Origin of the sequence: Pseudomonas brassicacearum subsp. brassicacearum (assembly GCF_008801605.1) — a bacterium.
Taxonomy (GTDB): Bacteria; Pseudomonadota; Gammaproteobacteria; order Pseudomonadales; family Pseudomonadaceae; genus Aquipseudomonas; species Aquipseudomonas brassicacearum.
The window spans coordinates 1-56417 of sequence record NZ_VZPJ01000020.1 but is presented as its reverse complement, the minus strand read 5'-3'; the positions used below and the strand labels follow the sequence as shown (position 1 = coordinate 56417).

At 60.9% G+C, this 56417-nt stretch carries 52 protein-coding genes, 4 tRNA genes and 1 pseudogene (1 of these 57 running past the window's edge); 27 read left to right on the top strand and 30 right to left on the bottom strand.

The window, feature by feature from the left end:
* From clpB to F7R20_RS32430, 7 genes and pseudogenes are all read left to right on the top strand, one after another.
* Positions 1-2108 carry the 3' portion of an ATP-dependent chaperone ClpB gene (gene clpB / locus F7R20_RS29110; protein ID WP_003205692.1) on the top strand. The gene continues 457 nt to the left of window position 1, outside the view, so 2108 of the gene's 2565 nt are visible here — the last part of the coding sequence; the start codon falls outside the window, past its left edge; it ends in the stop codon at positions 2106-2108.
* Between the two features lie 300 nt (positions 2109-2408).
* A tRNA-Asn gene (locus tag F7R20_RS29105) sits at positions 2409-2484 on the top strand.
* Between the two features lie 7 nt (positions 2485-2491).
* Positions 2492-2568, top strand: a tRNA-Pro gene (locus F7R20_RS29100).
* A gap of 5 nt (positions 2569-2573) precedes the next feature.
* Positions 2574-2649: transfer RNA gene (locus F7R20_RS29095), tRNA-Lys, on the top strand.
* A 93-nt stretch (positions 2650-2742) separates the two neighbouring features.
* Positions 2743-2819 (top strand) — tRNA-Pro (locus tag F7R20_RS29090).
* A gap of 146 nt (positions 2820-2965) precedes the next feature.
* A pseudogene (locus F7R20_RS32435) lies at positions 2966-3736 on the top strand (MCP four helix bundle domain-containing protein); the annotation flags it as partial.
* A complete protein-coding gene (locus F7R20_RS32430; protein ID WP_371916764.1) occupies positions 3728-4591 on the top strand; it encodes a methyl-accepting chemotaxis protein in 864 nt (287 codons plus the stop codon). The pseudogene F7R20_RS32435 and the gene F7R20_RS32430, both read left to right, overlap by 9 nt.
* A gap of 129 nt (positions 4592-4720) precedes the next feature.
* Here F7R20_RS32430 and F7R20_RS29080 read toward each other — a convergent pair whose 3' ends face one another.
* The 5 genes from F7R20_RS29080 to F7R20_RS29060 form a co-directional block, all read right to left on the bottom strand.
* Positions 4721-6019 carry an NAD(P)/FAD-dependent oxidoreductase gene (locus tag F7R20_RS29080; protein WP_003205688.1) on the bottom strand — a complete coding sequence of 433 codons (1299 nt, stop codon included), beginning with the start codon at positions 6017-6019 and terminating at the stop codon, positions 4721-4723.
* A gap of 60 nt (positions 6020-6079) precedes the next feature.
* Positions 6080-6253, bottom strand: coding sequence for a DUF3094 domain-containing protein (locus F7R20_RS29075; protein WP_003205686.1), 174 nt, complete (start codon positions 6251-6253; stop codon positions 6080-6082).
* Between the two features lie 52 nt (positions 6254-6305).
* Entirely contained in the window at positions 6306-6833 is a 528-nt protein-coding gene (locus tag F7R20_RS29070) for an MOSC domain-containing protein (RefSeq protein WP_003205684.1), read from the bottom strand.
* On the bottom strand, positions 6830-7456 hold the full coding sequence (locus F7R20_RS29065) for a DUF1780 domain-containing protein (protein ID WP_003205682.1): 627 nt from the start codon (positions 7454-7456) through the stop codon (positions 6830-6832). Before F7R20_RS29065 ends, F7R20_RS29070 begins: the two co-directional genes overlap by 4 nt.
* Positions 7457-8001: 545 nt before the next feature.
* Positions 8002-8895 carry a LysR substrate-binding domain-containing protein gene (locus F7R20_RS29060; RefSeq protein WP_003205681.1) on the bottom strand — a complete coding sequence of 298 codons (894 nt, stop codon included), beginning with the start codon at positions 8893-8895 and terminating at the stop codon, positions 8002-8004.
* A gap of 152 nt (positions 8896-9047) precedes the next feature.
* Between F7R20_RS29060 and F7R20_RS29055 the strand changes: the two genes are divergently transcribed.
* From F7R20_RS29055 to F7R20_RS29045, 3 genes are all read left to right on the top strand, one after another.
* On the top strand, positions 9048-9458 hold the full coding sequence (locus F7R20_RS29055) for a tautomerase family protein (RefSeq protein WP_003205679.1): 411 nt from the start codon (positions 9048-9050) through the stop codon (positions 9456-9458).
* Positions 9459-9499: 41 nt separating this feature from the next.
* The gene (locus F7R20_RS29050) at positions 9500-10186 is read left to right on the top strand and encodes an energy-coupling factor ABC transporter permease (protein ID WP_003205678.1); all 687 of its coding nucleotides are present in this window, start codon (positions 9500-9502) and stop codon (positions 10184-10186) included.
* A gap of 63 nt (positions 10187-10249) precedes the next feature.
* Entirely contained in the window at positions 10250-10465 is a 216-nt protein-coding gene (locus tag F7R20_RS29045) for a hypothetical protein (protein ID WP_013694234.1), read from the top strand.
* Here the strand turns inward: F7R20_RS29045 and yacG are convergent.
* The 5 genes from yacG to pilB are packed head-to-tail and all read right to left on the bottom strand — an operon-like array spanning position 10462 to position 15079.
* On the bottom strand, positions 10462-10668 hold the full coding sequence (yacG, locus tag F7R20_RS29040; RefSeq protein WP_003205675.1) for a DNA gyrase inhibitor YacG: 207 nt from the start codon (positions 10666-10668) through the stop codon (positions 10462-10464). The genes F7R20_RS29045 and yacG overlap by 4 nt on opposite strands.
* A complete protein-coding gene (gene coaE, locus F7R20_RS29035; protein ID WP_003205673.1) occupies positions 10665-11288 on the bottom strand; it encodes a dephospho-CoA kinase in 624 nt (207 codons plus the stop codon). Before coaE ends, yacG begins: the two co-directional genes overlap by 4 nt.
* Complete coding sequence (locus F7R20_RS29030; RefSeq protein ID WP_003205672.1) at positions 11288-12157, bottom strand: prepilin peptidase; 870 nt, start codon at positions 12155-12157, stop codon at positions 11288-11290. The genes coaE and F7R20_RS29030 overlap by 1 nt, the downstream gene beginning before the upstream one ends.
* A gap of 1 nt (position 12158) precedes the next feature.
* The gene (locus F7R20_RS29025) at positions 12159-13376 is read right to left on the bottom strand and encodes a type II secretion system F family protein (protein WP_003205670.1); all 1218 of its coding nucleotides are present in this window, start codon (positions 13374-13376) and stop codon (positions 12159-12161) included.
* Positions 13377-13378: 2 nt separating this feature from the next.
* Positions 13379-15079: a type IV-A pilus assembly ATPase PilB gene (pilB, locus tag F7R20_RS29020; RefSeq protein WP_003205669.1), complete on the bottom strand. Its 1701-nt coding sequence runs from the start codon at positions 15077-15079 to the stop codon at positions 13379-13381.
* Between the two features lie 224 nt (positions 15080-15303).
* On the opposite strand from pilB, the gene F7R20_RS29015 reads away from it, so the two are divergent.
* Positions 15304-15711, top strand: a complete 408-nt coding sequence (locus tag F7R20_RS29015) for a pilin (RefSeq protein ID WP_003205666.1) — start codon at positions 15304-15306, stop codon at positions 15709-15711.
* Between the two features lie 264 nt (positions 15712-15975).
* Positions 15976-16329 carry a BON domain-containing protein gene (locus F7R20_RS29010; RefSeq protein ID WP_003205664.1) on the top strand — a complete coding sequence of 118 codons (354 nt, stop codon included), beginning with the start codon at positions 15976-15978 and terminating at the stop codon, positions 16327-16329.
* Between the two features lie 328 nt (positions 16330-16657).
* On the opposite strand, the gene F7R20_RS29005 is transcribed toward F7R20_RS29010, so the two are convergent.
* The 15 genes from F7R20_RS29005 to dksA form a co-directional block, all read right to left on the bottom strand.
* Complete coding sequence (locus F7R20_RS29005; protein WP_003205663.1) at positions 16658-16954, bottom strand: DUF2845 domain-containing protein; 297 nt, start codon at positions 16952-16954, stop codon at positions 16658-16660.
* A 1-nt stretch (position 16955) separates the two neighbouring features.
* Entirely contained in the window at positions 16956-19889 is a 2934-nt protein-coding gene (locus tag F7R20_RS29000; RefSeq protein ID WP_003205661.1) for a DUF748 domain-containing protein, read from the bottom strand.
* A 120-nt stretch (positions 19890-20009) separates the two neighbouring features.
* The gene (locus tag F7R20_RS28995) at positions 20010-21026 is read right to left on the bottom strand and encodes a class I SAM-dependent rRNA methyltransferase (RefSeq protein ID WP_003205659.1); all 1017 of its coding nucleotides are present in this window, start codon (positions 21024-21026) and stop codon (positions 20010-20012) included.
* A 140-nt stretch (positions 21027-21166) separates the two neighbouring features.
* Positions 21167-23104: an acetate--CoA ligase gene (gene acs, locus F7R20_RS28990; protein WP_003205657.1), complete on the bottom strand. Its 1938-nt coding sequence runs from the start codon at positions 23102-23104 to the stop codon at positions 21167-21169.
* 223 nt (positions 23105-23327) lie between these two features.
* On the bottom strand, positions 23328-24992 hold the full coding sequence (gene pgi / locus F7R20_RS28985; RefSeq protein WP_003205656.1) for a glucose-6-phosphate isomerase: 1665 nt from the start codon (positions 24990-24992) through the stop codon (positions 23328-23330).
* Between the two features lie 322 nt (positions 24993-25314).
* Positions 25315-25695, bottom strand: coding sequence for an aspartate 1-decarboxylase (panD, locus tag F7R20_RS28980; RefSeq protein WP_003205654.1), 381 nt, complete (start codon positions 25693-25695; stop codon positions 25315-25317).
* A gap of 217 nt (positions 25696-25912) precedes the next feature.
* Positions 25913-26773: a pantoate--beta-alanine ligase gene (panC, locus tag F7R20_RS28975; protein WP_003205652.1), complete on the bottom strand. Its 861-nt coding sequence runs from the start codon at positions 26771-26773 to the stop codon at positions 25913-25915.
* Positions 26770-27570, bottom strand: a complete 801-nt coding sequence (panB, locus tag F7R20_RS28970; RefSeq protein ID WP_003205650.1) for a 3-methyl-2-oxobutanoate hydroxymethyltransferase — start codon at positions 27568-27570, stop codon at positions 26770-26772. The genes panC and panB overlap by 4 nt, the downstream gene beginning before the upstream one ends.
* A 361-nt stretch (positions 27571-27931) precedes the next feature.
* Entirely contained in the window at positions 27932-28417 is a 486-nt protein-coding gene (gene folK, locus F7R20_RS28965; RefSeq protein WP_003205649.1) for a 2-amino-4-hydroxy-6-hydroxymethyldihydropteridine diphosphokinase, read from the bottom strand.
* A gap of 3 nt (positions 28418-28420) precedes the next feature.
* Positions 28421-29818 carry a polynucleotide adenylyltransferase PcnB gene (locus tag F7R20_RS28960; protein WP_003205647.1) on the bottom strand — a complete coding sequence of 466 codons (1398 nt, stop codon included), beginning with the start codon at positions 29816-29818 and terminating at the stop codon, positions 28421-28423.
* A gap of 716 nt (positions 29819-30534) precedes the next feature.
* Positions 30535-31965: a sigma-54-dependent transcriptional regulator gene (locus F7R20_RS28955; RefSeq protein WP_003205644.1), complete on the bottom strand. Its 1431-nt coding sequence runs from the start codon at positions 31963-31965 to the stop codon at positions 30535-30537.
* A gap of 22 nt (positions 31966-31987) precedes the next feature.
* Complete coding sequence (locus F7R20_RS28950; RefSeq protein ID WP_003205642.1) at positions 31988-34942, bottom strand: sensor histidine kinase; 2955 nt, start codon at positions 34940-34942, stop codon at positions 31988-31990.
* A complete protein-coding gene (locus tag F7R20_RS28945; RefSeq protein ID WP_003176118.1) occupies positions 34926-35102 on the bottom strand; it encodes a hypothetical protein in 177 nt (58 codons plus the stop codon). The genes F7R20_RS28950 and F7R20_RS28945 overlap by 17 nt, the downstream gene beginning before the upstream one ends.
* A 78-nt stretch (positions 35103-35180) precedes the next feature.
* Positions 35181-36071, bottom strand: a complete 891-nt coding sequence (gene gluQRS / locus F7R20_RS28940) for a tRNA glutamyl-Q(34) synthetase GluQRS (protein WP_003205641.1) — start codon at positions 36069-36071, stop codon at positions 35181-35183.
* Positions 36072-36302: 231 nt separating this feature from the next.
* A complete protein-coding gene (gene dksA / locus F7R20_RS28935) occupies positions 36303-36746 on the bottom strand; it encodes an RNA polymerase-binding protein DksA (protein WP_003205639.1) in 444 nt (147 codons plus the stop codon).
* Positions 36747-37097: 351 nt separating this feature from the next.
* On the opposite strand from dksA, the gene F7R20_RS28930 reads away from it, so the two are divergent.
* Positions 37098-38270 carry a pyridoxal phosphate-dependent aminotransferase gene (locus tag F7R20_RS28930; protein ID WP_003205637.1) on the top strand — a complete coding sequence of 391 codons (1173 nt, stop codon included), beginning with the start codon at positions 37098-37100 and terminating at the stop codon, positions 38268-38270.
* Positions 38270-39016, top strand: coding sequence for a DNA/RNA nuclease SfsA (gene sfsA / locus F7R20_RS28925; RefSeq protein ID WP_003205634.1), 747 nt, complete (start codon positions 38270-38272; stop codon positions 39014-39016). The genes F7R20_RS28930 and sfsA overlap by 1 nt, the downstream gene beginning before the upstream one ends.
* On the opposite strand, the gene F7R20_RS28920 is transcribed toward sfsA, so the two are convergent.
* Positions 38972-39289 (bottom strand): Rieske (2Fe-2S) protein, encoded by a 318-nt coding sequence (locus tag F7R20_RS28920; protein WP_003205632.1) that lies wholly within the window; start codon positions 39287-39289, stop codon positions 38972-38974. The genes sfsA and F7R20_RS28920 overlap by 45 nt on opposite strands.
* 255 nt (positions 39290-39544) lie before the next feature.
* Between F7R20_RS28920 and F7R20_RS28915 the strand changes: the two genes are divergently transcribed.
* The 4 genes from F7R20_RS28915 to F7R20_RS28900 are packed head-to-tail and all read left to right on the top strand — an operon-like array spanning position 39545 to position 43095.
* A complete protein-coding gene (locus F7R20_RS28915; RefSeq protein WP_003205630.1) occupies positions 39545-40423 on the top strand; it encodes a heme/hemin ABC transporter substrate-binding protein in 879 nt (292 codons plus the stop codon).
* A gap of 50 nt (positions 40424-40473) precedes the next feature.
* The gene (locus tag F7R20_RS28910) at positions 40474-41457 is read left to right on the top strand and encodes a FecCD family ABC transporter permease (protein WP_167331299.1); all 984 of its coding nucleotides are present in this window, start codon (positions 40474-40476) and stop codon (positions 41455-41457) included.
* Entirely contained in the window at positions 41457-42224 is a 768-nt protein-coding gene (locus F7R20_RS28905; RefSeq protein WP_003205626.1) for a heme ABC transporter ATP-binding protein, read from the top strand. Before F7R20_RS28910 ends, F7R20_RS28905 begins: the two co-directional genes overlap by 1 nt.
* A 16-nt stretch (positions 42225-42240) precedes the next feature.
* Complete coding sequence (locus tag F7R20_RS28900) at positions 42241-43095, top strand: ChaN family lipoprotein (RefSeq protein WP_013694221.1); 855 nt, start codon at positions 42241-42243, stop codon at positions 43093-43095.
* 222 nt (positions 43096-43317) lie between these two features.
* On the opposite strand, the gene F7R20_RS28895 is transcribed toward F7R20_RS28900, so the two are convergent.
* The 3 genes from F7R20_RS28895 to F7R20_RS28885 form a co-directional block, all read right to left on the bottom strand.
* Positions 43318-43590 carry a TfoX/Sxy family protein gene (locus tag F7R20_RS28895; protein ID WP_003205623.1) on the bottom strand — a complete coding sequence of 91 codons (273 nt, stop codon included), beginning with the start codon at positions 43588-43590 and terminating at the stop codon, positions 43318-43320.
* Positions 43591-43820: 230 nt separating this feature from the next.
* A complete protein-coding gene (locus tag F7R20_RS28890) occupies positions 43821-44162 on the bottom strand; it encodes a pentapeptide repeat-containing protein (RefSeq protein ID WP_003205621.1) in 342 nt (113 codons plus the stop codon).
* Positions 44163-44252: 90 nt separating this feature from the next.
* Positions 44253-45809 carry a bifunctional aminoglycoside phosphotransferase/ATP-binding protein gene (locus tag F7R20_RS28885; RefSeq protein WP_003205620.1) on the bottom strand — a complete coding sequence of 519 codons (1557 nt, stop codon included), beginning with the start codon at positions 45807-45809 and terminating at the stop codon, positions 44253-44255.
* 119 nt (positions 45810-45928) lie between these two features.
* On the opposite strand from F7R20_RS28885, the gene mrcB reads away from it, so the two are divergent.
* Genes mrcB through F7R20_RS28870 form a run of 3 tightly spaced genes read left to right on the top strand, consistent with a single transcriptional unit; the run spans position 45929 to position 49312 of the window.
* Positions 45929-48247, top strand: a complete 2319-nt coding sequence (mrcB, locus tag F7R20_RS28880; RefSeq protein WP_003205618.1) for a penicillin-binding protein 1B — start codon at positions 45929-45931, stop codon at positions 48245-48247.
* 16 nt (positions 48248-48263) lie between these two features.
* A complete protein-coding gene (locus F7R20_RS28875) occupies positions 48264-48983 on the top strand; it encodes a tetratricopeptide repeat protein (protein ID WP_003205617.1) in 720 nt (239 codons plus the stop codon).
* Positions 48983-49312, top strand: a complete 330-nt coding sequence (locus tag F7R20_RS28870) for a YqcC family protein (RefSeq protein ID WP_003205615.1) — start codon at positions 48983-48985, stop codon at positions 49310-49312. Before F7R20_RS28875 ends, F7R20_RS28870 begins: the two co-directional genes overlap by 1 nt.
* Before the next feature lie 6 nt (positions 49313-49318).
* Here F7R20_RS28870 and F7R20_RS28865 read toward each other — a convergent pair whose 3' ends face one another.
* Complete coding sequence (locus tag F7R20_RS28865) at positions 49319-49741, bottom strand: DUF4124 domain-containing protein (protein WP_013694219.1); 423 nt, start codon at positions 49739-49741, stop codon at positions 49319-49321.
* A 401-nt stretch (positions 49742-50142) separates the two neighbouring features.
* On the opposite strand from F7R20_RS28865, the gene F7R20_RS28860 reads away from it, so the two are divergent.
* From F7R20_RS28860 to msrQ, 6 genes are all read left to right on the top strand, one after another.
* Entirely contained in the window at positions 50143-51867 is a 1725-nt protein-coding gene (locus F7R20_RS28860) for an acetolactate synthase 3 large subunit (RefSeq protein ID WP_003205612.1), read from the top strand.
* A 2-nt stretch (positions 51868-51869) separates the two neighbouring features.
* Positions 51870-52361 carry an acetolactate synthase small subunit gene (gene ilvN, locus F7R20_RS28855; protein WP_003205610.1) on the top strand — a complete coding sequence of 164 codons (492 nt, stop codon included), beginning with the start codon at positions 51870-51872 and terminating at the stop codon, positions 52359-52361.
* Between the two features lie 44 nt (positions 52362-52405).
* Positions 52406-53422 (top strand): ketol-acid reductoisomerase, encoded by a 1017-nt coding sequence (ilvC, locus tag F7R20_RS28850; RefSeq protein WP_003185459.1) that lies wholly within the window; start codon positions 52406-52408, stop codon positions 53420-53422.
* Between the two features lie 144 nt (positions 53423-53566).
* Complete coding sequence (gene pssA / locus F7R20_RS28845; RefSeq protein ID WP_003205604.1) at positions 53567-54412, top strand: CDP-diacylglycerol--serine O-phosphatidyltransferase; 846 nt, start codon at positions 53567-53569, stop codon at positions 54410-54412.
* A gap of 75 nt (positions 54413-54487) precedes the next feature.
* Entirely contained in the window at positions 54488-55501 is a 1014-nt protein-coding gene (gene msrP, locus F7R20_RS28840) for a protein-methionine-sulfoxide reductase catalytic subunit MsrP (protein ID WP_003205603.1), read from the top strand.
* Positions 55501-56121 (top strand): protein-methionine-sulfoxide reductase heme-binding subunit MsrQ, encoded by a 621-nt coding sequence (gene msrQ / locus F7R20_RS28835; RefSeq protein ID WP_003205600.1) that lies wholly within the window; start codon positions 55501-55503, stop codon positions 56119-56121. The genes msrP and msrQ overlap by 1 nt, the downstream gene beginning before the upstream one ends.
* Positions 56122-56417: the final 296 nt, after the last annotated feature.

The window sequence follows — 56417 nt, the reverse complement described above, 5'->3', positions numbered from 1 at the left end:
ACCACGAGGAGTCGCGCCAGGCACTGGACAAATATACGGTCGACCTGACCAAGCGTGCCGAGGAAGGCAAGCTCGACCCGGTGATCGGTCGCGACGATGAAATCCGCCGCACGATCCAGGTGCTGCAACGCCGTACCAAGAACAACCCGGTGCTGATCGGTGAGCCAGGCGTGGGTAAAACCGCCATCGCCGAGGGCCTGGCCCAGCGCATCATCAACGGCGAAGTGCCGGACGGCCTCAGGGGTAAACGCCTGTTGTCCCTGGACATGGGGGCCTTGATCGCCGGTGCCAAGTACCGTGGTGAATTCGAAGAACGGCTCAAGGCCCTGCTCAATGAGCTGTCCAAGCAGGAAGGGCAGATCATCCTGTTCATCGACGAACTGCACACCATGGTCGGTGCGGGCAAGGGCGAAGGCTCGATGGACGCCGGCAACATGCTCAAGCCCGCGCTGGCCCGTGGCGAGTTGCACTGCGTCGGCGCGACCACGCTCAACGAGTACCGCCAATATATAGAGAAGGACGCAGCCCTCGAGCGGCGCTTCCAGAAAGTGCTGGTGGAGGAGCCGAGCGAGGAAGACACCATCGCCATCCTGCGCGGCCTCAAAGAACGCTACGAAGTTCACCACAAGGTGGCGATCACCGATGGCGCGATCATCGCGGCGGCCAAGCTCAGCCACCGCTACATCACCGACCGCCAGTTGCCGGACAAGGCCATCGACCTGATCGACGAAGCCGCGAGCCGTATCCGCATGGAAATCGACTCCAAGCCCGAAGTGCTCGATCGGTTGGAGCGGCGCCTGATTCAACTCAAGGTCGAGTCCCAGGCCCTGAAGAAAGAAAGCGACGAAGCGGCGAAGAAGCGTCTGGAAAGGTTGCAGGAAGAAATCGTTCGTCACGAGCGTGAGTATTCCGACCTCGAGGAAATCTGGAACTCGGAGAAAGCCGAAGTCCAGGGCTCGGCGCAGATCCAGCAGAAGATCGAACAATCCCGCCAGGAGCTGGAAGCGGCCCGTCGTAAAGGCGACCTCAACCGCATGGCCGAGCTGCAGTACGGGGTGATCCCGGATCTGGAGCGCAGCCTGCAGATGGTCGACCAGCACGGCAAGAGCGAAAACCAGTTGCTGCGCAGCAAGGTCACCGAGGAAGAAATCGCCGAAGTGGTCTCCAAGTGGACCGGCATTCCGGTTTCGAAAATGCTCGAAGGCGAGCGTGACAAGCTGCTGAAGATGGAAAGCCTGCTGCACCAGCGTGTGATCGGCCAGGAAGAGGCGGTGGTGGCGGTGTCCAACGCCGTGCGTCGTTCCCGTGCCGGGCTATCGGACCCGAACCGGCCGAGCGGCTCGTTCATGTTCCTCGGCCCGACCGGTGTCGGTAAAACCGAGCTGTGCAAGGCGCTGGCCGAGTTCCTCTTCGACACTGAAGAGGCCATGGTGCGCATCGACATGTCCGAGTTCATGGAGAAACATTCCGTGGCACGGCTGATCGGTGCGCCACCGGGTTATGTCGGTTATGAAGAGGGCGGTTACCTGACCGAGGCAGTGCGTCGCAAGCCGTACTCGGTGATCCTGCTCGATGAGGTCGAGAAGGCGCACCCGGATGTGTTCAATATCCTGCTGCAGGTGCTGGAGGATGGTCGCCTGACCGACAGCCACGGGCGCACGGTGGACTTCCGCAACACGGTGATCGTGATGACCTCCAACCTGGGCTCGACGCAGATCCAGGAACTGGTGGGCGACCGCGAGGCGCAGCGTGCGGCGGTGATGGACGCGATCTCTACGCACTTCCGGCCGGAGTTCATCAACCGGGTCGACGAAGTGGTGATCTTCGAGCCATTGGCTCGTGATCAGATTGCCGGCATTACCGAGATCCAGTTGGGTCGCCTGCGCAGTCGCCTCACCGAACGTGAGCTGAAACTGCAGTTGAGCGACGAGGCGTTGGACAAGCTGATTGCGGTGGGTTACGACCCGGTCTATGGCGCACGGCCGCTGAAGCGGGCGATCCAGCGCTGGATCGAAAACCCGCTGGCGCAGTTGATCCTGTCCGGTCGGTTCATGCCTGGTGAGACTGTGACCGGTACAGTGGAGAACGACGAAATCGTCTTCAACTGAAAGGCTGGCACTGCCTGCAATTGAGATGGCCTCGCTTTGCGAGGCCATTTTTTTCATCAGGCCGTTGAACTCAAAGGAAAAGGCTTGTAAAGTGCGCCCCGCAGTCAGTCACCCCAAGGGTTACTTCTCGCTGAGAAGGAATCCAAAATAAGTTGCAAATCATTGTCTTGAAAGCAATTTAAGGGGTTGACAGAGGTTTTGAAGATTGTAGAATAGCGCGCCTCAGACACACGAACGCAGCGATGCGTAAGGGTAGAAGAGGTTGAAGCTAGCTTCAACGTTGTAACTTGAAATATCAGTTCCGTGATAGCTCAGTCGGTAGAGCAAATGACTGTTAATCATTGGGTCCCAGGTTCGAGTCCTGGTCACGGAGCCATTTCAATCGGGGTATAGCGCAGTCCGGTAGCGCGCCTGCTTTGGGAGCAGGATGTCAGGAGTTCGAATCCCCTTACCCCGACCATTTTTGGGTCGTTAGCTCAGTTGGTAGAGCAGTTGGCTTTTAACCAATTGGTCGTAGGTTCGAATCCCACACGACCCACCATTTTTGAAACCAGCTCGCTGGAATCGAATCTTAAGATCAGAGGCCAAAAGCGCTGATCGAGAAGGCGACTTGCGAAGGTCGCCTTTTTTTTACCGGGGTATAGCGCAGTCCGGTAGCGCGCCTGCTTTGGGAGCAGGATGTCAGGAGTTCGAATCCCCTTACCCCGACCATATTAAAAATCCTCGTATCGAAAGATACGGGGATTTTTTTTGCCTGCGATAAAGTGAATTGGACTTAAGACATCGTACAACCTGCCGATAACCCGCCGACAGGGGCCTGGCCCCACCTCAGGCCAACAATAAAAAAGGCATTCCCTATGGTTCTTCGTCAGTTGAATATCGCCCCTCGTGCCGCGTTGGGTTTTGCCTTGATCGCCGTGCTGGTGGCGTTGCTCGGGGTGTTCGCACTGGGACAGATGTCGAGTATTCGTGACAGTGAAGTCGCGGTGGAAACCCAGTGGCTGCCGAGCATTCGCGGCGGTGACGAGATCCGCGAGTGGATGCTGCGGATCCGCACCATTTCCCTGCGCATGGCCCTGGATCAGGACCCGAAGAACATTGCGGTGTATCGCGGGCAGATGGATACGCGCGACAAGGAGCTGAGCGAAAAAATCACTGCCTACGAAAAGCTCGTTGTGACGCCTGAAGGCAAAGCCCTCTACGACCAGTTCAAGCAGACCTTCGCCGCTTACCGTGCAGGTATTGCGCAATCTTTCACCCTGGCAGAACAAGGGCGTCGGGATGAGCTGATCAAGCTGCTGCTGGTGGACATGAAGACCGTGGTGGACGGTTCCGGCAAGCAGCTCAACGACCTGGCGGAGCTGTTCTCCAAGCAGGTCTCCATCGAGAGCCAGAAGTCCCAGGAGCACTACGCCAATTCCCGCATGATCGTCAGCCTGTTCGTTGTGCTTGCCGCCCTGGCCACGGTAGCCCTGGCCATGCTGCTTACGCGCAGTATCGTCAAGCCCTTGGGTGAGGCGCTCAACGCTGCAGAGAGCGTCGCCCGGGGTGACCTGACCCGGCCAATCGAGACCCATGGCAACGACGAAGTGAGTCGCTTGCTCAAGGCGTTGGCGGCCATGCAGCAGAATCTGCGTGAGACGTTGCAGGGCATCAGCGGTTCGGCCGCGCAACTGGCCACCGCCGCCGATGAGCTGAACGCTGTCACGCTCGACAGCACCCACAGCCTGCAACAACAGAACAACGAAATTGAACAGGCGGCCACGGCCGTCACCGAAATGACCACTGCCGTGGAGGAGGTTGCGCGCAATGCGGTTTCCACCTCCGATGCCACGCGTCAGTCCAGTGAATCGGCGTCCCTTGGGCAGCAGCGGGTCAGCGACACGGTCGATGCCATCGGCGCCCTCGCCAGCGATGTGCAGGTGACCGGTGGCCTGGTGCAATCCCTGGCCAACCAATCGCAGGATATTGGCAAGGTGCTGGACGTGATCCGCGCCATCGCCGAGCAGACCAACCTGCTGGCCCTCAACGCGGCCATCGAAGCGGCCCGGGCGGGTGAGAGCGGGCGTGGGTTTGCGGTGGTGGCCGATGAGGTGCGGGCGCTGGCTTATCGCACGCAGCAATCGACCCAGGAAATCGAGCAAATGGTCCAGGGCATGCGCAGCGGTGCCACCCAGGCACTCGACTCCATGCAGGCCAGCTCCAGTCGCGCCGCCAGTACCCTGGCCATGGCGGAGCGGGCGGGAGACGCGTTGCAGACCATCACGGCGTCGGTCAATGAAATCCACGAACGCAACCTGGTGATCGCCAGCGCCGCCGAAGAACAGGCGCAAGTGGCCCGCGAGGTGGATCGCAACCTGGTGAACATTCGTGATTTGTCGGTGCGCTCGGCTTCCGGCGCGGGCCAGACCAGCGCGTCCAGCCATGAGTTGTCGCAGCTGGCGAATTCGCTGCGCATGATGGTGCAGCGGTTTCAGGTTTGATCGAGGATTCAGTACTGGCTGTACCGACCTCATCGCGAGCAAGCTCGCTCCCACAGGATGACCGCGATCAACTGTGGGAGCGAGCTTGCTCGCGATGACGGTGGATCATTCAATGTCAGTGCTGCTGACTCAGTGCAGCTTCAGCCGAGGCTCGGTCCCACGCCCGATCTTGCTACCCAGCATCAACATGGCCGTGCGGAACATGCCGTACAGCGCCATCTGGTGCATGCGGTACAGCGACACATAGAACATCCGCGCCAGCCAGCCTTCGAGCATCACGCTGCCGGTCAGGTTGCCCATCAGGTTGCCCACTGCCGAGAACCGCGACAGCGAGATCAGCGAGCCGTAGTCGGTGTATTTGTATTCCGGCAGGGCCTTGCCCTCGATCCGCAGCTTCAAGGATTTGGCCAGCAGTGAGGCTTGCTGGTGTGCGGCCTGGGCGCGAGGTGGGACGTTGCGCTCGCTGCCGGGTTGCGGGCAGGCGGCGCAGTCGCCGAAGGCGAAGATGTTCTCGTCGCGGGTGGTCTGCAAAGTGGGCAGCACGTGCAACTGGTTGATCCGGTTGGTCTCCAGCCCGTCGATGTCCTTGAGGAAGTCCGGGGCGCGAATCCCGGCGGCCCAGACTTTCAGGCTCGCGTCGATCACTTTGCCGTCCGCGGTAATCAGGCTGTCGGCGGTCACCTGGCTGACGGCGGCGTTGGTCATGACGTTGACCCCGAGTTTTTCCAGGGTCTTGTGCACCGGCCCGCCGATACGCTCCGGCAGGGCCGGCAAGACGCGTGGGCCCGCCTCGATCAGGGTGATGTGCATGTTCTCCGGTTTGATCCGGTCCAGGCCGTAGGCGTGCAGTTCGTGGGCGGCATTATGCAGCTCGGCGGCCAGTTCGACCCCGGTCGCACCGGCGCCGACAATGGCGACGCTGATGCGCTCGACGATATCGGTCTGCCCGGCGTGGGCGCGCAGATAGTGGTGCAGCAATTGCTGATGGAAGCGCTCGGCCTGTTTGCGGGTGTCGAGGAACAGGCAGTGCTGCGCCGCGCCTTCGGTGCCGAAGTCATTGGTGGTGCTGCCGACGGCAATCACCAGGGTGTCGTAGCCCAGTTCCCGGGCCGGCAACAGCTCGACGCCGGTCTCGTCATAGGTGGCGGCCAGTTGGATTCTCTTGCGCTCGCGATCCAGGCCGCTCATGCGCCCGAGCTGGAACTCGAAGTGGTTCCATTTTGCCTGGGCGACATAGTTGAGTTCGTCTTCGGAGGAGTTCAAGGAGCCGGCGGCCACTTCGTGCAGCAGCGGTTTCCAGATGTGGGTCAGGTTCGCGTCGACCAGCATCACACTGGCCGTGCCACGCTTGCCCAGAGTCTTACCCAGACGGGTAGCCAACTCCAGACCGCCGGCGCCGCCGCCAACGATGACAATACGATGAGTCATGGGGATATCTCGCAAGGCTAAAGGAAATCGGTGCCGTTACCTGCGCGAGTGCCATGCAACTCATAGCGTCAGGTAACTGATCAGTCGGCTCAACAGGCCCAGGCCGATGGTCACGGCCAGTACCACCACCAGGAGCATCCACGGCCGGAAAGGCCGGCGCTCGACTCGGTGCTGGGACAGTTGCAGGTACTCTTCGACATGCTTCTGGTCTTCTGGGTTCAGGCGGCTGGTCATAAAGGCCTCGTCAGGTAGACGTTGCGGAATGTGAAGACGTTACAGCGTCCGGCTAGCCGGCATTGAAAGCAGCGTAGCCGCTCGCCGGAACGGGTTCGACGCTCAGGCTGTCGTCCAGGCGAATGATTCCACTTTTTAACACCCGGGCGGTGATTCCGCCATGGCCGCGTACCGCCTGGAACGTACCTTCGCCGAGGTTTCGCTCCAGTCGGGCACAAGGCTGGCACCAACCGGTGGTTTCAAAAATGGCTTGGCCAATGCGAAAGCGCCGGCCCTTGAGGCTGAACAGATTGATGCCGCTGACCACAATATTGCGTCGCAGCTCCTGTGGCAGCACGGGCCGGTCTTCGGGACGGCCCATCAGCGCGCCGATCACGGCCAGGTGCTCCCATTGGATCAGCGTCACTTGCCGCGCATTGCGCACGCCGGGGCGGGCATGATCGCCGGTCAGCCCAGCCTCCAGGCGGGCTTCCACGGCGTCCAGTTCGATCATGGGCGCATGGCCCTGGGGTCGTACGCCAATCCAGCGTACGCGGCCTTGCTGGGGCACAGCGGCAATCAGTTCCTGCAGTGGGCTCACAGGCTGATCCCGACATCGAACACGATGCTGCGACCCAGGTTGCTGCGCAGGAAGTCCGGCGCGTCGGGGTGGGCGAACAGCACCCGGGCAAACGTCGGCCCCACCAGTGACAGCGAGCGCCAGCCCTGGCGCAGGTATTCGGTCGGTGGTGGGAAGTGACTGTTGAGGTCCAGCACTTCGCGCTTGAGACTGGCGAAGGCGATGATGTCCAGGTCGCCCAGGTCCATGCCGCGCTCGGTGTAGTTGTGAGCTTTCTTGCGCAGGGTCGGGGCCAGCCGCATCAGGAACTCATTGGCCGGGATCCGCCGCGGCTTGGCCTCACGACGCACCAGCTGGCTCAGGGAGAAAGCGCTGCGGCGGCGTTGCAGTTCATCGCGCCATTCGTCATTGAGGCGGCGGCCCTCGTCGAGCACGAAAAACACCTCGAAATTGGCATCGCGAAACAACACGTCCGGCGGCTCGCCGGCCGGCGCGAACTCGTCGGCGCGATAAGGCACGTTCAGCCCTTGCAGCAGACGCTGGCAGACCCAACGCTCACGCTCCCATTTGCGGGCATTGGAGAGAAAGGCGTTGGCTTGCTCGGCCGCGATGGTCAGCAGGCGTAAGTAATCTGAGTCATCCATGAGCCCAAGCTTAGCGTTCAAATGTGATCAAAAAAAATAAAGCTTGCTGTGAAGGGGCAAATTTCCGCTCAGGCCAGGTAATGCTGTTCACTTAGAGCCTAAAGCAAGGGGGCGAGCCTCTATGCATCTGCACCACCGCTATCGCGAGCAGGCTCGCTCCCACAGGGGGCTGCGGTGAACGTTGGTTTTTGTGCATGCCTCAAAAACAGTGTGGGAGCGGGCTTGCTCGCGAAGATGGCGGCGCATTCAACATTGATGTTGCCTGACAGACCGCTATCGCGAGCAAGCTTTGCTCCCACAGATCTAACGGATGTACGACCGGGAGAGCCAGGCATGCCGAGCCTAGGCGAGGCACCGAGTGGTGGGGCAGGAGCGCTTTGGTTACTTTCGACTGGGTCGGCTTCCGGGCTTTTCGAAAGTGACTCGCCGTAAGGGCGAAACCCTAAGTAGGCGTTACCGCAGAAACGGATATACACGCCAGGCTGAAACAGATCTCGGAATGGAAGATAAAATTCCGATAAACGCTCAAGTGAGTAGCATTACCCTCAGGCAGGCCCCAGCATGCCATCCTGTTCAGCCTGACACGCCAACCAAGCGCAAAACAAATCCAGCTTCTTGCTCTGCTGCGCGCTGCGCTTGGCGATATAGACGTAGCGGCTCGGGCGAAACCCGAACGGCGCCACCAGGCGACCCAGGCGAATGTCGTCAGCCACCAAGTGCCATGGGGCGACACAAATCCCCAGGCCGGCAATCGCCGCCTCCAACGTAAAGTAATAGTGCTCGTATTCCAGCCCGGCCGGCGCGGTGGCCTGGTGTCCAATCGCATCCCCCCAGTTCGCCCAGGCATCCGGACGGGTTTTGGTATGCAGGAGGGGATGGCTGAAAATCGAGCCCACGTCGGCTAATTGAATACGTGCGGATAAGGTGGGCGACAACACGACGCCCAATCGTTCAGGAAACAGCCGGACGGTGTTTTTCTGCTCGCCCACGATGCCCTGTTCAGCCGTGATCATCACGTCATAGCGATCCCGGCCCGGATCGCTCCCGTGAACCGGTGAGCTCAGGCGAATCTTGATCCCTGGATAAGTCGTATTGAAGTCGAAAAGACGCGGTATCAGCCACTTGACCGTAAATGTGCTGAAGCAGGACACGTCCAAGGTGCCTGTCGCCGTGTCTCGGACCCTGCTCACCGCGGCCTCGATCTGATCCAGTGCGGCCGTCAGTTCCGGCAGCAGTTCTCTACCGGCAACGGTGAGCTGAGGTTTGTTTTTTGGGCCTTCGAACAGGTCCACACCAAGACTCAGCTCCAGCTGGCGTACCTGGCGACTCACCGCGCCAGGCGTGACGGACAGCTCCTCGGCGGCCGCGATCATTTTGCCCAGTCGGGCAGCGGCCTCGAAGGTATGCAGCGCATTCAATGGGGGGAGGCGACGTTTCATAAAGTGACTTTAACTCAATTACATCGAGCGTATAAATCGATATCAGGTATCGGGCGTATTTTGCAGAATCCCCCGGCCCCCCGCAGTGTCTGCCGACTGTTCCGAGTCGCCAGGATTGAGGGGCATTCCCTATCAAATTGAGAGCACCTCACATGCCATTCGTTCGTACCGCCGTCATCAAGGGCACCAGCCAGCAGCAACGTCAGCGCATCGTCGATGGCATACATCAAGCGCTGGTCGAGAGCATTGGTATGCCCGAGGATGAATTGTTCAACCTGGTCACGGACTATGACCCTGAACAGTTTTTCTACAGCCGCACGTTTAACGGTGTGGCTCGTTCAGACCATTTGATCGTGATTGAGATTACGATGCGCAGAGGGCGCAGTGATGCGATGAAGCGCGAGCTCTACAAAAAAATCGCGGACAATCTCGGGGTTCAAGCCCAGGTTCGTCCGCAAGACGTTTTCATCTTCATGCACGAGAATGACTATTCGGATTGGTCGGTAGGCTTTGGTAAGTTTGCAATGGCCTTGGTACAACAGCCAGGAAGTGTCGCTACTTAAGTAGCGCACGGACGGCGTTCTAGTTCTCGCAGGAGTAGCCCATGATCGGTGCCGAACTGCTTTCACCGCAGACCCTGGCGGCCGGTTGGCTGGTGTATGTGCCGGTGTTGGCCTGGGCCGTGGTGCGGGCGCCGTGGGTCGAACTGTTCACCGACAGCCGTCGCCAGCACCTGCTGTTCGGCACGGTGCTGGCGTTGTTCATGCTGTGGCTGGTGCGCCGGGATTTCGATACGGGCGTTTCGTATCACTTCATTGGCATGACTGCCGTGACGCTGCTGCTGGACTGGCCGTTGGCGATCCTCGGTGGCCTGTGCGCGCAGCTCGCGCTGGTGCTACTGGGCCGTCAGGACATGGCCGCGGTAGGGGTCAACGGTGCGCTGCTGATCCTGTTGCCGGTGCTGGTCACCGAGTGTTGCGCGATCCTGGTGGAGCGCGCCCAGCCGCGCAATCTGTTCGTGTATATCTTCTGTTCGGGGTTTCTCGCGGCCGCGCTTTCGGCGTTGGCGTGCCTGCTGCTGGGGCTTGGCCTGCTGTGGTACGACGGTATATTCGCCATGCCTTACTGGCTGGAAGATTTTGTCGGCTACCTCTGGTTGATCATCTTCCCCGAGGCCTTCATCAACGGCATGGTGATCAGTGCGTTGGTGGTGTTCAGTCCCGAATGGCTGGAGACCTTCAACCGTACGCGCTACCTGTCGGCTCCGTGGAACGATGATGACAAGCCTTGATTCACGTCAAGGCTGCACCACCACACGCCCTTCATGCTTTGGAAAACTTCCAGGAGCACAACCATGAGTGTTTATGAGTGGGCGAGACAAGAGATCAGGCGTAGCCACGATGCCGCAATGGAGATTGGTTTTGACCCGGGCTTGAGCCTGCGCGCCTTGCTCAGTGCGATCGTGCAACAGAGCAAGACAGTGCGCAGCCCTGAAGACCTGGCCGATGAGTTGAGTTTCCTGGCGGAAAACCTCGACGATGAACAGGACTACGGTTTCATGCGGCCTTAATGATGTGAGCGAGGCTCGAAGTCTTCGCTGAACAGCTCGTCCTCGGCGTCGGGGCTGACCGGGATCTTGTGTTCTTCCGACGCCCAGGCGCCGAGGTCGATCAGTTTGCAGCGGTCAGAGCAGAACGGCCGGAACTTGCTCTCCGGGCTCCATTCCACAGGGGCGCCACAGGTTGGGCAATCAACGGTTGGGGTTTGGCTCATGATTGGCCTCCACGCAAAGTAAGGTAAAAGTGATGCAGGCGCTCGACCTCGCTGTGCAGCCAGGCGAGGTCGCGATCGTTGACCACCACGTCGTTGGCATGGCTCAGGCGATCCTGGCGGCTGGACTGGGCCTTGAGAATCGCCTGGACCTGCTGTTCGCTGGTCTGGTCGCGCTGCAACGTACGTTCGATCTGCAATTGTTCCGGCGCATCGATCACCAGGATCCGCTGGGTCATGGTGTACTGCCCTGACTCGATCAGCAGCGGCGATACCAGGATCGCATAGGGCGATTGTGCCTGGGCCAGATGATGGGCAATTTCCTCGGCGATCAGCGGATGCAGCAGCGCCTCGAGCCAGCGGCGTTCATCGGCATTCTCGAAGATCAACTTGCGCAGCGCCGCTCGGTCCAGGGCGCCGTCGGCCTGCAATACGCCGGGGCCGAAGTGCTCGGCGATTTTCGCCAGCGCCGGACGCCCGGGCTCGACCACCCAGCGCGCCGCATGATCGGCGTCGATGACGTGCACGCCCAGGTCGATGAAATGCTGGGCCGCCGCGCTCTTGCCGCTGCCGATGCCACCGGTCAGGCCGAGAATCCAGGGTTTTTTCACTGAGGTATTCATTAAAAACCGACAGACTGCCAATAGAAGTCGGTTATTTGACCACCCCAGAGCAAGGCAATCCAGCCGGCAATGGCCAGATAAGGTCCAAAGGGGATCTGCGTCGACCCCGGGGCATCACGCAAGCGCAGCACAATCGCCCCAATAACGGCGCCCACCAACGACGACAGCAGCAGCGTCAGCGGCAGGATCTGCCAGCCACCCCAGGCGCCGAGCATCGCCAGCAGCTTGAAATCCCCATAGCCCATGCCTTCCTTGCCGGTGATCAGCTTGAACACCCAGAACACCGACCACAGCGCCAGGTAGCCGGCCACCGCGCCCCACATCGCCTGGTTCAAGGACACGAAGAGCCCGAAGCTGTTGATGATCAAGCCCAGCCACAACAGCGGCAGCACCAGGGTATCGGGCAGCAATTGATGCTCGGCGTCGATCAGGCTCATGGCCAGCAGGCCCCAGGTCAACACCATCACCATCGCGGCGTGCCAGCCAAAACCGAAATGCCAGGCGACGAACGCCGATAACGCGCCGCAGGCCAATTCGGTCAGGGGGTAACGCCTGCCGATGGGCGCGGCGCAGCTCGAACAGCGGCCGCGCAGTATCAGGTAGCTGAGCAGCGGAATGTTTTCCCAGGGGCGGATGCGATGGCCGCAGTGCGGGCACTGGGAGTGGGGCAGCATCAGGTTGTAGACCGGGCCCGGGGTTTCGGCCGGCAGGCCCAGCAGGTCGTGGGCCTGCAGGCGCCATTCGCGGTTGAGCATCTTCGGCAGGCGCCACACCAGCACGTTGAGGAAGCTGCCGATGATCAGGCCGAGCAATGCTGCAACGAGCACGAAAGCCAGGGGATACAGCACGAAGAATTCGCTCAGGGGCATGTCAGATCGCAGAGCCGAGTTGAAAGATGGGCAGGTACATGGCAACTACCAGGCCACCGACGACCACCCCCAGGACCACCATGATGAAGGGTTCCATCAGGCTGGTGAGGTTGTCCACCAGATTGTCCACCTCGGCCTCATAAAAGCTCGCCACCTTGTCGAGCATGTCGTCCAGCGCACCGGATTCCTCGCCGATGGCGGTCATCTGGACCGCCAGGTTCGGAAAAATCCCTGAGGCACGCATGGAGAAATTCAACTGCATGCCGGTCGAGACCTCCTGCTTGATGCGCTGCACGGCACGTTTGAATACCACGTTGCCGGTGGCGCCAGACACCGAATCCAGGGCCTCCACCAGCGGCACGCCGGCGGCGAAGGTAGTGGACAGCGTGCGGGCGTAGCGGGCCACGGCGGATTTGTACAGCAAGGTGCCGATCAGCGGCAGCTTGAGCAGCCATTTGTCGCGCCAGTCGCGAAAGCGCTCCGAACGCCTGAGCGCATACTTCACGCCAAAAAAAGCCCCCACCGCCCCGCCAAGCATCACCCACCACCATTGCTGCATGATTTCCGACAGGCCTATGACCATCACTGTGAAGGCTGGCAGTTTCGCGCCAAACCCGGAGAATACCGATTCGAATTGCGGCACGACCTTGACCAGCAGGATCCCCGTGACCACTGCGGCGACGAGGACCACTGCCGCTGGATAGGTCATGGCTTTCTTGATCTTGGCCTTGAGCGCTTCGCTCTTTTCCTTGTAGGTCGCGACCCGGTCCAGCAGCGTGTCCAGGGCACCGGCCTGCTCGCCGGCGTCTACCAGGTTGCAGTACAGCTCGTCGAAATATTGCGGGCACTTGCGCAGCGCCGCGGCGAAGCTGTTGCCAGCGGCGACTTCCTGCTTCACCTCGTCCACCAGCTTGCGCATGTTGGGGTTGTCGAAGCCTTCGCCAATGATGTCGAACGCCTGCAACAGCGGCACACCAGCCTTGAGCATGGTGGCCATCTGGCGGGTGAAGAGGGCGATATCCAGCGGCTTGATGCGCTTGCCCTTGCTGAATATCGAGGTGGATTTCTTGCGCACCTTCTGCGGGTTGATGCCTTGTTTGCGCAGCTGTGCCTTGACCAGCGCCGGGCTTTGACCCGTCAGCTCGCCACTCATTTTCGTGCCTTTGCGGTCCTTGCCTTCCCAAGTGTAAACATCGGTTTTGACTGCCTTGACCGCCATGTTCAATCCTTGGTGACCCGGTTGATTTCTTCGAGGCTGGTGACGCCCTGCATCACTTTGAGCAGCCCCGAGGTGCGCAGGTCATTGAAACCGTCCTTGCGCATTTGCAGATCGATTTCCAGCGAGTTGCCCTCGGCCATGATCAGCCGTTGCAGCTCGGGCGTGTTCTTGACCACTTCGTAAACCCCCACGCGCCCTTTGTAACCGTTGTTGCACTGTTCGCAACCGACCGGCTCATAGATCGTGAATGTGCCGATGCGTTCCCGAGGGAAACCTTCCTTGAGCAAGGTTTCCTCGGGAATCTCGATGGCCTTCTTGCAGTGACTGCACAGCTTGCGCGCCAGCCGCTGGGCAATGATCAGGTGCACGGCGGTGGCGATGTTGAACCCCGGAATGCCCATGTTCTGCAGGCGGATCAGGGTTTCGGCGGCGCTGTTGGTGTGCAGGGTGGAGAGCACCAGGTGCCCGGTCTGGGCGGCCTTGATGGCGATCTCGGCGGTTTCCAGGTCGCGGATCTCACCGACCATGATCACGTCCGGGTCCTGGCGCAGGAACGAGCGCAGGGCCTGGGCGAAATCCAGCCCCTGGCGCGGGTTCACGTTGACCTGGTTGATGCCTTCCATGTTGATTTCCACCGGGTCTTCGGCGGTGGAAATGTTGATGTCCACGGTGTTGAGGATATTCAGTCCGGTGTAGAGCGACACGGTCTTGCCCGAGCCGGTTGGGCCAGTCACCAGGATCAGCCCTTGCGGTTGCTTGAGGGCGGCCATGTACAGGTCTTTCTGGTCCGGTTCGTAGCCCAGGGCATCGATGCCCATTTGTGCGCTGGACGGGTCGAGGATCCGGATCACCACTTTTTCGCCCCAGAGCGTGGGCAGGGTGTTGACCCGGAAATCGATGGACTTGGTTTTCGACAGGCGCATTTTCAGGCGCCCGTCCTGGGGTTTGCGCCGCTCGGAAATATCCAGGCTGGCCATGACTTTCAGGCGTGCGGCGATACGGTTGGCCAACTGGATCGGCGGCCTGGCCACTTCCCGCAGTATGCCGTCGGTGCGCACCCGCACCCGGTAGATTTTTTCGTAGGGCTCGAAGTGCAGGTCGGAAGAGCCGCCCTTGATCGCGTCCAGCAGCATCTTGTTGACGAAACGCACTACGGGCGCATCGTCGGTGTCCTGGCCGGCAATGGAGTCTTGCCTGGTGTCGTCGATCGATTCGATGTCCAGGCCGTCGAGGTCGACATCGCCCATGCCTTCCAGGCCGGTGCTGCTGGACTCGAAAAACTTTTCGATGGCGTCGCTGAGCTTGTCGTCCTCCACCAGGATGGCTTCGGTGGTCAGGCCGGTGCTGAACTGGATGTCATTGATGGCCTGGTGATTGGTCGGGTCGGAGATGCCTACGTACAATTTGTTGCCACGCCGCCACAGCGGCAGGGCGTGATGCTGGCGTACCAGCTTTTCGCTGACCAGGCCGGTGGGTTGGGTTTCTTTGTCCAGGCTGTTGAGGTCCAGCAGGGCGACGCCGAAATGCTCCGAGGCGATCTCCGCGACCTGGCGGCTCTGGACCAGTTTGTTCTGCACCAGATAGCTGACCAGGGGGATGCGATTGCGTTGCGCCTGTTGATACGCCTGTTGCGCACTTTGCTCGGTGAGCAGTTCGGCCAGCACCAATTGCTTGGTCAGGCCGCTGAGGGCGATGTCATTCATGGGAATCCCGGCGGCGAACAGTTCATGACTTATAGCCTAGTCAAGCCTCGACGCCAAACCAGCGGGGCAGGGTGACAAAAAACGTCAGATAGTGCGGTTGTTGAGGTAGGACGTCGCCGTTGTGCGGGTTCAATCTCCTTTATTGATGGGGCTTTTGGGTTGGCATGTGCCCTGCAATGGCCGTTTCAGGTCATGAGATTTCGACTCATGCATGGGAGATGTCTATGAATAAGCAGAGTGGCTTTACCTTGATCGAGCTGCTGATCGTCGTGGCGATCATCGGCATTCTGGCGACGTTTGCGTTGCCGCAATATTCCAGGTATCAGGCGCGGGCGAAGGCTACCGCCGGGCTTGGGGAAATCTCGGCGCTGAAGGTAGCGTACGAGGATCAAATGAATCAGGGAGTTACTCCAACGTTGGCCCTCATGAACGCCCCGACCACAACCAGCAACTGCACAATTTCGGTAACAGGTACGGCTACGACGGCAGGCACCATCGTTTGTACCCTCCTGAACGCCCCTGCCTCCGTAGCAGGTAAGACGATCACCCTCAGCCGTGATGTCAACGGCGCCTGGACATGCGGATCCACCGCAGCCAAGGAATACCTGCCGACCGCTTGCCCTGGCACCTAATACTCGCGCGGTGAAGGGGGGCGCTCCCTCGTGCAAACCCTTCTTGATTTATCAGCTTAGCGGCAAGGCAGGATCGGCATGTTGCATGTTGAAAATGGGAGGCTCATGCAATTTGCATGATTCTGAATTTCGCCGCTTCGCTTAACTTATTGATTTATAAGGAATTAATTGATTTCTTAAAACTGGCACAACCTTCGCACTACTCCTGCTAACCCTGCCGGGATGTACCTCTGGCAGTTTTTGAGAAAAACAGGAGTTACTCGTATGAAGAAGTTCGCTATCACTGCCGCCGCTGCTACCGCACTGACCCTGACCATGGCTAGCGCATTCGCCGAGACCACTCAAGCAACTCAGGCGCCAATGATGCTGGCTGCGGGCGAAGTGACAGAGGCCAAGGAAGACGTTTCCGATACCTGGATCACCACCAAGGTCAAAGCCGACCTGGTCACTGAAAAAGGCATTCCAGGTACTGATATCAAAGTCGAAACCAATAAAGGTGTTGTGTCCCTGTCTTCGATGACCAAAGTCACTGATGCACAAAAAGACACCGCTGTGGCGATCGCCAAGAAAATCAAAGGCGTCAAGGCCGTATCGGCTGACGGCCTGAAAGCCGAGTAAGGCCAAGACTTCTCGCCTGGACTGGGAGAAGGCGCGGCAAGCGGGCCAGGATATACGTTTGCCGTCGCTTTGGAGTTCATGCGAAAGGCCACACGGACGTGGCCATTACAGGCCCCCGGCATTCGTGCCGGGGGCCTGTTCTATTCTGGGGAATCAATCTGCGGGTCAGCGTTTGCACACGAGTCAGAACCGAGTTGCCGCCATCGCGAGCAAGCTCGCTCCCACCGGGGGCGGCGGTGAACACGGATTTTGAGATCACCCTAAACAATGTGGGAGCGAGCTTGCTCGCGATGGCGGCGGCACATTCAACACATCTGTGCGGACAAGCTCACCGCCCCCGCTTGCTGGTGATCTGCACCAGCCGATTCCCCTCGAAACGCAGGTACTGATACATGCCGCTGTTGGGGCCGTAGGTCCATTCTTCCACCGGGTATTCCTCCCGGCGATTGACACTGCGCTTGTAGCCCAGGTCATCCCGCGCCGCTGGCTCCCCGCACTTTTGCAGCACTTCGCTGGAGCGGTCACCGACGCTGATCAACTGGCTGCCGCAACGCAGCGTGTCGGCAGCCGCGGCCTGGCCGGCGGCCAGCAATAGACCCAGGCAGAGCCCGAACCAGGGTTTCATCTTATTCGGCATCCAGATGCATCGGGGTAATCACCCGGCCATCGCTCTCGGCCTGGCCGAGGCTGGCGTCGATGAAATACACGCGGTCATCGGCCAACTGGCCTTTGTCCACCAGGAAGTCCTTGATGCTGCTGGCCCGTTCCTGTCCCAGTTGACGCAAGAGCACGTCGCTGCCGCTCCAGAACTTGATCACGCCTTCACGCAGTTTCTCGATGCGCGCCTTTTTGTCCAATTGCGTCCATTCGGCGGGCGGTTGGGTCTTGAGGCGGGTGCGGTAGATGCCTTCGAGCAGCGGCGCCTTTTCGTCTTCCGGCACCTGTATCAGCGAGGCCTGGGCCGGAACTTTGTCGCCCCGACGCTGCAGCATCTTGTAGTAGTTGTACTGGTATTCGCGTTCCAGGCGCTGGGCGGCGAGCAGCGGGCCGTCGCTGCTTTCGGCGGCGGTGCCTTCGATCTCCAGACGCAGCTCCGGACGTTTGCCAAGGGCCTCGGACAGTTTGAGCAGCGTGCCTTCGTTGTCCTTGCTCAGGTCGCTGGAGCCCGGCGCAAACGCCACGCTGCCCAGGTCTTCCGAGCCGCCGCCGGCCACCAGCCCACCGATAAGCTTGAACGGCGCCTGGGCCGCTCGTACCACCAGGTTGCGCAGGGTCTGCCAGATGATCGGCATGACACTGAATTGCGGGTCGTTGAGATCGCCGGACACCGGTAGCTCGATGGAAATCTTGCCGTCGGAATCCTTCAGCAATGCGACGGCCAATTTGAGTGGCAGGCTCACGGCGTCCGGGCTGTCGACTTTCTCACCCAGTTGCAGTTGCTCGACCACCACTTTGTTCTCCGCCTGGAGCTTGCCTTGGGTGATCCGGTAATGCAGGTCGAGATTGAGCCGGCCCTTGCGGATGCGATAGCCGGCGAACTTGCCGGAGTAGGGCGTCAGGGTGGTCAGTTCGACCCGTTTGAAACTGGTGGCGATGTCGAGGCTGGCCATCGGATCGAAGGGGTTGACCGCCCCTTTGATGGTGACCGGTGCATAGCGATCGACCTTGCCCTTGATGTCGACACTGGCCGGTTTGGCCTGGCGACTGTCGATGGTGCCGATCTGGCCATTGAGCTGCTGGATGGCCGTGGCGAAATTGGGCGTCAGGCTGAAGTCGGCGAAGTTGGCCGAACCGTCATTGATGGCGATACCACCGATGTGGATACCCAGCGGTTTTTCCTGGGACGCCGGTTTTGCCGCAGTGTTCTTCGTGCCGCTGTCGGCCGGTTGCGGGATCAGCAGGTCATCGACGTTGGTGGTGCGGTCGTCGTTGATCATGAAGCGCGCATACGGCTGGAACAGGTTGACCTTGTCGATGGACAGGCTGTCACCGTGCTGATAATTCAAGCCTTCGAGGACCAGGCTCTGCCACTTGAGGAAGTCACGGGTCTTGAGCGTGTCGAGGGTGTGCAACTGATCGACCTGGGCGCGCCCGGTGACGGCAAATGCCAGCGGTTCGGTGCTTTTGAGGTCGACCGCCAGGTCACTGCCGAGCATCCCGGAGCGCAGCTCCAGGCGAATGAACGGGTTGATGTACGACTGGGCGACGCGCAGGTCGACGTCCTGGGTCTTGACCTTGAGCTTGGCGGTGATCGGGTTCAGGTTGACCTCGCCGTCGGCGAGGATCTTGCCCTGCTTGCCTATCCCGGTGTCCAGCTTGAGGGTAAAGGGCGAGCCGTTGAGGGTGTCGTAGTTCTGCAGGTCGAGGTTCAGCGGGCCGACCTCCAGTGCCACGGCGGGCTGGGCCTGACGGTCAGCCAAGTGCACCTTATAGTCGCGCAGCTGCACGTCCTTCAACATCACCTGCCAGGGTTTGCTGGGCGGTGCCGGTTCAGCTTTTGGCGAGTCAGCCGCTGCCGGGGCGGATGTCGGTTCAGCCTTGACCTGCGGTTTGGCCGGCTGGCTGGCGAAGAGTTTTTGCCAGTCCAGCTGCCCGTCTGCCTCGCGAGCGGCCCAGGTTTCCAGCTTCTGGCTGCGGATCTTGCCCACGATAACTTGCTGCTTGGCCAGGTCTACCGTGGTTTCGCTTACGTCCAGGCGTTCGAGCTTCACCAGTGGACGGCCATCGGGTGCCTTGATGGCGAAGGGCGCGACACTGACCGCGACGTTGTTGAGCAGCAGTTCGGTGCCCTTGGCCAGGTTGAGCTTGTAGTCGGTGCTGAGGTTCAGGACACCGTTTTCCAGAACCAGCGGCACGGCGTCGCGCACATAGGGCCACCAGGCTTTCATTTGGCCGCCAGTGACTTTGAGCGTGCCTTGGGAGGCAATCGGCGTGAGGCTGAAATTACCGGTCCAGTCGATCTGTCCGCCTTCGGGGCCAGCAGCCACCAGGGTCATGTCGGCGTTGTCGTCGGGCAGGGTGCTGAGATTCTTCAGCTCGAAATCGAGGGTGTCGTAGAGAAACTCAATGGGTTCGCTGGGGCGCAGGTCCTGGAAATGCACATAGCCGCCGGCCAACTTGATTCGGTCGACCCGCAGGGGGAACGGCTTGGCCTCGGGGTCGGCAGGCGTCGGCTCGCTGGCCGGCAGCTTGAACAGGCCCAGCAGGTTCAACTGACCGTCCTTGGCGAACATCACTTCGGTCTTGGGCTTGTCCAGCTCGATGTCGACCAGGTGCAGGGCGCCGGACCACAAGCTGTCGAGTTGCAAATTGGCGTACAGCCGTTCGAAGCCGACCTGTTCCTTGCCTGGTTCGCCGATATTCAGGCCCCAGAGGGTGACTTCCAGGCTGAAGGGATTGAGTTCGATGCGCTGGATCTGAGCCGGCACCGTCGCAAGGGTGGCCAATTGCTGGTTGGCGATGCGCAAGGCGATGCCCGGCAAAATCAGAAAGCCCAACAGGCTATAGAGGGCCAGTGCGGTCAACAGAGCGCCGATGGCGCGAATCAATCCTTTGGGCATGTGCGGCTTCATCTTGGTGTGAATTCGGAATGCCTTGGAGTATGGCATGCGTTTACGGTTCCGAAGCCACTGTGATTTATGAGATTTGTCCGTTTTTCGAGTAAGAATTCTGAGTATGGCTTAGAGCTGGAGCACCAAAGTCTTGAGCGGTGGCTGCTGGTCCCGGGAGGGGAAATCGCTGCCGGGCGTCAGCACGCTCCACTCGCGTACCGGGCGTCCGGCCTTTTCCGCGCAACGCAACACCTGCTCGCGCCAGTCGTCCATGGGCACTTTTGCCAGGTTGTTGCAGCAGATCAGCACGCCATTGTCGGCGGTGGTGAGCAGCGCCGGTTTCAGCAGGCTTTGGTAGTCGCGCAACAGGTCGACGGTGCCGAACGCACTTTTGGCCCAGGCCGGTGGGTCGAGCAGCACCAGGTCGTACTGGCGTTGTTCCAGGCGCACGTAGCTGGGCAGTTTCTGTCCGCGCCGCTGGCTGATGGGCAGGCCGGCCAGTTGGCGGATCGCCGGAAAGTAGTCCGACTGCACGAACTCCATCGGCGGCAAATCGGGGTTGAGCAGGCCGTTCTCGCGGCCCACCGCCAGGTTGCCTTCGGCGAAGTCCAGGTTGCACACCTCCCGCGCACCACCGGCCGCAGCGCTCAGGCCGACGCCGCAGGTGTAGGCGAACAGGTTCAGCACGCTTTTGTTGCGGCTGTGTGCCTTGACCCATCCCCGGGCGTTGCGCAGGTCGAGAAACAGCAGTGGATCCTGCCCGGCATGGCGACCGCGTACGCGATAATTCAAGCCCCATTCATGCCCGACCAGGTCTTGCAGGGCGGCCTCGTCCGCCTGATAGACGGTGTCCTGGCGGTCGACGCGCGAATTGCCCCGGGCGCGGTCGTTGTAGACCAACAAAGTCTCCAATCCCAGCTCTTCGTTGACGATGCCGTGCAGTTGCAGCAGGTCGTCGCGCTCCAGCGACTGATGGAAGCTCTGTACCAGCAGTTGCGGGCCGTAGCGGTCGATGGTCAGTCCGGGGGCGCCTTCCTGGCTGCCATGGAACAGGCGATAGCAGTCGGTGCCTTGCTGGTGCAGTTGGCCGAGCAGCTCCTGGCGCTGGTCGAGGGCGGCGCGCAGCGCCTGATTCAAGGAAGACATGCCGGGCGCGCCTTAGAGAAATGAGGCGCGGGAGTTTAGCAGTTATGGCTGGCGTGGTCCCTGTGGGAGCGAGCTTGCTCGCGATGGCGGTCTGGACTGACAGGGCCCCATCGCGAGCAAGCTCGCTCCCACAGGAATCCTCAGCGATTGAGGCGTTTGTCGATCAGCCCCTCCACCACACTTGGATCGGCCAGAGTCGAGGTATCACCGAGGCTGTCGAGTTCGTTGCAGGCGATCTTGCGCAGGATGCGCCGCATGATCTTGCCCGAACGGGTCTTGGGCAACGCCGGCGCCCACTGGATCAGTTCCGGTTTGGCGAAGCTGCCGATTTCCTTGCTGACGTGGGCCAGCAATTCCTTCTTCAGCTCGTCATTGGCCTCCACACCGTTCATCGGCGTGACAAAGGCATAGATGCCCTGGCCCTTGAGGTCGTGGGGGTAACCGACGACCGCCGCTTCGGCAATGTTGTCGTGCAGCACCAGGGCGCTTTCGATTTCGGCGGTGCCGATGCGATGCCCGGAGACGTTGATCACATCGTCGATGCGCCCGGTGATCCAGTAGTCGCCATCTTCGTCGCGGCGCGCGCCGTCGCCGGTGAAGTAATAGCCGGGGTAGGGTTTGAAGTAGGTGTCGACCATGCGTTGATGATCGCCGTAGACGCTGCGAATCTGCCCGGGCCAACTGGATTTGATCGCCAGTACGCCGCTGCCGGCGCCGCTGATTTCCTTGCCCACTTCATCCAGCAAGACCGGTTGCACGCCGAACATCGGCCGGGTGGCGCAGCCTGGCTTGAGCCGTGGGGCACTCACCAACGGGCTGAGCATGATGCCGCCGGTTTCGGTCTGCCACCAGGTATCGACAATCGGGCAGCGTTGTTCGCCTACCGTGTTGAAATACCATTCCCACGCCTCCGGGTTGATCGGCTCACCAACGGTGCCGAGCAGTCGCAGGCTTTTGCGGGACGTTTCCTGCAACGGTCCGGCACCTTCGCGCATCAGCGCGCGCAGGGCGGTCGGTGCGGTGTAGAAGATGTTGACCTGATGCTTGTCGATCACCTGCCAGAAGCGCGAACTGCTCGGGTAGCTCGGCACGCCCTCGAAGATCAGCGTGGTGGCGCCATTGGCCAGCGGGCCATAGACGATGTAGCTGTGGCCGGTGACCCAGCCGACATCGGCGGTGCACCAGAACACTTCGTTGTCGCGGTAATCGAGCACGTACTTGAACGTCATCGCCGCTTGCAGCAGATAACCGCCCGTGGTGTGCAACACGCCCTTGGGTTTGCCGGTACTGCCGGAGGTGTAGAGGATGAACAACGGATCTTCGGCGTCCATCGGTTCGGGTGGGCAGTCGTCGCTCATCTCGTGCATGGCCTGGTGGTACCACAGGTCACGGCCCTCAACCCAGCCCACCTCACCCTGGGTGCGCTCGACCACCAGCACGGTGCTGACGTTCGGGCAACTTTCCAAGGCCTTGTCGACGTTACGCTTGAGCGGTACGAAGCGCCCGCCGCGCACACCTTCGTCCGCCGTGATCACGGTGCGGCAATCGGCGTCGAGAATTCGGTCGCGCAGCGAGTCCGGTGAGAAACCGCCGAACACCACCGAATGCACGGCGCCGATACGGGTACAGGCGAGCATGGCGTAGGCGGCCTCGGGGATCATCGGCATGTAGATGCAGACCCGGTCGCCTTTCTTCACGCCACGGCTTTTCAGCACGTTGGCCAGGCGGCACACATGGTTGTGAAGTTTTTTGTAGGTGATTTCTGCCGATTCGGCGGGGTCGTCGCCTTCCCAGATGATTGCCGTCTGGTCGCCGCGCGTTTGCAGGTGACGGTCGATGCAATTGGCGCTGACGTTCAGCTTGCCACCGGCGAACCAGGTCGCATCGCCGTTCTTGAGGTCATAGCGCTGGACGGTTTGCCAGGGCGTCATCCAGTCGAGAAAGCGCGTGGCCTGCTCGGCCCAGAAGGCGCTGGGGTGTTCGATGGATTCTTTATAGAGCCGCGTGTACTCGTCCTGACTCAGTTGCGCAGCCCGGCGGACGGCATCGGCTTGGGGGTACTGGCTGATATCGAACATGACGGTTCCTTATTCTTGTTTTGCGACAAGTCATAAAGATGCGCCCAGTCGCCTGGGGGTTCAAGTCATGCACAAAGCAACTGTGGGAGCGAGCCTCGTGGGAGCAAAGCTTGCTCGCGATGACGCCGTCTCATTCAACACATAGGTTGATATCAGACCGCTATCGCGAGCAAGCTTTGCTCCCACAAGACCCGCTCCCACAGGGGGAATGCAAACCCAGGGATCAGCCGCGGTGGCGTCCGCGGAAGTAGTTGATCAAGCCCTGGGTCGAAGCATCTTCGGCCAGGCTTTCTTCGCTGCCCACCAGGCGGTTGTAGACGCCCTTGCCCAGTTCCTTGCCCAACTCCACGCCCCATTGGTCGAAGGCGTTGATGCCCCAGACCACGCTCTGCACGAACACCTTGTGTTCATACAGCGCCACCAGTGCGCCGAGGCGACGTGGGCTGATGCGTTCGACTACCAGGGTGTTGCTCGGACGGTTGCCCGGGATCACCTTGTGGGAGGCCAGTTTCTGCACCTCTTCTTCGCTGGCGCCCTTGTCCCGCAGCTCGGCTTCGGCTTCGGCGCGGGTCTTGCCGAGCATCAGCGCCTGGCTCTGGGACAGGCAGTTGGCGTACAGCCACTGGTGATGATCGGAAACCGGGTTGAAGCTGACGATCGGCACGATGAAGTCGGCCGGGATCAACTGGGTGCCCTGGTGCAACAACTGGTGGTAAGCGTGCTGACCGTTGCAGCCGACGCCGCCCCAGATGACCGGGCCCGTGTCGGTCGACACCGGGGTACCGTCCTGGCGCACGCTCTTGCCGTTGGATTCCATGTCCAATTGCTGCAAATGCTTGGTGATGTTACGCAGGTAGTGGTCGTACGGCAGGATCGCATGGCTCTGCGCACCCCAGAAGTTGCCGTACCACACGCCCAGCAGTGCCAGCAGCACCGGCATGTTCTGCTCGAACGGGGCGCTCTGGAAATGCTGGTCCATGGAATAGGCCCCGGAGAGCAATTCCTTGAAGTTCGACATGCCGATGGCCAGGGCGATCGGCAGGCCGATGGCCGACCACAGCGAGTAACGCCCGCCGACCCAGTCCCACATCGGGAAGATGTTTTCTTCGCGGATGCCGAAGGCCACGGCGGCGGCGTTGTTGCTCGACACGGCGATGAAGTGGCGATACAGCTCCGCTTCGGAGCCACCCTGGGCCAGGTACCAGGCGCGGGCGGCCTGGGCGTTCTTCAGGGTTTCGAGGGTGTTGAAGGATTTCGACGAGACGATGAACAGCGTGGTCTCGGCGCGCAGCTTCATGGTCAGTTCATGGAACTCACTGCCGTCGATGTTCGCCAGGTAGTGGCAGCGAACGCCTTTTTGCGCGTAGGACAACAGCGCTTCGGACACCAGCTCTGGGCCGAGGAAAGAACCACCGATGCCGATGTTCACCACGTCGGTGATCGGCTTTTCGGTGTAGCCGCGCCACAGGCCGTCGTGAATGCGGCCCACCAGGTCGGTGATCTGGTTCAGCACTTTGTGCACGTCCGGCATCACGTTGACGCCGTTGACCAGCAGCTTGTCGCCCACCGGCCGACGCAGGGCGGTGTGCAGGGCAGGGCGGTTTTCCGAGGCGTTGACGATTTCGCCTTCGAACAGCGACTTGATCGCGCCCTTGAGGTCGACTTCGTTGGCCAGGCCCACCAGCAGGTCGCGGGTCTGGGCGTTGATCAGGTTTTTCGAGTAGTCGAGAAACAGGCCGCAGCTCGACAGGGTGAATTGAGTAAAACGCTGCGGATCGGCATTGAACGCTTCGCGCATGCTGAAATCCTGCATGGCTTTGCGGTGGTCATTCAGCGCTTGCCAGGCTGGCAGAGCGGTCACGTCATGAGGGGTTCGGTAATACGCCATCGCTGCGGGTTTCCTTTTTACTTGAACGACCTTTTGTACACTAAAAATTCCGGCGCGGCTCGAGGTGGGCGTCCGGACACTGCATCGACACGATCGCCGGACGCAGCGCGGATACAGTAAACCTCGCGTTGCGATCTGTCTTGACTTTGTCTGACCGGTTCCCGGTACTTTTTTATACAACAGGGGGCGGAAATGGTTCGCTGTGGGGGCAAAGCTTGCTCGCGATTGCAATGGACCCGTTGCATGGATGTCGCCTGACACACTGCTATCGCGAGCAAGCTTTGCTCCCACAGGTTTGTACACAGATATCGTTCGGGTTCGATCAGGCGAGCTGTACCGGAATCGCATTGCTGGTGTGGCTCAGTTCATTGCCTGGTGCCATGTACAGCATGCGCGGCTTGAAGTTGACCAGCTCGGCTTCACTGTAGTGGGCATAGGCGCAGATGATGACACGATCACCGACCTTGGCCTTGTGCGCTGCGGCGCCGTTCACCGAGATCATCCGCGAACCTTCCTCGCCACGGATGGCGTAGGTGGTGAAGCGCTCGCCGTTGTCGACGTTGTAGATCTGGATCTGTTCGTATTCACGGATCCCCGACAGGTCCAGCCACTCACCATCGATGGCGCAGGAGCCTTCGTAATCGAGCACTGCGTGAGTGACTTCGGCGCGATGCAGCTTGGCCTTGAGCATGATGGCGTGCATGTATTTTTCCTCTGGTCGAGTCCGAACGGCGGGCAGTCTGCCTGAAGGCTTGTGGGGCGGCAATACGCGAGGGATTTGCAAGTGCAGTCTGTATGTGGGAGCAAAGCTTGCTCGCGATGACGTGGTCAAATTCGACACGTATGTCGAATATCAGACCGCTATCGCGAGCAAGCTTTGCTCCCACAAGGCCCATCCCCAGATTGGGGCGGGTGTGGGTTCAGGCGGGGTTGTCGAGGTCCAGGTGCAGGTTGTCGATCAGGCGCGTGGTACCGAGGAAGGCCGCCACCAGAATCACCAGGTCACGGTCCTCGTTCAATGCCGGGCGCAAGGTCTTGGCGTGACGGATCTCCAGGTAATCGGGACGCAGGCCGGCAGCTTCAAGTTGCTTGAGCTGCTCACCGATCAGCGCCGGGAAATCTCGTCGACCCTGTTTGATGGCCTCGGCGATCTGGCTCAGGACGCGATAGACCACGGGCGCGACGGCGCGTTGATCCGGGCTGAGGAAGCCGTTGCGCGAGGACAGCGCCAGGCCATCCTCGGCGCGAACGGTCGGCTCGCCGATGATCTGGATCGGCATGTTCAGGTCATGGACCAGTGCGCGGATCACTGCCAGTTGCTGGTAGTCTTTCTGGCCAAACACCGCCAGGTCAGGCTGGACCATGTTGAACAGCTTGCTGACCACTGTCGCCACACCTTCGAAATGCCCTGGACGGCTGGCGCCGCACAAGCCTTCGGACAATTGCGGGACGCTGACCCGGGTCTGCCCGGCCATGCCGTCGGGGTACATCTCTTCGACGCTGGGCGCGAACAGCAGATGGCAGCCAGCCTGGAGCAGTTTCTCCTGGTCGGCCGCCAGGGTGCGGGGGTATTTGTCCAGGTCTTCGCCGGCACCGAATTGCAGGGGGTTGACGAAAATGCTCGCCACCACGAAGTCGGCCCGTTGCGCGGCCTTGGTGACCAGCGCCACGTGGCCGCTGTGCAGGTTGCCCATGGTCGGCACGAAGGCGATGCGTTTGCCTTCGCCGCGGGCACGGGCCACGGCGGCCCGCAGTTCGCGTACGGTTTTGACGGTGTTCATGCAGAAAACCCGTGTTCGACGCCAGGGAAGGTCGCGGCCTTGACCTCAGCGACATAGGCACTCAGGGCGCCCTGGATGGACGTTTGCCCTGCCATGAAGTCCTTCACGAACTTGGGCACGCGACCGGTGATCGACAGCCCGAGCATGTCGTGCAGCACCAGCACCTGGCCGTCGGTGGCGTGGCCGGCGCCGATCCCGATCACCGGGATCTTCACCGCCTGGGTGATTTCTTCCGCCAACTCGCTGGGCACGCATTCGAGCAGCAACATCGCCGCGCCAGCCTGCTCCAGCGCAATCGCATCGGCGCGCATCTGCCGCGCCTGGTTCTCATTGCGGCCCTGGACCTTGTAGCCACCGAGGATATTGACCGATTGTGGGGTCAGTCCCATGTGCGCGCACACTGGGATACCCCGCTCGGCCAGCAACCGAATCGAATCGGCCAGCCACAACGCGCCCTCGACCTTGACCATGTGGGCACCGGCCTGCATCAGCATGGCGCTGTTGGTCATGGTTTGTTCAAGGGTGGCGTAGGCCATGAATGGCAGGTCGGCGAGAATCAGTGCATCGGTGTTACCGCGTTTGACGGCGGCCACATGGTAGGCCATCTCGGCGGTGGTCACCGGCAGCGTGCTGTCGTGACCTTGCAGCACCATGCCGAGGGAATCGCCCACCAGCAACACTTCGACACCGGCCTCATTGCAGGCGTGGGCGAAAGTTGCGTCATAGCAGGTCAGCATGGTGATTTTCTCACCTTTTTGCTTGAGACCTTGCAGCGTGGTCAGGGTAATAGCTGGCATGAAAAAGTCCTCATTAGGCGCTCTTGAGCTACTGCGAGTAACGCGCATGAATCGTCATCTATACAGGCGCACCCTCTATGTGTGGTGCTTGTAAGGCCTGGATTGCGCCCTTTAAACGCCGCGTTGGCGGCATCGGGACGCCTATAGTCGTGAGGAGCTCTCGGGAAGTCAATTGGATGTGTTACCGCCGGGTGTTACCGGGGTTACTGATGCGTTTCAGCGTAGAGGCGTGTTTCGGATCTGACTGCCGGGTCTGAATCCTGTGGGAGCGAGCTTGCTCGCGATGGCGGTATGTCAGTCATCCTGGATGCTGGATGTGCCGACGCTATCGCGAGCAAGCTCGCTCCCACAGGGATTTGCATCAGTTTGGAGGCAGGCGTTCCAGACCGGCGAATGGGCACGCCGCGAGCAGATCCTTGAGTGAGCGTCCATCGGCCAGGTGCAGGTCGGCGGGTGCCAACTCGGCCAGTGGGTACAGCACGAAGGCCCGGGCCTGCATGTGGTAGTGGGGGACCTTGAGGCGAGGCTCGTCGATCAGGCGATCGCCGAACAGCAGGATATCCAGGTCCAGGGTGCGCGGACCCCAGCGTTCCAGGCGTTCTCGACCCTGCCCGGTTTCGATGGCTTGCAGCGCATCGAGCAGGTCCAGCGGTGCCAGGCGGCTGTCCAGCGCCGCCACCGCGTTGGTGTAGCGCGGCTGGCCGGGCAGCAGGGAATCGCTTTGATAAAACGCCGAGACCCCCACCAGTTGGGTATCGGGCAATTGCGCCAGCGCCTGGATGGCACTGCGCAATTGTTCGGCGGGTTCCGCCAGGTTGCTGCCCATGCCGATGTAGATGCGTTCCATCGATTACTCGCCCGATGCGCTCGGTACACCGGCACGCTTGCGCTTGGCACCGCTGCTGCGACGGCGCTTGCGCGGGCCGCTGGCGCCTTCATCCTTGCCGCTGAGTTCGCGAATCATGTCGCGGCGCTCGCTGTCGTTGGCGTCCTGGTAATCGGTCCACCATTCGCCCAGGCCATCGGTCTGCTCGCCCGCGCTTTCACGCAGCAGCAGGAAGTCGTAGCCAGCGCGGAAACGCGGGTTGTCCAGCAGCAGGTCGGCACGTTTGCCGCTGCGCCGTGGCAGGCGTTCCTGCATGTCCCAGATCTCGCGGATCGGCATCGTGAAGCGTTTTGGAATGGCGATGCGCTGGCACTGTTCGGCGATCAGCTCGTGGGCAGCTTCCTGCATCGCCGGGATCGGCGGCATGCCACGCTCTTGCAGGCGCAACACCCGGGCCGGCAGGGCAGGCCAGAGCAGCGCGGCGAACAGGAACGCAGGCGTCACCGGCTTGTTCTGCTTGATGCGCAGGTCGGTGTTGATCAGTGCTTCGCTGATCAAGGTGTGGGTGTAGGTCGGGTTGTGCTCCAGGGCCTCGGCACTGGCGGGGAACAGCGGATCGAACAACTGCAGGTCCACCAGCATCTCGAAGGTGTCTGCGGCGTTGCCCGACAGGAACAGCTTGAGCACTTCCTCGAACAGGCGCGCCGAAGGGATTTCCCGCAGCATCGGTGCCAGTTCGCGAATCGGCACGGCGCTGTGTTTTTCGATGCCGAAATCCAGCTTGGCGGCGAAACGCACGGCCCGCAGCATTCGCACCGGGTCTTCCTGGTAGCGCTGCTTGGGGTCGCCAATCAGGCGGATCAGGCGATTGCGAATGTCGTGTACGCCGTTGGCGTAATCGAGGATGCGCTCGCTGACCGGATCGTAATACAGGGCGTTGATGGTGAAGTCGCGGCGTTGCGCGTCTTCCTCCAGCGTGCCGTAGACGTTATCGCGCAGGATGCGCCCGCTCTCGTTGCGGGAAGACTGGTTGCTGTCTTCCTCTTCATCGTTTTGCGGATGATTGGCGCGGAAGGTCGCCACTTCGATGATTTCGCGGCCGAAGTGAATGTGGACCAGCTTGAAGCGCCGGCCAATGATCCGCGCATTGCGAAATTCGGCCCGTATCTGTTCCGGCGTGGCGCTGGTGGCGACGTCGAAATCCTTGGGGGTGATGTTGAGCAGCATGTCGCGCACGCAGCCACCGACCAGGTAAGCCTGGTAACCGGCGTTCTGCAAACGTTCGACGATGTTCACCGCATAACGGCTGAACTGGGCCTTTTGCAGTGAATGCTGGCCGCTGTTGAGCACTTCAGGCGTGCTGCGAATGTGTTGCGTACGACGCAAGGGAGAACGGAATGACTGGAACAGCTTCTTCAGCATGGGATGCACTGTTTGAAGGAATATTCGGCCAAAAACGAAGAATGACCGCATGATGGGCCGAGATTCTAGCATTTAGTCGAGGGATGGTGTAGGACGGAGCAGTTTAGAGCTGCAAGCTTCAGCGACAAGCCTTGTAGGCTGCGGGGAGGCGGAACGACAGAAACCACAAGGGGAGCCGAAGCTCCCCCAGAATTAGTTACGTGCTCTATTTTTATTATTGGTTTCGGGCTTCTTGTTTTTGTTGAGTGCCCACGCCACAAGGTTTTTTCCTTTGTGACCCTCCCAATCGGGAGCCAAGAGCAAACGGATTGCTTTGGTCGCTGTGTTGCAGTGATCAATCGATCCAACCAGTTCAGGCACCTGTCTTGAGACAGTTTTTATTGTTCTCGGCCTGGTTGTGGGGCAAGCCCCAAATACAACGCCTCTCCAAAAGAATCAGTTAGCTGCGCCTCTCGCCGTCTTGTTTTTATTGTGCGTGAGTCGATTCGTCTTATTTTTATTGTCTTTTGCATTGCTTGTTATTGTTCTTGTACCAAAGCTATAGCAGGGTGCGTGCCAACTTTTGCGAGGCCCAGCGAAACCGGGCGTTCTAGGGTTATAACCATTTTTTCGGGGCGAAAAAAAGCCGGGGTTTCGTTACCGTAAACCCCGGCTTCTGTTACGTGAAAAAGCTGAGGTAACAGTTTTTTCACATTCAGCGGTGTTACCCCCACACCTCAGCTTTCGCTGGTCGCTCCGGTCTTGCGCCGTGGAATTCCCAGGCGCTGGCGACGTTCCCACAGGCACTTGCGGCTTACGCCCAGCTTGCGTGCCAGTTCGGTCTCGGTCATGTGGTCCTGGTGTTCCAGGACGAAATGCTGGAAGTAATCCTCCAGGGACAGGTCTTCGGTGGGTTCGTGGCTGTTGTTGGCAGCGCCGCCCTGTTGCGGGGCCAGGCCGATGAACTCTTCGTCGTCCAGGTCACTCAGTTCGATGTCGATGCCCAGCAGGTCGGCCGAGATTTCCGGGCTCTCGCACAGGATCACCGCCCGCTCGACCGCGTTTTCCAGCTCGCGAACGTTACCCGGCCAGGCGTAATGACGAATGGCCTGCTCGGCGTCCGGGGCGAACTTGAGGTCGGTGCGGTTGACCCGCGCGCTCTGGCGAGCCAGGAATGCCTGGGCGATTTCATTGACGTCCGCGCCACGCTCGCGCAGGGCGGGCAGCTTCAAGGCGATCACGTGCAAGCGGTAATACAAGTCTTCGCGGAACTGGCCGATCTTCGCCAGGCTCTTGAGGTCACGGTGGGTAGCCGCGATCAGGCGGACGTCGACTTTTTGCGACTGCACCGAGCCGACCCGGCGGATTTCGCCTTCCTGAAGCACCCGCAGCAACCGCGCCTGGGCTTCCAGCGGCAACTCGCCGATTTCATCGAGGAACAGCGTGCCGCCGTCCGCCGCTTCCACCAAGCCTGCGCGCCCGGCGCTGGCGCCGGTGAACGCACCTTTCTCATGACCGAACAGTTCGGACTCGATCAGGCTTTCCGGGATCGCCGCGCAGTTCACCGAGATCATCGGCGCCTTGGCCCGGCGTGACAGATTGTGCAGGGCACGGGCTACCAGCTCCTTGCCGGTACCGGACTCGCCCTGGACCAGGACATTGGAGTCGGTCGGTGCCACCTTGCGGATCTTGCTGTACAGGTCCTGCATGGGCGGGCAGGAACCGATGATGCCAATTTCGCCATTATTGTTGCTGGCGCCGGCTTTCGCCGAGGCACTGGCCTTGCCGGCGGGTTCCGCCGGGTTACTGGTCGCCGCCTGTCGGTCACGCAGGATGCGGGCCACGGCCTGGAGCATCTCATCGTGGTCGAACGGTTTGGCGATGTAGTCCACCGCACCCATTTTCATGGAGTCGACCGCCGAGCGCAGGCTGGCGTAACTGGTCATGATCAGCACGGGTGTGCCCTGGCCGAGCTTGATCAGCTCGGTACCCGGGGCGCCAGGCAGGCGCAGGTCGCTGACGATCAGGTCAAACGTGGGAATGCTGAAACGTTCTTGTGCTTCCTGCACTGAACCGGCTTCGCTGACCTGGTACTGGTTGCGTTCCAGCAGGCGGCGCAAGGCGGAGCGGATAATTGTTTCGTCTTCGACGATCAAAATGTGCGGCATTGATTCGATTCTCTCGACGGTCTCAGTTCACAGCGGACGTCGCTTCGACATGACGCGGCAAGGTCACCCGGATACGGGTGCCGCGTTGGCTTTGTACATCGGCCGGGCTGTCGATGGTGATTTGTCCATAATGCTCTTCAACGATGGAATAGACCAGTGCGAGGCCCAGACCGGTGCCTTCGCCAGGATCCTTGGTGGTGAAGAAAGGTTCGAACAATCGGTCCATGATGTTCTGTGGGATACCGCTGCCTTCGTCTTCGACGATCAGGTCGACCGTGTGTTCGAAGGCTTCACTCTTGACCCGCACCGCGCTGCCGGCCGGTGAGGCGTCCCGCGCGTTGGATAGCAGGTTGATCAACACCTGGGCGAGCCGCTGGGGGTCGCCATCGACCCAATGGTCCGGATCGCACAGGTTGAAGAATTGCACCTCGAAATTGCGCCGGTTGAGCGCCAGCAGACCAATGGCATCCTGGGCCACTTCGGCCAGACAGACGGGCTCGTCATTGTGCTGGTGACCGCCGGCATGGGCGAAGCTCATCAGCGATTGGACGATGCGCGACACGCGCTTGGTCTGTTCGAGGATCTGGCCGCTGATTTCCGTCAGCTCGCCGTCGTCCTCGCGCTCTTCGCGCAGGTTCTGCGCCAGGCAGGCGATGCCGGTGATCGGGTTGCCGATTTCGTGGGCCACCCCGGCGGCCAGCCGGCCGATGCTTGCCAGTCGTTCGGAGTGGACCAGCTTGTCTTCGAGCATCTGGGTATCGGTCAGGTCTTCGACCAGCAGCACCAGGCCGCTGTTACCCGGCGCCAACGGCTCGTCGATCGCCGCCTTGTGCAGGTTCAGCCAACGGGTCTGGCCGTCGAGGGCCAGGTGCTGTTTGTGCAGGTGCTCGTCCGGCAGGTTGATGAAGCCTTGCAGCAAGCCTTTCCACGGCTCGCCCAGGGTGCTCAGGCGTGAACCGACCACGCGCTGGGCCGCGATCCCGGTCAGTTCTTCCATGGCCTTGTTCCACATCAGGATTTCCTGGTCCTTGGCCAGGGAGCACACGCCCATCGGCAGTTCCTGCAGGGTCTGGCGATGGTAACGGCGCAAGGCGTCCAATTCGGCGGCAAGGCCGGTGAGGCGCGAATGGTAATCCTCGAGGCGGCTTTCGATGAAGTGGATGTCTTCGGTGACGTAGTTCTCGCCGCCGGCCTTGTAGGGCAGGAATGTCTCGACCATGTCCTGGGCCACGCTGGGGCCCATCAGGCCGGACAGGTTGGCCTCGATCCGGTCCCGCAGGCGACGCAGAGCATACGGGCGACGTTCATCGAAGGGCAGGTAGAGGTCGCGCAGGGCCTGTTCGACTTCCTTTTGCGCGGCCTTGGCGCCCAAGGGCTTGGCCAGTTGCGTGGCGAATTCCTGGGGCGAGGCGGCGTGCAGCTCGCGGCGCTGCGGGCGGCGGACGTTGTCCACCGCGCAGGCTTCGGCGGCGCTGGCCTCTTCGCTGCTGGCGTTGGTGAACAGCGAGATCAGGGTGAACATCAGCACGTTCGCCGCCAAAGAGGCGATGGCCGCCATATGCCAACTGGTGTCGTCGAGCACGTAGATCATGTTCAGCAGCGGAATATAGAAGCCCTGCAGGTTGCCCATCAGCGGCAACAGCATCGCGACCAGCCACACCAGGATCCCTGCCAACAGGCCGGCGATGAAGCCACGGCGGTTGGCGGTCGGCCAATACAGCACCGACAGCACGCCGGGCAGGAACTGCAAGGTGGCAACGAAGGCGACGATGCCCAGGTTGGCCAGGTCCTGTCCCTCACCCAGCATCAGGTAAAAACCGTAGCCGGCCATGATGATCGCGACGATCAGCGCCCGCCGTGTCCATTTCAGCCAGCGGTAGATATTGCCTTCGGCCGGTGGTTGGTAGAGCGGCAGCACCAGGTGGTTGAGGGCCATGCCCGACAATGCCAGCGTGGTGACGATGATCAAGCCGCTGGCCGCCGACAGGCCGCCGACATAGGCCAGCAACGCCAGGGCCTTGCTGTTGGCGGCGATGCCGATACCCAGGGTGAAGTATTCCGGATTGGTACTGGCGCCCAGCTTCAAGCCGGCCCAGAGGATCAGCGGTACCGCCAGGCTCATCAGCAGCAGGAACAGCGGCAGGCCCCAACTGGCGCTTACCAGCGAGCGCGGGTTGAGGTTTTCGGTAAAGGTCATGTGGTACATGTGCGGCATCACGATGGCCGATGCGAAGAACACCAGCAACAGCGTGCGCCATGGGCCTTCCTGCAAGGGCGTATGCAGGGCGGCGAGGGCTGTCTGGTTCTGCAGCAGCCACACTTCCAGCTGTTGTGGGCCGTCGAACACGCCGTACAGGGCATAGAGACCGACACCACCGATGGCAATCAGCTTGATCACCGATTCGAAAGCGATGGCGAACACCAGGCCTTCGTGTTTTTCCCGTGTGGCGATGTGTCGGGAACCAAAGAAAATCGTGAACAGGATGATCAGTACGCAGAAGCTCAGCGCCACCCGGTGCTGCACCGGCTCGCGGGTCAGGATGCTGATGGAGTCGGCCACGGCCTGGATCTGCAGGGCCAGCAGCGGCAGTACCCCGACCAGCATGAAGATCGTGGTCAGCGCGCCGGCCCAGGTGCTGCGAAAGCGAAAGGCGAACAGGTCGGCCAGCGACGACAGTTGGTAGGTGCGGGTGATTTTCAGGATCGGATAGAGCAACACCGGCGCCAGCAGGAACGCGCCCGATACGCCGAGGTAACTGGAGAGGAAACCATAGCCGTACTGATAGGCCAGCCCGACCGTGCCATAGAACGCCCATGCGCTGGCATAGACACCCAGCGACAGGGTGTAGGTCAGCGGGTGGCGGATGATCGCCCGGGGGATCATGCCTCGTTCGCTGATCCAGGCTACGCCGAACAGCACTGCCAGGTAGGCGGCGCTGATCAGGACCATCTGGGTCAGGCTAAAGCTCATCGGCATCTTTTTGGCTCTGCAGGATGAAGGTCACGACAATCAGGATCAGCCAGAGCAGATACGGCCGATACCAGGCACCCGTGGCATCGATCCACCAATCCATGATGGCCGGGGAGAACAGATAAATCCCCACTACCAGGAGCAGGACCAAGCGATAGATATACATCCCGGCCTCTCTAATTTATGCGCGTGCCCAAAAAACGTGCGGCGATGGTAACGGATGGGCGCCAAGCTGCAAGGGCCGTCAACGTATTTGCGCTTCGGGCAGGCTCAGTGTGCGCGGGATCTTGCCTGCATCCCAGTGGCGAATGCCCCAAGCCAGCAGTTCCCGTGGGCTGGCATCGACCAGTTCGAGGCCCGGTTGCTGGCCCAGCGCGCGCAACGCCCGTAACAGCAGTGGCGTGGCCTGATCGGCAGCCAGGGGCGGTGAGCGGTAGGATTTGCCGAGCTTGTGCCCATCAGGCTGGGTGATCAGCGGCACGTGCAGGTAACGCGGTTGCGGCAACCCGAGCAGTTCTTGCAGGTAGAGCTGGCGCGGCGTGGAGTCCAGCAGGTCGGCGCCGCGCACGATATCGGTCACCCCTTGCCAGGCGTCGTCCAGGACCACGGCCAATTGATAGGCGTAGAGCCCGTCACGGCGGCGGATCACGAAGTCACCGACCTCACGGCCCAGGTGCTGGCGGAACTCGCCCTGGACCCGGTCGGTGAAGTGGTACTCAAGCTCGGGGACGCGCAGGCGGATGGCGGCGTCCTCGGTGCTGTGCCCGGCGTTGCGGCACAGCCCCGGATAAATGCCCTGGTACGCCTCCAGTTGCTTGCGCGAACAGGTGCAGGCGTAGGCCAGGCCCTGGCTGAACAGCCGGTTGATGACCTGATCGTAGGCGTCATGGCGCTCGCTCTGGCGAACCATCTCGCCGTCCCATTCGAACCCGTAGCTTTCCAGTGCCTTGAGAATCGCCGCTTGCGCGCCCGGTTCTTCCCGGGGCGGGTCGAGGTCCTCCATGCGCAGCAACCAACGCCCGCCCACGGCGCGGGCATCCAGGTACGACGCCAGTGCGGCGACCAGTGAACCGAAGTGCAAGTGGCCGCTGGGGGTGGGGGCGAAGCGGCCGATGTAGGGGGCGGTGGCAGTCATAGGGCGAATGTTACTGAGTCTGAGCGGTAGGCATACAATTTCGACAATGAAGCGTATCCCCTGTGGGAGCGAGCCTGCTCGCGATAGCGGTGTATCTGTCACATCAAGGCTGGCTGACCCACCGCTTTCGCGAGCAGGCTCGCTCCCACAAGGAGGCGCCAGACTTGGAGACGGTATCGGAAACAAAAAACGGAGCGTATGAACGCTCCGTTTCGGTGACAGCCCCGGCAGTTACTTGCCGACCTGTTTTTCCTTGATTTCCGCCAGGGTCTTGCAGTCGATGCACAGATCGGCTGTCGGGCGGGCTTCCAGGCGGCGAATGCCGATCTCGATGCCGCAGGACTCGCACCAACCGTATTCTTCGTCTTCGATCAACTGCAGGGTCTTGTCGATTTTCTTGATGAGCTTGCGCTCGCGATCACGGGCGCGCAGTTCGAGGCTGAACTCTTCTTCCTGACTGGCACGGTCGGCCGGGTCGGGGAAGTTGGCCGCTTCGTCTTTCATGTGATCCACGGTGCGGTCGACTTCCTGCATCAAGTCCTGTTTCCACTTGTTCAGGATCTTGGTGAAGTGCGCGCGCATGGGGGCGCCCATGTACTCTTCGCCAGCTTGCGGGACGTAAGGCTCAAACCCGCTGAGCGACTGATTTTGATTTTGCTTTGCTTGGGTGGGCATGAATGGACCGCCTCTACTCTTGTAATCCACTACGCAGGATTGCTCCATCACCGACACCTGCCGGCCCTGCGGCTGCAAGCGGGCGAACTTACCAGATCAAATCGGGCCGCGCTACTCCCGGTTGTCGAGCCTGCGGCGACCGAGGCCTGTAAAACGTGGCGGGGTTCGCTTCGGTGGGGATTTAAACCTGCTCAATGCTTGATTCTAGTCAAGCCTGGGCCAATCGCGGGAGTCATTTCCTGCAATTCACGGGCTCAGACCACTTGCGGTTCGCGCGCGTTCCCGCAGTTGTTTCTGACTTGGCTGGAGAGTTGGGTAGAATCGGTTCTTTTTCCCCCTGAAGGAAGGCCAATGGCTCAGCCCTACAGTGCGCGCAGCCGCGCCATCGAACCTTTCCATGTGATGGCGTTGCTGGCCCGTGCCAACGAACTGCAGGCCGCCGGGCATGACGTCATCCACCTGGAGATCGGCGAACCGGACTTCACCACCGCCGAGCCAATCATCCAGGCCGGCCAGGCCGCGCTGGCGGCGGGCAAGACCCGTTACACCGCGGCCCGTGGCATCCCCGAGCTGCGCGAGGCCATCGCCGGTTTCTACGGCCAGCGCTACGGGGTGGAGATTGACCCCAGGCGCATCCTCGTGACTCCGGGCGGGTCCGGCGCGTTGCTGCTGGCCAGCGCCTTGCTGGTGGACCCAGGCAAGCATTGGCTGCTGGCCGACCCCGGTTATCCGTGCAACCGTCATTTCCTGCGCCTGGTCGAAGGGGCGGCGCAATTGGTGCCGGTGGGGTCGGATGTGCGTTACCAATTGACGCCAGACCTGGTGAACCGCTATTGGGATCAGGACAGCGTCGGTGCGTTGGTGGCCTCACCGGCCAACCCGACCGGGACGATTCTCACCCGGGACGAGCTGGCGGGGCTGTCCAAGGCCATCAAGGGCCACAACGGCCATCTGGTGGTGGACGAGATCTATCACGGCCTGACCTACGGCACCGACGCCGCCAGCGTGCTGGAAGTCGATGACGATGCCTTTGTCCTTAACAGTTTCTCCAAGTATTTCGGCATGACCGGCTGGCGACTTGGCTGGCTGGTGGCCCCTTCGGCGGCTGTCGGCGAGCTGGAAAAGCTCGCGCAGAACCTCTACATCAGTGCGCCGAGCATGGCCCAGTACGCCGCCCTGGCCTGTTTCGAGCCGGCGACCATCGAGATCTTCGAGCAGCGACGGGCCGAGTTTGCGCGGCGCCGTGACTTTCTACTGCCGGCCTTGCGTGAATTGGGCTTCGGTATTGCGGTGGAGCCGGAAGGGGCGTTTTACCTCTATGCCGACATCAGTGCGTTCGGCGGCGATGCCTTTGCGTTCTGCCAGCACTTCCTGGAGACCGAACACGTGGCCTTTACACCGGGCCTGGATTTCGGCCGTCATCAGGCCGGCCACCACGTGCGCTTCGCCTACACCCAGAGCCTGCCGCGGCTACAGGAAGCGGTGGCACGAATCGAACGCGGACTACGGAGCTGGCAAGGCTGATGCATTTTTTTCCTGCGTTGGAAGAAGGTCGCTTGATTCGACGTTACAAGCGTTTTCTCGCCGATATCGAGACCGTTCATGGCGAACTGCTCACTATTCATTGCCCCAACACCGGCTCGATGCTCAATTGCATGGCTGAAGGTGCGCGTGTCTGGTTCAGTCGCTCCAGCGACCCCAAGCGCAAGTTGCCCGGCACCTGGGAAATCGGCGAAACCCCTCAAGGGCGGCTCGCCTGCATCAATACCGCGCGGGCCAACGCCTTGGTCGAAGAAGCCTTGCGCGCCGGGGTCATCAGCGAACTGAAAGGGTTTACCGGGCTCAAGCGTGAAGTGGCTTATGGGGTGGAAAACAGCCGCATCGATTTTCGCCTGGACTACGATCAAGGCTCGGCCTGGGTCGAAGTCAAAAGTGTCACGCTGGGTTTCGATGGCACGAATGTGGCGGCGTTTCCCGATGCGGTGACCCTGCGCGGGGCCAAGCACCTGAGGGAGCTCGCCTGCCTGGCCCGGGAAGGTGTGCGGGCGGTGCAGCTGTATTGTGTGAACCTGAGCGGCATCGAAGCGGTGCGCCCGGCACAGGAAATCGACCCGGTGTACGCCGCGGCCTTGCGTGATGCGGTGGCGGCGGGTGTGGAGGTGCTGGCCTATGGGGTCACGCTGACGTCCGAGCAGATGTGGGTGGACCGTGCGTTGCCGGTATTGCTAGAGCTCGACCCAGATGCCTTGCTCGTCCTCCCGGCTGTCTAGCGCAGCGAGGAACTGACCGGCGCAGGGGCCGGCTACGCATTCGCCGCTTTCGATCAGAAACAGTGCGCCGTGAGTGGCGCACTGGATCAGACTGGCGCTGGGGTCGAGGAACTGGTCGGGTTGCCATTCCAGCGGTACGCCCCGGTGCGGGCAGCGGTTGAGATAGGCATAGACCTGGCCGGCGCGCCGCACGGCCAGCACCTTGCGCCCATCGAGGTCGAAACCGCGACTGCCGTTGTCGGGCAATTGGGCGGCGGTACAAAGAAACTTCATGTGTGTCTCAATATTTGTCGGAGTGAATCCACTGTGGGAGCGAGCTTGCTCGCGATGACGGCGGCACATTCAACATCTCGGTGACTGACTCGCCGCTATCGCGAGCAAGCTCGCTCCCACAAGGTTTCGTGTGGCAAAAGATCCACGCTTGACGGTCAAATGAAAACAATTATCAAATGGCGTCTTCTTCGCAGGAGGCTGAGGATACTTGGCCATGCCCGGTCCTGTGAAAAACTTCTTTGAGGAAGCTGCCCGATGCGCCTGAATATCCGCGTTGTTGCGCTCTGTGTCGCACTGTTGGTCAACCAGGGGGCCAGCGCGGCCCAATTGCCGCAACGCTGGGTCAGTGCCGGCGGCGCCGTGTCGGAGTGGGTCAGTGCACTGGGGGGCGAATCGAAGCTGGTGGGCGTGGACTCCACCAGCCAGCATCCTGAATCCTTGCAGGCCTTGCCCAGTGTTGGCTATCAGCGACAGCTGTCGGCGGAGGGCGTGCTGAGCCTGCGTCCGCAGATCCTGGTGGGCACTGAGGAAATGGGGCCACCGCCCGTGCTGGCGCAAATTCGCAGCGCCGGTGTGCAGGTCGAACTGTTCTCGGCCACACCAGACCTGCCGGCCCTGCAGGGCAATTTGCGGCACCTGGGAAAACTGCTGGGGGCCGAGGCCGAGGCGGCGCGGTTGTTCGACCTTTATCAAAAACAACTCACCCAGCAACAGGCCCGGGTGACCGAAGCCCAGCGCAAGCAAAAGGCTCCCGGCGTATTGCTGTTGGTGGGCAGTTCCGGCGGCAAACCACTGGTTGCGGGCAAGGGCACTTCCGCTGATTGGTTGTTACAGCAGGCCGGCGGTCACAACCTGGCGACCCACAGCGGCTACAAGTCTTTTTCTGTGGAAACCCTGGCCAGCCTGAATCCGCAAGTTCTGGTCTTTGCTGACCGTGCCTTGAGCGGTGAAGAAGCGCGTGCGGCGTTGTTCAGGGAAAACCCGATTCTTTCTTCGATCCGGGCCGCCAGGGACGGGCGCGTCATGGAGCTTGATCCGACGCTGCTGGTAGGCGGCTTGGGCCCGCGGTTGCCACAAAGCCTGATGACACTGACGGCAGGCTTTTATCCGGCTGCGTCGGCCACGGCGCCATGACCTCGTTGGTCAAGCCAGGTACCTTGTTCATTGGCCTGGGCCTGCTGTGTCTGCTGGCAACCTGGCTGTCCCTGGCCCTGGGGCCGGTAAGTTTGCCGTTGCTCGACACCTTGCGCGCTGCCTTGCGTCTGTTGGGCTTGCCGGTGGCCGCCGATGGCCTGGAGCAGGCCGAACTGATCCTTGGCCAGATCCGCTTGCCGCGTACCTTGCTGGGGTTGGCGGTGGGCGGGGTGTTGGCGTTGTCCGGTGTGGCGATGCAGGGGTTGTTTCGCAACCCACTGGCGGACCCGGGGCTGGTGGGTGTGTCCAGCGGTGCGGCACTGGGCGCCGCGTTCGCCATTGTCGGTGGCTCGGCGCTGGGTGGGTTGCCCGAAGCCTTTGGCCCCTACGTGCTTTCGTTGTGTGCATTTCTTGGCGGGCTCGGCGTTACGGCACTGGTCTATCGTCTCGGGCGACGCAACGGCCAGACCCATGTCGCGACCATGCTCCTGGCCGGTATTGCCCTGACCGCGCTGTCCGGTTCGGCCGTCGGCCTGTTCACCTACCTGGCGGACGACGCGACCCTGCGCACCCTGACGTTCTGGAACCTGGGCAGTCTCAACGGCGCCAGCTATGCGCGGTTGTGGCCGCTGTTGCTGGTCAGCGTCGGCGTGGCGCTCTGGCTACCACGGCGGGCCCGGGCGCTTAATGCACTGTTGCTAGGGGAGTCCGAGGCTGCCCACCTGGGCGTTAACGTCGAAAGCCTCAAGCGTGAACTGGTGTTTTGTACGGCCATGGGGGTTGGCGCGGCGGTGGCGGCTGCGGGCATGATCGGCTTTGTCGGGCTGGTAGTGCCGCATCTGGTGCGCCTGGTGGCAGGCCCCGACCACCGTGTGTTGCTGCCCGCTTCGGTGTTGGCGGGTGCCAGCCTGCTGTTGTTCGCCGATCTGGTGGCGCGCCTGGCCCTGGCTCCTGCGGAATTGCCGATCGGCATTGTCACGGCCTTCATCGGCGCGCCGTTCTTCCTTTATCTATTGGTGCGAGGGCGCGCCTGATGCTGCGAGCGCAGAACCTGCACATTCAACGTGGCCGCAAGACGGTGCTGGCGGACGTCGATCTCGAACTCAACCCTGGCGAAGTACTCGGAGTGCTTGGGCCCAACGGCGCAGGTAAAAGTACTTTGTTGGCGGGCCTGTGCGGCGAATTGCGCCCGGCCCAGGGGCAGGTCTGGCTCGATGACCGGCCATTGGCCCAGTGGCAGGGTGCCGAGCGCGCCCGGTGCCTGGCGGTCTTGCCGCAGTCCTCGACCCTGGATTTCGCCTTTCGTGTCGAGGAGGTCGTGGGCATGGGGCGCCTGCCGCACCAGAGTGGTCGAGTGCGCGATGAGCAAGTCGTCGCCGCGGCGCTGCAAGCGGCAGACGCCGCGCATCTGCACGGTCGCAGTTATCTGGCGTTGTCCGGCGGTGAACGTCAGCGGGTGCACTTGGCGCGGGTGTTGGCGCAGTTGTGGCCAGGTGAAGCGGGGCAAACCCTGTTGCTGGACGAGCCGACCTCGATGCTCGATCCGCTGCACCAGCACACCATCCTCCTGGCGGTGCGTGAATTCGCCAGTCGCGGCGCTGCCGTGCTGGTGATCCTGCATGACCTGAACCTGGCGGCGCGTTACTGTGATCGCCTGTTGCTGCTCGCGTCCGGTCGGCCGGTGGCCCTGGACACGCCCCGGCATGTGCTGCGCCCGGAACCGCTCAAGGCGGTGTTTGGCCTGGACGTGCTGGTGCAAGACCATCCGGAGCGCGGGCATCCATTGATCATTGCCCGCTGAGGGCACCCTGGAGGATATGGACGTGCGCCTGCTTCTGATTCTGGCATTGAGTGTACTGACGGCGTGTCAGAGCATCGCACCGCCCCCACTCGGCGGACGAATCCGCGATTTGCACAATGGCCAGGCCGTGACGCCCCAGGCATTGGTTGAACGCTTGGCCAAGGCGCCTCGGGTGGTGGTGGGGGAGCGGCACGACAATCGCGATCACCACGCGCTGCAGGTCTGGCTGCTCCAGGCCCTGGCCGGGCAGCGTGCCCAGGGCAGTCTGTTGCTGGAAATGCTCACCCCCGCCCAGCAGCCACGCGTTGATTCGGTCCGCCAGTTACCCGCCTTGCCGAAGGACCTGCCCGGCGCACTGGACTGGTCGCCCGGCTGGGATTGGCGCCTGTATGGCCCCGTCGTCGAGTTTGCCCTGGCGCAACGCTATCCGTTGCTGGCCGCCAATCTGGACGCCGCCGAAATCCAGCGTTTCTATCGACAAGCACCGGGCTTGATGGGCACTCGCTCCAATGCAGCCACTGTGAAGGACGAGTTGTTGGGGCAAATCCGTGAATCCCACTGCGGTTTGCTGCCCGAGTCGCAAATGCCGGCGATGCTGGCCGTGCAGCAACAGCGTGACCGACGCATGGCCGAACGCCTGCTGCAAGCGCCGACACCGGCATTGTTGTTCGCCGGTGCCTGGCATGCGCGAAAGGATGTTGGTGTGCCGCTGCATGCGCTGGATCTTGGCGCCAGCGAGGCACCGATCGTCCTGATGCTGGCCGAGGAGGGCAGTGAGGTGACGTCGGCCATGGCGGATTACGTGTGGTACACGCCGGCCATGCCGCCACAGGATTACTGTGCGCAGATGCGTGAACACGTCGGAAAGTGATTTTCTACAGGCAAAAAAAGACCCGGCAACAGCCGGGTCAAATAACCGTGATTAGCCTGATGAGGAGATATCTGAGAGTCCGAACCAAGGGCTGTTCAAATATCGACCAGTCTCGCGACCGGATGTGGTAATCATAGCGATTCTCATTACCATGTCAAACATTGTTTTGCGATTCGCCGAAATAACCTCGCGGCCAGGGTCCGTGCAGGAAACGAAAGGGCGTCAGGCCTTGTGGCGCGTCGAAATGGCGTCCAGCTGTTTATTCAGGGCTTCTTTGCGCTCGGCGGGAATGTCATTCCAATGCACATCCATCAACGCGCCCTCGATGGCGTACAGCAACACCTTGGAAGCCCGGAAGCCGCGCGTGCGTACGGCGCGATAGGCGTCCACCGCGCCGAGCCGGCGTAGATCGGATGCGCTGTGGATGCCCACAGCGTGCAGCCACTGGGCTGATGTCTTGCCCAGATTCTTCAGGTGTTGCAGTTCATCATTCATCGAGCCTCCTTGCGACGGCCGACTGGTGCAGTGGGCAAGCTTCTGAGCAGTGTAGCGGTCAGTAGGAAAAGCGTGATTGTTTGGTCGGATTCGACGCAAAAGCTTCTAATGCATTACGCACGATGGGGGGGAAAAGGCTGCAAACTATATGCTCCAGCGCAAGCGGGGGCGCTGGAGATCCGTTCAGTCTGTGGCAGGTCCGCTCGTTGGCCGACCCGCTTCAAACAGGTTCAGCGAGTGCGGTAGCGCAACCGGGTGCCGAAGTTCATCGACATCAGGATCTCGTCCGCAGACAGTTCCGGCGGGAAGTAGGCACCGGAGATTTGCGCATGGGCCAGGCTCGCGCCTTCCAGTGACGACTTGCGAAAATCGATGCCACGCAGATCGGCGGAGCGGAAGTAGGCGTCGCTGAAGTCAACGTCGTCCGCATTCAGTTCCCGCAGATCAAGGCCTCGAAAGTCGCCGCCACGCATGTCGACCGGGCCTTGTGGGCGTTCGTTGTTGAACCCGGCGATATCGTCTTTGCGCAGCAAGGCATAAAGCGGGGTGTTGAGAAGCTTGGGAAGGCTCATTTCATATCACCTGTTGGTTTTATGACGCCAGTATAGTGCCACTATTTGACGGCCGTGAAGCCGGGCATCGCTTCACGGCCGAAAAAATATCTACAGGCCTGGCAGGCGCTGACGGATCTGCGCGACCACGATGTCGAGTGTGCCGCTTTCATTGGTTTGGACCCGTTTGCTGCAGAGAATTTCCGCCGGGGTCAGGGCTTCGCGGCTGGATTGTTGTGCGGCAATGACCGCCAGGTTCGCATCGGAGGGGTCTTTCTGGTCGGCCTGACGCTGTGCCAGGCGGCTTTCGATGACCGCTTGCGGCGCGTCGCAGTCGAGAATCAGGAACGGAGCACCGGTGGCCTCGGCGATTTTCGCCGCTGCGTCGCGTTGATCGCGCTTGAGGTAAGTGGCATCGATCACTACCGGGAAGCCGGCGCGCAGGATCACCGCGGCGATTTCATGCAGGCGGGCGTAGGTAGCGCTGCTGGCGTCACTGCTATAGATGCCGGCCTCTGGATCGTTGGGTACTTGTTGCTGGCCGAACAGACGCTTGCGCTCCACGTCCGAACGCAGGCGAATGGCGCCCAGCGCCTCTACCAGGCGCATCGCGACATGGCTTTTGCCAACGGCCGAGACGCCGTGGGTGATGGCCAGGAAGCGCGAAGGAATGGTGCTGTAGCTTTCCGCCAGGTTGGCGTAGTTGCGGTACTGGCGCAGGGTGGTGGCGCGCTGCACCGGATCGGCTTCGGCCGGCATGCTGAACAACGCGACTTTTGCCCGGACCAGGGCACGATAGGCTTTATAGAAGTTCAGCAGCTCCAGGCCCTGGTAGTCACCGGTCAGTTCCAGGTACTGGCTGACGAAGCGCCGTGCCAGCGATTTCAGGCCGCGGTCCTCCAGGTCCATCGCCAGGAATGCGGTGTCGGCGTAGACGTCGGTGAAACGGAACGGTTCGTTGAACTCGATGCAGTCGAAAATCACCACCTTGCCGTCGATCACGGTGGCGTTGCCCAGGTGGATATCACCGTGGCATTCGCGGATGAAACCTTCGGCCTTGCGTTGGGTGAACAGCGGCTTGAGGCGTTCGAAGCTGCTCTCGGCCCAGGCTTGCAGGGCTTCGAGTTGCAACAGGTCGGCCTTGTCGTTGAGGAACGGGCGGATCTGTTCAAAGTTCTGCAGCACCGGTGCCATCACGCTTTGCGGGGTGCCGGCGTCGTTTTCGGCGGACACCTTGGGCGTGGAGAGATGGAACTGGGCGATCTGCGCGGCCATCTCGTCGATGTGCGCGGTGGTCAGTTCGCCGTTGGCTTGCAGCGTGCTGAGCAGTTCGCTCTGCGGGAACTGACGCATCTTCAGGGCGTACTCGATGGCCGGGCCGTCGCTACCCAGCTGTGGCGCTTCGGCGCTGCCGGTAATCGGCAGGACGTCCAGGTACAGGTCCTGGGTCAGGCGCTGGTTGAGGCGTAACTCCTCACCACAGAAGTGCTTGCGCGCCTCGAGGCTGGTGAAGTCGAGGAAGCCGAAGTTGACCGGCTTTTTGAATTTGTAGGCGTATGGCCCAGTGAGCAATACCCAGGAAATGTGGGTCTCGATGACCTGGAACCCTTCGACGGGATGCGGGTAGAGGGCCGGGTTTTGCAGGGCAGCGATCAGGGATTGGCTCACGGGCGGTCCTTCATAGACTGGAAAAATTCAAGGCCGTCATTATGGCCGCAAGCCGCGCTAACGCAAACCGCGTGGAGGGCTCATGTTGAACCGAGGCAAAGTGCGTATAATCCGCCGCCATGACTCGTACCCGATCCCCCCGTACCCCCAAGAAACCACCCGCCAGCCGCCTGCGGCCCTGGCTGGGCTGGGCCCTTAAACTCAGCCTGGTGGGCCTCGTCGTGCTCGCCGGTTTTGCGGTCTATCTCGATGCCGTGGTCCAGGAGAAGTTCTCTGGCAAGCGCTGGACCATTCCGGCCAAGGTCTATGCCCGGCCGTTGGAGCTGTTCGTCGGACAGAAGCTGAGCAAGGATGATTTCCTGACCGAGCTCGATGCCTTGGGTTATCGCCGTGAAAGCGTGGCCAATGGTCCGGGTGCGGCCTCGGTCAATGGCAATACCATCGACCTCAACACCCGTGGCTTTCAGTTCTATGAAGGCATGGAGCAGGCACAACCGGTGCGGGTGCGTTTTTCCGGCGATTATGTCGCTGCGCTGACCGGCGCCAACAACGCAAGCCTGTCGGTGGTGCGCCTTGAGCCGTTGCTCATTGGTGGCCTGTACCCCAAGAACCTCGAAGACCGGATCCTGATCAAGATCGACCAGGTGCCGCCGTTCCTGCTCGATACGCTGATCGCCGTCGAAGACCGCGACTTCTACCATCACTTCGGCGTCTCGCCCAAGTCGATTGCCCGGGCCATCTGGGTCAATACCTCCTCGGGCCACATGCGCCAGGGCGGCAGTACCCTGACCCAACAGTTGGTCAAGAACTTCTACCTGACCAACGAACGCAGCCTGACCCGCAAGCTCACCGAAGCCATGATGGCGTTGTTGCTGGAGCTGCACTACGACAAGCAGGAGATCCTGGAGGCGTACCTCAACGAGGTATTTATCGGTCAGGACGGTCAACGGGCGGTGCACGGTTTCGGCCTCGCCAGCCAGTTCTTCTTCAGCCAACCGCTGTCCGAACTCAAGTTGCATCAGGTGGCGTTGCTGGTGGGCATGGTCAAGGGACCGTCTTCCTACAACCCGCGTCGTAATCCGGAACGCGCCCTCGAACGGCGCAACCTGGTGCTCGACCTGCTGCAACAACAGGGTGTGGCGACGGCCGAGCAAGTCGAGGCGGCGAAAAAGATGCCGTTGGGCGTGACCAAGCGCGGCAGCCTGGCGGACAGCTCCTTCCCCGGCTTCATGGACCTGGTCAAGCGTCAGTTGCGGGAAGACTACCGCGACGAAGACTTGACCGAAGAAGGCCTGCGCATCTTCACCAGTTTCGATCCGATCCTGCAGATGAAGGCTGAAGCCTCGGTCGAGGACACTTTCAAGCGGCTGGGTGGGCGCAAGGGCGCCGACGAAGTTGAAGCGGCCATGGTGGTGACCAACCCGGAAACCGGTGAAGTCCAGGCCATGATCGGCAGCCGGCAGGCCAGTTTCGCCGGTTTCAACCGAGCGCTGGATGCGGTGCGTCCGATTGGCTCGCTGATCAAGCCGGCGGTGTACCTCACCGCCCTGGAAAAGCCGAGCCAATACACGCTGACCAGTTGGCTGTCGGACGAGACGTTCTCGGTCAAGGGCGCCGATGGCCAGGTCTGGAAACCGCAGAACTATGATCGTCGTTCCCACGGTACGGTGTTCCTGTACCAGGGGCTGGCGCACTCCTACAACCTGTCGACCGCTCGCCTCGGGCTGGAAGTCGGCGTACCGAACGTACTCAAGACCCTGGCGCGCCTGGGGGTTAGTCGCGAATTCCCGGCGTTCCCATCGATGTTGCTGGGGGCCGGAGGCCTTACGCCGATCGAAGTGGCGGCCATGTACCAGACGCTGGCCAACGGCGGTTTCAATACGCCGATGCGCGGGATCCGCAGCGTGCTGACCGCCGATGGCGAACCGCTCAAGCGTTATCCGTTCCAGATCCAGCAGCGTTTCGATCCGGCCTCCATTTACCTGATCCAGAGCGCGATGCAGCGGGTCATGCGTGAAGGCACCGGCAGCTCGGTCTATAACGTGCTGCCCCGGACCCTGACCCTGGCGGGCAAGACCGGTACCAGTAACGACTCGCGCGACAGCTGGTTCGCCGGCTTCAGCCAGGACCTGCTGGCGGTGGTCTGGCTCGGACGTGATGACAATGGCAAGACCCCGTTCACCGGTGCCACCGGTGCGCTGCAGGTCTGGACCAGCTTCATGCGCAAGGCCGACCCGTTGCCGCTGGACATGCCGCAACCGGACAACATCGTCCAGGCGTGGGTCGATTCGCGCACGGGACAAGGCTCCGATGCCAATTGCCCGGGCGCCGTGCAGATGCCGTATATTCGCGGCAGCGAACCGCCACCCGGTGCAGCCTGTGGCGGCACGAATCCCGCCGAATCGGTGATGGATTGGGTCAAGGACTGGATGAATTAAGCAAAGAGGGTTTCAAGTGAACAAGTGGTTGATTCCAGCGGTAACAGCCGTGGCTTTGCTCAGTGGTTGCTCTACCGTACAACGCGGTTCGATTCCGGTCGTTGATTCCGGCACCGCTGTTTCCAACAGCGAGCGGGTCTCGGCCAATGGCGGTTTCCGTCAAACGACAGTGAAGCGGCCGGCGCAGGGCCAGGTCCAGGCAATCCCGCAGGGCGACACCGGTGTCGTCGTGATGGTGCCTGGTGGCGGCGCGACGACCTCTGCGCCGATCAGCAGCACGCCGATCACGCCGGGCCCGATTACCCCCGGGCCAATCGAAACCTCGCCGATCGACCAGGGCAGCTACAGCATGCCTTCGACGCCGAGCAGCATTCCGTCGGCAGGAGCCGGTGGTCTGTCCGCCGATGAACAGCTCGACGGCCCGGTTCTGGCCCTGTTGACCACGGCGCAACAGCAACAGGCCGGTGGTGACCTCAACGGTGCGTCTTCCAGCCTGGAGCGTGCCCAGCGTGTCGCGCCGCGCGAACCCCAGGTGCTTTATCGCCTGGCCCAGGTGCGCATGGCCCAGGGCGATGCGCCGCAAGCCGAACAGCTGGCCCGTCGTGGCCTGACATTCTCCAGTGGTCGCCCGGCACTTCAGGCCAGCCTGTGGGAGTTGATCGCCCAGGCCCGTGAGAAACAGGGCGATTCCGCTGGCGCGGCATTGGCCCGTCAGAAGGCCAAGGTTTCGCTTTGATGGATACGCGTTTTCCTCAAATCGCCGATCAGTTGCTGTTGATCGAGCGGGAGTTGCGAGTCCAGGGCTGGTGGAGCGATGTTTCGCCTTCGGCGCAGGCACTGGCCAGTGTCGAGCCATTCGCGGTCGACACCCTGGACTTCGAGCAATGGCTGCAATGGATCTTCCTGCCCAGGATGAAAGCCATCCTGGAAAACGACCTGCCGCTGCCCAACGCCTCGGGCATCCTTGCCATGGCCGAGATGGTCTATGCACAGCGGCCAGGGCAGGGCATCGAGTTGCAGCGGCTGCTGGCGCAGTTCGATCAGTTGATCAGCAACGCCGGCTGACCGGCGTTACTGACAATTCTCCTCGATTTGCTTGCGGGTCTCGTCGATCCGCTGGCGCCGCTCTTCTTCGGTGAGGCGGCGCATTTCCCCCTCTACGTCTTCACGTACCCTGGGGTTGTTCTGCAATTGCGCCAGATTGGTCCGGGCCTGTTCGCAGAACGCCTTGAGTTGGGCTTCCTGCTCGGCAATCTGTTTCTTGACCTGTTGGTCGATGGCCTTTTGGTCGCCAATGACTCCGCCAGACGGCGGTGCCGCCGGTTTGGCGGGCGGCGGGGCGGACTTGATCACGGTCGTGGCCTCCGTGCCTTCGGGCGGCTGGGCGCCGAAGTGGGTAACGCCCTGGGCGTCCACCCATTTGTAGACCTGACCGGCCATGCACATCGGGCTCAGGCCAACCAGCAGGCTGGCCGTCAAGAAGATCATTCGCATGCTGTTTCCTTGTCATGGGTTGCGCAATTGAAGCTAACACAGTTGCCGTTTAAAGGTTTTTTCTTGCGTTCTCATGCGCTTACTTCGAATAAAACACATAGACGACTTGACTTGAAGGAGGCGAAACAGAAGAATCCAAAGTCCGCTGTAGAGGGACTGCCAGAAGCAGACCCACTCAGCAGATCATGAGGCGCACATCCGCGCCGACCTGTTACACCCGCAACGCGTTACCTCGCGCTGGGTGGGAAAGGCCCGCAACACTTGGGACGATCCCAATACTTGCTCAGTCAGTGCTGACGTAGTCGGCGACCACCGTCGCTCATGCTCTGCCGAGAAGTAAACCTATTAAGACCCGTCCCTTTCTTGTGGGTCGGTATTCTGGCGTTTTAGAGGTGAACAACGTGGAGCTTTTATCTGGCGGTGAGATGCTCGTCCGCTTTTTGCGTGACGAAGGCGTCAAATATATCTACGGGTACCCCGGTGGTGCTCTTCTTCATGTCTATGATGCCCTGTTCAAAGAACCGGAAGTGACCCATATCCTGGTTCGTCACGAGCAGGCCGCCACCCATATGGCTGACGGCTATGCCCGTGCCACCGGCAAGGCCGGCGTGGTACTGGTGACTTCCGGTCCAGGCGCCACGAACGCCATCACTGGTATCGCCACCGCGTACATGGACTCCATCCCGATGGTGATCATTTCCGGCCAGGTGCCCAGCACCATGGTGGGTACCGACGCATTCCAGGAAACCGACATGATCGGTATCTCCCGGCCGATCGTGAAGCACAGCTTCATGATCAAGCACGCGTCGGAAATCCCGGAAGTCATGAAGAAGGCCTTCTACCTGGCAGAATCCGGTCGTCCGGGCCCGGTCGTGGTCGATGTTCCGAAAGACATGACCAACCCGGCCGAGAAGTTCGAATACATCTTCCCGAAAAAAGCCAAGCTGCGTTCCTACAGCCCGGCCGTACGCGGCCACTCGGGGCAAATCCGCAAGGCAGCCGAAATGCTCCTGGCGGCCAAGCGCCCTGTGCTGTACTCCGGTGGTGGCGTGATCCTCGGTGGTGGCTCCGCGCCGCTGACCGAACTGGCGAAAATGCTCAACCTGCCGGTCACCAATACGCTGATGGGCCTGGGCGCGTTCCCGGGCACCGACCGTCAGTTCATCGGTATGCTCGGCATGCACGGCAGCTACACCGCCAACCTGGCGATGCACCACGCCGATGTGATCCTGGCGGTCGGCGCACGTTTCGACGACCGCGTCATCAATGGTCCGGCGAAATTCTGCCCGAACGCCAAGATCATCCACATCGATATCGACCCGGCGTCCATCTCCAAGACCATCAAGGCAGACGTGCCGATTGTCGGTCCTGTAGAGAGCGTGTTGACCGAAATGGTCGCCATCCTCAAGGAAATCGGCGAGGTTCCAAACAAGGAATCCGTGGCCAGTTGGTGGAAGCAGGTTGATGAATGGCGCGGCGATCGTGGCTTGTTCCCTTATGACAAGGGTGACGGCAGTGTGATCAAGCCGCAGACCGTGATCGAAACCCTGTGCGAAGTGACCAAGGGCGATGCCTTTGTGACCTCCGACGTGGGCCAGCACCAGATGTTCGCTGCGCAGTACTACAAGTTCGACAAACCCAATCGCTGGATCAACTCCGGCGGCCTGGGCACCATGGGCTTCGGTTTCCCGGCGGCCATGGGCATCAAGTTGAGCTTCCCAGAGGCTGATGTCGCCTGCGTCACGGGCGAAGGCAGCATCCAGATGAACATCCAGGAGCTGTCCACCTGCCTGCAATACGGTTTGCCGGTGAAGATCGTGATCCTGAACAACGGCGTGTTGGGGATGGTTCGCCAGTGGCAGGACATGAGCTACGGCAGCCGTCACTCGCACTCGTACATGGAATCGTTGCCTGATTTCGTCAAGCTGGCAGAGGCCTACGGTCACGTTGGCGTGCGCATCACCGAATCGAAGGATTTGAAGTCGAAGATGGAGGAAGCGTTCGCCATGAAGGATCGCCTGGTGGTGATCGATATTGCGGTCGACACCAGCGAGCACGTCTACCCGATGCAGATCAAAGACGGCTCCATGCGCGATATGTGGCTGAGCAAGACGGAGCGTACCTAATCATGCGACATATTATTTCCCTGCTTCTGGAAAACGAACCAGGTGCGCTGTCTCGTGTTGTGGGCCTGTTCTCGCAGCGCAACTACAACATCGAAAGCCTGACCGTGGCGCCAACCGAAGACCCGACCCTGTCGCGTCTGACGCTGACCACCGTAGGGCACGATGAAATCATCGAGCAGATCACCAAGAACCTGAACAAGCTGATCGAGGTGGTCAAGCTGGTGGACCTGTCGGAAAGCGCTCACATCGAGCGTGAACTGATGCTGGTCAAGGTCAAGGCCACCGGCGCCCAGCGCGCCGAGATCAAACGCACTACCGATATTTATCGTGGGCAGATCGTCGATGTCAGCGCCAGCGTCTATACCGTTCAGTTGACCGGTACCAGCGACAAGCTCGACAGCTTCATTCAATCGATCGGCACTGCCTCGATTCTGGAAACCGTACGCAGTGGCGTCACCGGGATTGCCCGTGGCGACAAAGTACTGAGCATCTAACCAAATTAGCGAATGGCCTGAACGGCCGGATATAGGGGAAATTCATGAAAGTTTTCTACGATAAAGACTGCGACCTGTCGATCATCCAGGGCAAGAAAGTCGCCATCATCGGCTACGGCTCCCAAGGTCACGCCCAAGCGTGCAACCTGAAAGATTCCGGCGTTGACGTGACTGTCGGCCTGCGTAAAGGCTCGGCCACCGTTGCCAAGGCCGAGGCCCATGGCCTGAAAGTGACCGACGTGGCTTCTGCCGTTGCTGCGGCCGACCTGGTCATGATCCTGACCCCGGACGAGTTCCAATCGGCGCTGTACAAGAACGAAATCGAACCGAACATCAAGAAAGGCGCCACCCTGGCCTTCTCCCACGGTTTCGCGATCCACTACAACCAGGTTGTGCCACGTGCCGACCTCGACGTGATCATGATCGCGCCGAAGGCCCCGGGTCACACCGTGCGTTCCGAGTTCGTGAAAGGCGGCGGTATCCCTGACCTGATCGCGATCTACCAGGATGCGTCCGGCAACGCCAAGAACGTGGCCCTGTCCTACGCTGCTGGCGTGGGTGGCGGCCGTACCGGCATCATCGAAACCACCTTCAAGGACGAAACCGAAACCGACCTGTTCGGCGAGCAAGCCGTTCTGTGCGGCGGTACCGTCGAGCTGGTCAAGGCCGGTTTCGAAACCCTGGTTGAAGCTGGCTACGCGCCGGAAATGGCCTACTTCGAGTGCCTGCACGAACTGAAGCTGATCGTTGACCTCATGTATGAAGGCGGTATCGCCAACATGAACTACTCGATCTCCAACAACGCCGAATACGGCGAGTACGTGACCGGTCCGGAAGTCATCAACGCCGAATCCCGTCAGGCCATGCGCAACGCCCTGAAACGTATTCAGGACGGCGAATACGCCAAGATGTTCATCAGCGAAGGCGCTACCGGCTATCCTTCGATGACCGCCAAGCGTCGTAACAATGCCGCTCACGGTATCGAAATCATCGGCGAGCAACTGCGCTCGATGATGCCGTGGATCGGTGCCAACAAGATCGTCGACAAAGCCAAGAACTAAGTCGCGAACTTGATCGAAAAACGCGGCCTCGGCCGCGTTTTTTCGTTTGGGCGGTGGCTTCTGGTATAAAGCTGCATCGTTTGCGGCCGAACCGTCGTCCCAGACATCTGTCGAATTTTTTCACACCGTTGCAAGGTATTGTCCATGAGCGAACGTCCCGACGAGCCAAACCAGGCTCCTGACGCCGAAAGCCTGTTGCCCATCGATGAGCACGTCGAAGAAGGCCATGACGCTGAAGGCCGTAAGGTCCGGCATCGTGGCATCTATCTGTTGCCGAACCTGTTCACCACCGCGAACCTGTTCGCCGGTTTCTATTCCATCATCAGCTCCATGAGTGCCCAGGCTGCCTTGAGCGCTGGCGATAGCGCAGGGGCGAGTCGTTACTTCGCGTTCGCCGCCATTGCGATCTTCGTCGCCATGGTGCTCGATGGCCTGGACGGGCGCGTGGCCCGCATGACCAATACCCAGAGTGCGTTTGGCGCCGAATATGATTCGCTGTCCGACATGGTCGCCTTTGGCGTGGCTCCCGCCTTGCTGGCGTTCGGCTGGGCGCTGGGGGACATGGGCAAGGTCGGCTGGATGGTTGCCTTTATCTATGTGGCGGGGGCGGCATTGCGCCTGGCTCGTTTCAACACCCAGGTTGGCAAGGCTGACAAACGCTACTTCATCGGCCTGGCCAGTCCGGCCGCGGCGGGTGTCGTGGCAGGTGTTGTCTGGGCATTCAGCGACTACGGCATCCAGGGGTCGAAAATGTCGTTCCTGGTGGCGTTGCTGGTTGCGGCGGCCGGGATGTTGATGGTCAGTAATATCAAGTACAACAGCTTCAAGGAGCTGGATCTGAAGGGCCGTGTGCCGTTCGTGGCGATTCTGGCGGTGGTGCTGGTGTTCGCAGTGGTGTTCAGTGATCCGCCGCGTATCCTGTTGTTGGTGTTCCTGGGCTATGCCGCCTCCGGACCGGTGCAATACTTGTTGCGTCTTCGTCAACGCTAAACGTTGCCTTAATGTAATTTCCCCCATACTCCGCAGTCTATTGGTGCATCTGCCCTCCAATACTGCGGAGTTGTCATGCTGATCAAGATCCCTAAGTCGTCCGACTGCCGTGAATCGGACGTCACGCCCGAATCCCTCTATCTATCCCGTCGGCAAATGCTCGGTGCAACCCTGTCTGGCCTCGCCGTCAGCAGCTTGCCTCAATGGGCCAGTGCTGCCGATGCGGCGCGGTATGCCGATGTCGAGCCCGGAAAGGCGCCGTCCTGGTTTGCCGAGAAACTGCCTTCAGTCCAATGGGGCGCGGTCACGGTCAAGAATGAGCCCATCACGCCGTTCAAGGACGCGACCCATTACAACAACTTCTATGAGTTCGGAACCGACAAGGGAGACCCGGCAGCCAATGCCGGGTCGTTGAAGACCGAGCCCTGGAGCGTGGTCGTGGACGGGGAGGTGGGCAAGCCGGGACGCTACGGGTTGGAAGACTTCATGAAGCCTTATCAACTGGAAGAGCGTATCTATCGATTGCGCTGTGTCGAGGCCTGGTCGATGGTTATTCCGTGGATTGGCTTCCCCATCTCTGCATTGCTCAAGCAGGTCGAGCCGACCTCCAAGGCCAAGTACATCCGCTTCGAAACCCTGCAGGATCCCAAGGTCATGCCGGGGCAGCGTTCCGGTTTCGCCTTGATCAACTGGCCATATGTCGAAGGCTTGCGATTGGATGAGGCCATGAATCCGTTGGCTATCCTGGCGGTGGGAATGTACGGACGGGAGTTGCCGAACCAGAATGGCGCGCCGCTGCGGCTAGTGGTCCCATGGAAATACGGTTTCAAAAGTGTGAAGTCCATCGTGCGTATCAGTCTGGTGAGTGAGCAGCCGAAGACGACTTGGCAGAGCATCGCGTCTGACGAATACGGTTTCTATGCCAACGTCAATCCGACGGTCGATCATCCGCGGTGGACCCAGGCGCATGAGCGTCGTTTACCGAGCGGGCTGTTCAGTCCCAATGTTCGCGATACGTTGATGTTCAACGGCTATCAGGATGAAGTCGCTTCTTTATATGCAGGGATGGACCTGAGGAAGGACTACTGATGCGTTTTCCAGTCTGGCGAATCGGCGTCTTCATCGCGGCGGCGATCTGGCCCTTGTTCTGGCTTTACGAGGCCTTGATGAACTCGCTGGGTCCTGACCCGGGCAAGGTGCTGGTGGATCGGCTCGGGTTGGGCACGTTGATCCTGTTGTTGATCACCTTGAGCATGACGCCGCTGCAAAAGCTGACGGGATGGGCAGGGTGGATTGCGGTCAGGCGGCAGTTGGGGTTGTGGTGCTTTACTTATGTGGTGCTGCATTTGAGCGGGTATGCGGCGTTCATATTGGGGTTCGACTGGTCGCAGCTGGGCGTCGAGTTGAGCAAGCGGCCTTACATTATTGTCGGGGCGCTTGGCTTTCTCGGCCTGCTGGCGCTGGCGGTCACATCCAATCGCTACAGTCAGCGGCGGCTTGGCGTGCGCTGGAAGAAATTGCATCGCCTGGTTTATCTGATCCTGGGGCTTGGGTTGTTGCATATGCTGTGGATCGTGCGGGCAGATCTGAAGGAGTGGGCGATATACGCCTTTATAGGGGCTGTACTGTTGATGCTGAGAGTCCCGCCGGTTATGCGTCGGATCCCGCGTTTGCTGGGTAGGAAAGTTCCTTCTGCAACAAAAGCGTAATTAGGGGTTGACGGCAGATTCTGGAAGTCTATAATTCGCCCCACTTCCGGCGCAGTCGAAACGGAAAACTCCTTGAGATTCAATGAGTTAAGTAAGTTTCGAAGGTGTTGGGCTTCAGTTCATCGAAGCCCGGAAGGAGCAGATAGAGCGGTGTTGTTTGGCTCTATCAGCGGTTCGATCTTCTCGGTCGAAAGCGGTGAAAAAGAGGTGTTGACAGCAGCGAGTAACGCTGTAGAATTCGCCTCCCGCTAACGAGAGATCGGAAGCGCAAGTGGTTGAAGTTGCAAAGGAAACTT

Bases quoted from the DNA above. Each gene is read 5' to 3' on its own strand.
- ilvN (WP_003205610.1), top strand. From the start codon at position 51,870: ATGCGACATATTATTTCCCTGCTTCTGGAAAACGAACCAGGTGCGCTG.
- F7R20_RS28895 (WP_003205623.1), bottom strand. From the start codon at position 43,590: ATGAATGATGAACTGCAACACCTGAAGAATCTGGGCAAGACATCAGCC.
- F7R20_RS29005 (WP_003205663.1), bottom strand. From the start codon at position 16,954: ATGAAACCCTGGTTCGGGCTCTGCCTGGGTCTATTGCTGGCCGCCGGC.
- F7R20_RS29045 (WP_013694234.1), top strand. From the start codon at position 10,250: ATGAGTGTTTATGAGTGGGCGAGACAAGAGATCAGGCGTAGCCACGAT.
- pssA (WP_003205604.1), top strand. From the start codon at position 53,567: ATGAGCGAACGTCCCGACGAGCCAAACCAGGCTCCTGACGCCGAAAGC.
- F7R20_RS28950 (WP_003205642.1), bottom strand. From the start codon at position 34,942: ATGCCGATGAGCTTTAGCCTGACCCAGATGGTCCTGATCAGCGCCGCC.
- F7R20_RS28960 (WP_003205647.1), bottom strand. From the start codon at position 29,818: ATGCTGAAGAAGCTGTTCCAGTCATTCCGTTCTCCCTTGCGTCGTACG.
- panD (WP_003205654.1), bottom strand. From the start codon at position 25,695: ATGCACGCCATCATGCTCAAGGCCAAGCTGCATCGCGCCGAAGTCACT.
- F7R20_RS29055 (WP_003205679.1), top strand. From the start codon at position 9,048: ATGCCATTCGTTCGTACCGCCGTCATCAAGGGCACCAGCCAGCAGCAA.
- msrP (WP_003205603.1), top strand. From the start codon at position 54,488: ATGCTGATCAAGATCCCTAAGTCGTCCGACTGCCGTGAATCGGACGTC.
- F7R20_RS29030 (WP_003205672.1), bottom strand. From the start codon at position 12,157: ATGCCCCTGAGCGAATTCTTCGTGCTGTATCCCCTGGCTTTCGTGCTC.
- dksA (WP_003205639.1), bottom strand. From the start codon at position 36,746: ATGCCCACCCAAGCAAAGCAAAATCAAAATCAGTCGCTCAGCGGGTTT.
- F7R20_RS29065 (WP_003205682.1), bottom strand. From the start codon at position 7,456: ATGGATGACTCAGATTACTTACGCCTGCTGACCATCGCGGCCGAGCAA.
- F7R20_RS28890 (WP_003205621.1), bottom strand. From the start codon at position 44,162: ATGAGCCTTCCCAAGCTTCTCAACACCCCGCTTTATGCCTTGCTGCGC.
- F7R20_RS29060 (WP_003205681.1), bottom strand. From the start codon at position 8,895: ATGAAACGTCGCCTCCCCCCATTGAATGCGCTGCATACCTTCGAGGCC.
- sfsA (WP_003205634.1), top strand. From the start codon at position 38,270: ATGCATTTTTTTCCTGCGTTGGAAGAAGGTCGCTTGATTCGACGTTAC.
- F7R20_RS28945 (WP_003176118.1), bottom strand. From the start codon at position 35,102: ATGTATATCTATCGCTTGGTCCTGCTCCTGGTAGTGGGGATTTATCTG.
- F7R20_RS28920 (WP_003205632.1), bottom strand. From the start codon at position 39,289: ATGAAGTTTCTTTGTACCGCCGCCCAATTGCCCGACAACGGCAGTCGC.
- F7R20_RS28995 (WP_003205659.1), bottom strand. From the start codon at position 21,026: ATGTCTTCCTTGAATCAGGCGCTGCGCGCCGCCCTCGACCAGCGCCAG.
- F7R20_RS28955 (WP_003205644.1), bottom strand. From the start codon at position 31,965: ATGCCGCACATTTTGATCGTCGAAGACGAAACAATTATCCGCTCCGCC.
- msrQ (WP_003205600.1), top strand. From the start codon at position 55,501: ATGCGTTTTCCAGTCTGGCGAATCGGCGTCTTCATCGCGGCGGCGATC.
- F7R20_RS29025 (WP_003205670.1), bottom strand. From the start codon at position 13,376: ATGGCGGTCAAGGCAGTCAAAACCGATGTTTACACTTGGGAAGGCAAG.
- panC (WP_003205652.1), bottom strand. From the start codon at position 26,773: ATGAACACCGTCAAAACCGTACGCGAACTGCGGGCCGCCGTGGCCCGT.
- F7R20_RS29080 (WP_003205688.1), bottom strand. From the start codon at position 6,019: ATGACTCATCGTATTGTCATCGTTGGCGGCGGCGCCGGCGGTCTGGAG.
- pgi (WP_003205656.1), bottom strand. From the start codon at position 24,992: ATGGCGTATTACCGAACCCCTCATGACGTGACCGCTCTGCCAGCCTGG.
- F7R20_RS29000 (WP_003205661.1), bottom strand. From the start codon at position 19,889: ATGCCCAAAGGATTGATTCGCGCCATCGGCGCTCTGTTGACCGCACTG.
- F7R20_RS28915 (WP_003205630.1), top strand. From the start codon at position 39,545: ATGCGCCTGAATATCCGCGTTGTTGCGCTCTGTGTCGCACTGTTGGTC.
- mrcB (WP_003205618.1), top strand. From the start codon at position 45,929: ATGACTCGTACCCGATCCCCCCGTACCCCCAAGAAACCACCCGCCAGC.
- F7R20_RS28865 (WP_013694219.1), bottom strand. From the start codon at position 49,741: ATGCGAATGATCTTCTTGACGGCCAGCCTGCTGGTTGGCCTGAGCCCG.
- F7R20_RS29050 (WP_003205678.1), top strand. From the start codon at position 9,500: ATGATCGGTGCCGAACTGCTTTCACCGCAGACCCTGGCGGCCGGTTGG.
- F7R20_RS28905 (WP_003205626.1), top strand. From the start codon at position 41,457: ATGCTGCGAGCGCAGAACCTGCACATTCAACGTGGCCGCAAGACGGTG.
- panB (WP_003205650.1), bottom strand. From the start codon at position 27,570: ATGCCAGCTATTACCCTGACCACGCTGCAAGGTCTCAAGCAAAAAGGT.
- F7R20_RS29015 (WP_003205666.1), top strand. From the start codon at position 15,304: ATGAATAAGCAGAGTGGCTTTACCTTGATCGAGCTGCTGATCGTCGTG.
- F7R20_RS29010 (WP_003205664.1), top strand. From the start codon at position 15,976: ATGAAGAAGTTCGCTATCACTGCCGCCGCTGCTACCGCACTGACCCTG.
- F7R20_RS29075 (WP_003205686.1), bottom strand. From the start codon at position 6,253: ATGACCAGCCGCCTGAACCCAGAAGACCAGAAGCATGTCGAAGAGTAC.
- gluQRS (WP_003205641.1), bottom strand. From the start codon at position 36,071: ATGACTGCCACCGCCCCCTACATCGGCCGCTTCGCCCCCACCCCCAGC.
- acs (WP_003205657.1), bottom strand. From the start codon at position 23,104: ATGTTCGATATCAGCCAGTACCCCCAAGCCGATGCCGTCCGCCGGGCT.
- F7R20_RS28870 (WP_003205615.1), top strand. From the start codon at position 48,983: ATGGATACGCGTTTTCCTCAAATCGCCGATCAGTTGCTGTTGATCGAG.
- F7R20_RS32430 (WP_371916764.1), top strand. From the start codon at position 3,728: ATGCAGCAGAATCTGCGTGAGACGTTGCAGGGCATCAGCGGTTCGGCC.
- yacG (WP_003205675.1), bottom strand. From the start codon at position 10,668: ATGAGCCAAACCCCAACCGTTGATTGCCCAACCTGTGGCGCCCCTGTG.
- F7R20_RS28900 (WP_013694221.1), top strand. From the start codon at position 42,241: ATGGACGTGCGCCTGCTTCTGATTCTGGCATTGAGTGTACTGACGGCG.
- coaE (WP_003205673.1), bottom strand. From the start codon at position 11,288: ATGAATACCTCAGTGAAAAAACCCTGGATTCTCGGCCTGACCGGTGGC.
- ilvC (WP_003185459.1), top strand. From the start codon at position 52,406: ATGAAAGTTTTCTACGATAAAGACTGCGACCTGTCGATCATCCAGGGC.
- F7R20_RS28930 (WP_003205637.1), top strand. From the start codon at position 37,098: ATGGCTCAGCCCTACAGTGCGCGCAGCCGCGCCATCGAACCTTTCCAT.
- pilB (WP_003205669.1), bottom strand. From the start codon at position 15,079: ATGAATGACATCGCCCTCAGCGGCCTGACCAAGCAATTGGTGCTGGCC.
- folK (WP_003205649.1), bottom strand. From the start codon at position 28,417: ATGGAACGCATCTACATCGGCATGGGCAGCAACCTGGCGGAACCCGCC.